General features: G+C 55.1%; 54 protein-coding genes and 2 tRNA genes (2 of these 56 cut by a window edge). 35 read left to right on the top strand and 21 right to left on the bottom strand.

Annotated elements, in window-relative coordinates; translation table 11 throughout:
* Positions 1-209, bottom strand: partial view of a hypothetical protein gene (locus tag DOP62_RS08595; RefSeq protein ID WP_208675587.1) — the 5' portion only. Its footprint begins 13 nt before the window's first position; the window shows 209 of its 222 coding nt (coding positions 1-209); its start codon is at positions 207-209; its stop codon lies off the left edge, out of view.
* A gap of 174 nt (positions 210-383) precedes the next feature.
* On the opposite strand from DOP62_RS08595, the gene map reads away from it, so the two are divergent.
* From map to pnp, 7 genes are all read left to right on the top strand, one after another.
* Positions 384-1,217 (top strand): type I methionyl aminopeptidase, encoded by an 834-nt coding sequence (gene map, locus DOP62_RS08590; protein ID WP_208675589.1) that lies wholly within the window; start codon positions 384-386, stop codon positions 1,215-1,217.
* Between the two features lie 140 nt (positions 1,218-1,357).
* Positions 1,358-2,374 carry a PstS family phosphate ABC transporter substrate-binding protein gene (locus DOP62_RS08585; protein ID WP_208675591.1) on the top strand — a complete coding sequence of 339 codons (1,017 nt, stop codon included), beginning with the start codon at positions 1,358-1,360 and terminating at the stop codon, positions 2,372-2,374.
* Between the two features lie 304 nt (positions 2,375-2,678).
* Entirely contained in the window at positions 2,679-3,692 is a 1,014-nt protein-coding gene (locus DOP62_RS08580) for a PstS family phosphate ABC transporter substrate-binding protein (RefSeq protein ID WP_338441077.1), read from the top strand.
* An 84-nt stretch (positions 3,693-3,776) separates the two neighbouring features.
* Positions 3,777-4,709: a phosphate ABC transporter permease subunit PstC gene (gene pstC / locus DOP62_RS08575; RefSeq protein WP_208675593.1), complete on the top strand. Its 933-nt coding sequence runs from the start codon at positions 3,777-3,779 to the stop codon at positions 4,707-4,709.
* Positions 4,709-5,620, top strand: coding sequence for a phosphate ABC transporter permease PstA (gene pstA, locus DOP62_RS08570; protein WP_208675595.1), 912 nt, complete (start codon positions 4,709-4,711; stop codon positions 5,618-5,620). The genes pstC and pstA overlap by 1 nt, the downstream gene beginning before the upstream one ends.
* Positions 5,621-5,670: 50 nt before the next feature.
* On the top strand, positions 5,671-6,465 hold the full coding sequence (pstB, locus tag DOP62_RS08565) for a phosphate ABC transporter ATP-binding protein PstB (protein WP_338441076.1): 795 nt from the start codon (positions 5,671-5,673) through the stop codon (positions 6,463-6,465).
* A gap of 139 nt (positions 6,466-6,604) precedes the next feature.
* Positions 6,605-8,752 (top strand): polyribonucleotide nucleotidyltransferase, encoded by a 2,148-nt coding sequence (pnp, locus tag DOP62_RS08560; protein WP_208675597.1) that lies wholly within the window; start codon positions 6,605-6,607, stop codon positions 8,750-8,752.
* A gap of 194 nt (positions 8,753-8,946) precedes the next feature.
* Here the strand turns inward: pnp and crtR are convergent, their stop codons facing one another.
* Positions 8,947-9,951: a beta-carotene hydroxylase gene (crtR, locus tag DOP62_RS08555; RefSeq protein WP_208675599.1), complete on the bottom strand. Its 1,005-nt coding sequence runs from the start codon at positions 9,949-9,951 to the stop codon at positions 8,947-8,949.
* A gap of 217 nt (positions 9,952-10,168) precedes the next feature.
* Positions 10,169-10,250: transfer RNA gene (locus tag DOP62_RS08550), tRNA-Leu, on the bottom strand.
* A 102-nt stretch (positions 10,251-10,352) separates the two neighbouring features.
* Between DOP62_RS08550 and DOP62_RS08545 the strand changes: the two genes are divergently transcribed.
* The 3 genes from DOP62_RS08545 (at position 10,353) to msrA (ending at position 15,346) form a co-directional block, all read left to right on the top strand.
* Positions 10,353-11,747: a Ycf66 family protein gene (locus DOP62_RS08545; protein WP_208675601.1), complete on the top strand. Its 1,395-nt coding sequence runs from the start codon at positions 10,353-10,355 to the stop codon at positions 11,745-11,747.
* 73 nt (positions 11,748-11,820) lie between these two features.
* Positions 11,821-14,685 carry an isoleucine--tRNA ligase gene (gene ileS, locus DOP62_RS08540; RefSeq protein ID WP_208675603.1) on the top strand — a complete coding sequence of 955 codons (2,865 nt, stop codon included), beginning with the start codon at positions 11,821-11,823 and terminating at the stop codon, positions 14,683-14,685.
* Between the two features lie 58 nt (positions 14,686-14,743).
* Positions 14,744-15,346 carry a peptide-methionine (S)-S-oxide reductase MsrA gene (msrA, locus tag DOP62_RS08535; RefSeq protein WP_208675605.1) on the top strand — a complete coding sequence of 201 codons (603 nt, stop codon included), beginning with the start codon at positions 14,744-14,746 and terminating at the stop codon, positions 15,344-15,346.
* A gap of 43 nt (positions 15,347-15,389) precedes the next feature.
* Here msrA and DOP62_RS08530 read toward each other — a convergent pair whose 3' ends face one another.
* From DOP62_RS08530 to DOP62_RS08515, 4 genes are read right to left on the bottom strand one after another with little or no spacing between them, the layout of a single operon-like run.
* Positions 15,390-16,010 (bottom strand): DUF938 domain-containing protein, encoded by a 621-nt coding sequence (locus tag DOP62_RS08530; RefSeq protein ID WP_208675607.1) that lies wholly within the window; start codon positions 16,008-16,010, stop codon positions 15,390-15,392.
* Positions 16,011-16,012: 2 nt separating this feature from the next.
* Positions 16,013-16,531 (bottom strand): acetolactate synthase small subunit, encoded by a 519-nt coding sequence (gene ilvN, locus DOP62_RS08525; protein WP_208675609.1) that lies wholly within the window; start codon positions 16,529-16,531, stop codon positions 16,013-16,015.
* A 16-nt stretch (positions 16,532-16,547) separates the two neighbouring features.
* The gene (locus DOP62_RS08520) at positions 16,548-17,468 is read right to left on the bottom strand and encodes an alpha/beta fold hydrolase (RefSeq protein ID WP_208675611.1); all 921 of its coding nucleotides are present in this window, start codon (positions 17,466-17,468) and stop codon (positions 16,548-16,550) included.
* Positions 17,465-18,082, bottom strand: coding sequence for a Uma2 family endonuclease (locus DOP62_RS08515; RefSeq protein ID WP_208675612.1), 618 nt, complete (start codon positions 18,080-18,082; stop codon positions 17,465-17,467). The genes DOP62_RS08520 and DOP62_RS08515 overlap by 4 nt, the downstream gene beginning before the upstream one ends.
* A gap of 166 nt (positions 18,083-18,248) precedes the next feature.
* Here DOP62_RS08515 and DOP62_RS08510 point away from each other — a divergent pair, with 166 nt between their 5' ends.
* Genes DOP62_RS08510 through DOP62_RS08495 form a run of 4 tightly spaced genes read left to right on the top strand, consistent with a single transcriptional unit; the run spans position 18,249 to position 24,408 of the window.
* Positions 18,249-22,055 carry a hypothetical protein gene (locus tag DOP62_RS08510; protein WP_208675613.1) on the top strand — a complete coding sequence of 1,269 codons (3,807 nt, stop codon included), beginning with the start codon at positions 18,249-18,251 and terminating at the stop codon, positions 22,053-22,055.
* A gap of 33 nt (positions 22,056-22,088) precedes the next feature.
* Complete coding sequence (locus DOP62_RS08505; protein WP_370538772.1) at positions 22,089-23,237, top strand: SAM-dependent methyltransferase; 1,149 nt, start codon at positions 22,089-22,091, stop codon at positions 23,235-23,237.
* Between the two features lie 38 nt (positions 23,238-23,275).
* Positions 23,276-23,926, top strand: coding sequence for a MotA/TolQ/ExbB proton channel family protein (locus tag DOP62_RS08500; protein WP_208675614.1), 651 nt, complete (start codon positions 23,276-23,278; stop codon positions 23,924-23,926).
* 35 nt (positions 23,927-23,961) lie between these two features.
* Positions 23,962-24,408, top strand: coding sequence for an ExbD/TolR family protein (locus DOP62_RS08495; RefSeq protein WP_208675615.1), 447 nt, complete (start codon positions 23,962-23,964; stop codon positions 24,406-24,408).
* Here the strand turns inward: DOP62_RS08495 and DOP62_RS08490 are convergent.
* Positions 24,392-25,234 carry a sulfurtransferase gene (locus DOP62_RS08490; RefSeq protein ID WP_208675616.1) on the bottom strand — a complete coding sequence of 281 codons (843 nt, stop codon included), beginning with the start codon at positions 25,232-25,234 and terminating at the stop codon, positions 24,392-24,394. The genes DOP62_RS08495 and DOP62_RS08490 overlap by 17 nt on opposite strands.
* 78 nt (positions 25,235-25,312) lie before the next feature.
* On the opposite strand from DOP62_RS08490, the gene petM reads away from it, so the two are divergent.
* From petM to DOP62_RS08475, 3 genes are all read left to right on the top strand, one after another.
* On the top strand, positions 25,313-25,426 hold the full coding sequence (gene petM, locus DOP62_RS08485) for a cytochrome b6-f complex subunit PetM (RefSeq protein WP_208675617.1): 114 nt from the start codon (positions 25,313-25,315) through the stop codon (positions 25,424-25,426).
* A gap of 117 nt (positions 25,427-25,543) precedes the next feature.
* Entirely contained in the window at positions 25,544-26,506 is a 963-nt protein-coding gene (locus DOP62_RS08480; protein ID WP_208675620.1) for an NmrA family NAD(P)-binding protein, read from the top strand.
* A gap of 51 nt (positions 26,507-26,557) precedes the next feature.
* On the top strand, positions 26,558-26,686 hold the full coding sequence (locus tag DOP62_RS08475; RefSeq protein WP_261789992.1) for a hypothetical protein: 129 nt from the start codon (positions 26,558-26,560) through the stop codon (positions 26,684-26,686).
* A 69-nt stretch (positions 26,687-26,755) separates the two neighbouring features.
* Here the strand turns inward: DOP62_RS08475 and DOP62_RS08470 are convergent, their stop codons facing one another.
* Both DOP62_RS08470 and DOP62_RS08465 read right to left on the bottom strand, forming a co-directional pair.
* Complete coding sequence (locus tag DOP62_RS08470; RefSeq protein ID WP_208675622.1) at positions 26,756-27,124, bottom strand: RidA family protein; 369 nt, start codon at positions 27,122-27,124, stop codon at positions 26,756-26,758.
* A gap of 72 nt (positions 27,125-27,196) precedes the next feature.
* Positions 27,197-28,531, bottom strand: coding sequence for an adenylosuccinate synthase (locus DOP62_RS08465; protein WP_208675624.1), 1,335 nt, complete (start codon positions 28,529-28,531; stop codon positions 27,197-27,199).
* A 185-nt stretch (positions 28,532-28,716) separates the two neighbouring features.
* On the opposite strand from DOP62_RS08465, the gene DOP62_RS08460 reads away from it, so the two are divergent.
* The 3 genes from DOP62_RS08460 to DOP62_RS08450 all read left to right on the top strand — a co-directional run bounded on the left by DOP62_RS08460 (position 28,717) and on the right by DOP62_RS08450 (position 30,785).
* Complete coding sequence (locus DOP62_RS08460) at positions 28,717-29,751, top strand: adenosine deaminase (RefSeq protein WP_208675626.1); 1,035 nt, start codon at positions 28,717-28,719, stop codon at positions 29,749-29,751.
* 60 nt (positions 29,752-29,811) lie between these two features.
* Positions 29,812-30,318 (top strand): GNAT family N-acetyltransferase, encoded by a 507-nt coding sequence (locus tag DOP62_RS08455; protein ID WP_208675628.1) that lies wholly within the window; start codon positions 29,812-29,814, stop codon positions 30,316-30,318.
* Positions 30,319-30,413: 95 nt separating this feature from the next.
* Positions 30,414-30,785, top strand: a complete 372-nt coding sequence (locus DOP62_RS08450) for a PH domain-containing protein (RefSeq protein WP_208675630.1) — start codon at positions 30,414-30,416, stop codon at positions 30,783-30,785.
* A gap of 9 nt (positions 30,786-30,794) precedes the next feature.
* Here the strand turns inward: DOP62_RS08450 and DOP62_RS08445 are convergent, their stop codons facing one another.
* From DOP62_RS08445 to DOP62_RS08435, 3 genes are all read right to left on the bottom strand, one after another.
* Positions 30,795-31,592 (bottom strand): slipin family protein, encoded by a 798-nt coding sequence (locus DOP62_RS08445; protein WP_208675632.1) that lies wholly within the window; start codon positions 31,590-31,592, stop codon positions 30,795-30,797.
* A gap of 428 nt (positions 31,593-32,020) precedes the next feature.
* Positions 32,021-33,076 (bottom strand): class I SAM-dependent methyltransferase, encoded by a 1,056-nt coding sequence (locus tag DOP62_RS08440; protein WP_208675634.1) that lies wholly within the window; start codon positions 33,074-33,076, stop codon positions 32,021-32,023.
* On the bottom strand, positions 33,027-33,239 hold the full coding sequence (locus DOP62_RS08435; RefSeq protein ID WP_208675636.1) for a hypothetical protein: 213 nt from the start codon (positions 33,237-33,239) through the stop codon (positions 33,027-33,029). Before DOP62_RS08435 ends, DOP62_RS08440 begins: the two co-directional genes overlap by 50 nt.
* A gap of 59 nt (positions 33,240-33,298) precedes the next feature.
* Here DOP62_RS08435 and DOP62_RS08430 point away from each other — a divergent pair, with 59 nt between their 5' ends.
* The gene (locus tag DOP62_RS08430) at positions 33,299-34,612 is read left to right on the top strand and encodes a four-carbon acid sugar kinase family protein (RefSeq protein WP_208675638.1); all 1,314 of its coding nucleotides are present in this window, start codon (positions 33,299-33,301) and stop codon (positions 34,610-34,612) included.
* On the opposite strand, the gene DOP62_RS08425 is transcribed toward DOP62_RS08430, so the two are convergent.
* The gene (locus DOP62_RS08425; protein ID WP_208675640.1) at positions 34,609-35,673 is read right to left on the bottom strand and encodes a 3-deoxy-7-phosphoheptulonate synthase; all 1,065 of its coding nucleotides are present in this window, start codon (positions 35,671-35,673) and stop codon (positions 34,609-34,611) included. The two genes, DOP62_RS08430 and DOP62_RS08425, sit on opposite strands and share 4 nt — an antisense overlap.
* Positions 35,674-35,911: 238 nt before the next feature.
* Between DOP62_RS08425 and DOP62_RS08420 the strand changes: the two genes are divergently transcribed.
* From DOP62_RS08420 to DOP62_RS08380, 9 genes are all read left to right on the top strand, one after another.
* Complete coding sequence (locus DOP62_RS08420; protein ID WP_208675642.1) at positions 35,912-36,532, top strand: hypothetical protein; 621 nt, start codon at positions 35,912-35,914, stop codon at positions 36,530-36,532.
* Between the two features lie 40 nt (positions 36,533-36,572).
* Positions 36,573-37,913 (top strand): flotillin family protein, encoded by a 1,341-nt coding sequence (locus tag DOP62_RS08415; RefSeq protein ID WP_208675644.1) that lies wholly within the window; start codon positions 36,573-36,575, stop codon positions 37,911-37,913.
* Complete coding sequence (locus tag DOP62_RS08410; protein WP_208675646.1) at positions 37,913-39,154, top strand: flotillin family protein; 1,242 nt, start codon at positions 37,913-37,915, stop codon at positions 39,152-39,154. Before DOP62_RS08415 ends, DOP62_RS08410 begins: the two co-directional genes overlap by 1 nt.
* A 104-nt stretch (positions 39,155-39,258) precedes the next feature.
* The gene (gene ndk / locus DOP62_RS08405) at positions 39,259-39,714 is read left to right on the top strand and encodes a nucleoside-diphosphate kinase (protein ID WP_208675648.1); all 456 of its coding nucleotides are present in this window, start codon (positions 39,259-39,261) and stop codon (positions 39,712-39,714) included.
* Positions 39,715-39,743: 29 nt separating this feature from the next.
* Entirely contained in the window at positions 39,744-40,943 is a 1,200-nt protein-coding gene (locus DOP62_RS08400; RefSeq protein ID WP_208675650.1) for an ABC transporter substrate-binding protein, read from the top strand.
* Positions 40,943-41,884: a branched-chain amino acid ABC transporter permease gene (locus DOP62_RS08395; protein ID WP_208675652.1), complete on the top strand. Its 942-nt coding sequence runs from the start codon at positions 40,943-40,945 to the stop codon at positions 41,882-41,884. The genes DOP62_RS08400 and DOP62_RS08395 overlap by 1 nt, the downstream gene beginning before the upstream one ends.
* A 3-nt stretch (positions 41,885-41,887) precedes the next feature.
* A complete protein-coding gene (locus DOP62_RS08390; protein WP_370538771.1) occupies positions 41,888-42,811 on the top strand; it encodes a branched-chain amino acid ABC transporter permease in 924 nt (307 codons plus the stop codon).
* The gene (locus DOP62_RS08385; protein WP_208675654.1) at positions 42,808-43,569 is read left to right on the top strand and encodes an ABC transporter ATP-binding protein; all 762 of its coding nucleotides are present in this window, start codon (positions 42,808-42,810) and stop codon (positions 43,567-43,569) included. Before DOP62_RS08390 ends, DOP62_RS08385 begins: the two co-directional genes overlap by 4 nt.
* Positions 43,562-44,275, top strand: coding sequence for an ABC transporter ATP-binding protein (locus DOP62_RS08380; RefSeq protein WP_208675655.1), 714 nt, complete (start codon positions 43,562-43,564; stop codon positions 44,273-44,275). The genes DOP62_RS08385 and DOP62_RS08380 overlap by 8 nt, the downstream gene beginning before the upstream one ends.
* A gap of 94 nt (positions 44,276-44,369) precedes the next feature.
* Here DOP62_RS08380 and DOP62_RS08375 read toward each other — a convergent pair whose 3' ends face one another.
* From DOP62_RS08375 to DOP62_RS08350, 6 genes are all read right to left on the bottom strand, one after another.
* Positions 44,370-46,703, bottom strand: a complete 2,334-nt coding sequence (locus DOP62_RS08375; protein ID WP_261789994.1) for a secretin N-terminal domain-containing protein — start codon at positions 46,701-46,703, stop codon at positions 44,370-44,372.
* Between the two features lie 63 nt (positions 46,704-46,766).
* A complete protein-coding gene (locus tag DOP62_RS08370; RefSeq protein ID WP_208675656.1) occupies positions 46,767-47,579 on the bottom strand; it encodes a pilus assembly protein PilO in 813 nt (270 codons plus the stop codon).
* A complete protein-coding gene (locus DOP62_RS08365) occupies positions 47,576-48,298 on the bottom strand; it encodes a PilN domain-containing protein (protein WP_208675657.1) in 723 nt (240 codons plus the stop codon). Before DOP62_RS08365 ends, DOP62_RS08370 begins: the two co-directional genes overlap by 4 nt.
* Before the next feature lie 2 nt (positions 48,299-48,300).
* Positions 48,301-49,380 carry a type IV pilus biogenesis protein PilM gene (gene pilM, locus DOP62_RS08360; RefSeq protein ID WP_338437778.1) on the bottom strand — a complete coding sequence of 360 codons (1,080 nt, stop codon included), beginning with the start codon at positions 49,378-49,380 and terminating at the stop codon, positions 48,301-48,303.
* Positions 49,381-49,534: 154 nt separating this feature from the next.
* Entirely contained in the window at positions 49,535-50,530 is a 996-nt protein-coding gene (locus DOP62_RS08355) for an ABC transporter permease (RefSeq protein WP_208675658.1), read from the bottom strand.
* Positions 50,531-50,533: 3 nt separating this feature from the next.
* The gene (locus tag DOP62_RS08350; protein WP_208675659.1) at positions 50,534-51,049 is read right to left on the bottom strand and encodes an adenine phosphoribosyltransferase; all 516 of its coding nucleotides are present in this window, start codon (positions 51,047-51,049) and stop codon (positions 50,534-50,536) included.
* A 107-nt stretch (positions 51,050-51,156) separates the two neighbouring features.
* Here DOP62_RS08350 and DOP62_RS08345 point away from each other — a divergent pair, with 107 nt between their 5' ends.
* The 5 genes from DOP62_RS08345 to DOP62_RS08325 all read left to right on the top strand — a co-directional run bounded on the left by DOP62_RS08345 (position 51,157) and on the right by DOP62_RS08325 (position 56,145).
* Positions 51,157-51,843, top strand: a complete 687-nt coding sequence (locus DOP62_RS08345) for a DUF3038 domain-containing protein (RefSeq protein WP_228383202.1) — start codon at positions 51,157-51,159, stop codon at positions 51,841-51,843.
* A 6-nt stretch (positions 51,844-51,849) separates the two neighbouring features.
* Positions 51,850-52,800 (top strand): DUF4335 domain-containing protein, encoded by a 951-nt coding sequence (locus DOP62_RS08340; protein WP_208675660.1) that lies wholly within the window; start codon positions 51,850-51,852, stop codon positions 52,798-52,800.
* A gap of 102 nt (positions 52,801-52,902) precedes the next feature.
* Positions 52,903-53,781 (top strand): glycine--tRNA ligase subunit alpha, encoded by an 879-nt coding sequence (glyQ, locus tag DOP62_RS08335; RefSeq protein ID WP_208675661.1) that lies wholly within the window; start codon positions 52,903-52,905, stop codon positions 53,779-53,781.
* Between the two features lie 65 nt (positions 53,782-53,846).
* Positions 53,847-56,021, top strand: a complete 2,175-nt coding sequence (locus tag DOP62_RS08330) for a ComEC/Rec2 family competence protein (protein ID WP_208675663.1) — start codon at positions 53,847-53,849, stop codon at positions 56,019-56,021.
* A gap of 37 nt (positions 56,022-56,058) precedes the next feature.
* Positions 56,059-56,145 (top strand) — tRNA-Ser (locus DOP62_RS08325).
* A gap of 63 nt (positions 56,146-56,208) precedes the next feature.
* Here the strand turns inward: DOP62_RS08325 and DOP62_RS08320 are convergent.
* Positions 56,209-56,868, bottom strand: the end of a protein-coding gene (locus DOP62_RS08320; RefSeq protein ID WP_208675666.1) for an agmatine deiminase family protein. The gene runs 729 nt beyond the window's last position; the window shows 660 of its 1,389 coding nt (coding positions 730-1,389); its start codon lies off the right edge, out of view; the stop codon is at positions 56,209-56,211.

Below are 56,868 nucleotides of genomic sequence, written 5' to 3'. Positions count from 1 at the left end.
GGCGAGGACTCATCGACAAACTCAAACTCAGCAAAGACAGCAGGGTCCGCATGACTAAGCCGACTTTGACCCGCAATGCGCTCCAGGACAAAGCCGCGTTCGGCCATCTGGCGCAGCAGTTCGGCGGCTTCTTCCAACCGCTCTGCCATCTGCACAATGCTTTGCGTATCTGCAGTCAGCGCCCGTTCTTCCCAAGTAAAGTACGGCATGGCGATCGCCCCGCGCTCGGTTTGCTGTCAGTGTAGCGATTCGAATCCGGGGCTGCGGGCGATCGCAGGGATTGCCCCCCAGGTAGCCTTGGTATCGCAGTTTTTCAACTCTTTTTTCAGCGATTTACAGAACCAATCTGTTAGCGTTAGGGAAGTTTCTGCCCACCCTGCGCAATGAATCTCCTGACCAATTTGCTTGCGCCCGCTGAATCTCCTTCGGGGCCGCGCATCAAAAAGCAACGGCGTGGCGTCGAGATTAAATCCAGCCGCGAAATCGAGATCATGCGGCAGGCAGGGCGGATCGTCGCGACCGTGCTCAAAGAAGTGTCAGAGCGCGTTGAGCCCGGCATGACCACGGCAGATATTGATGCCTATGCGGAGCAGCGGATCCGCGAGATGGGCGCAACCCCTAGTTTTAAGGGCTACCACGGCTTTCCTGCTTCCATTTGCGCCAGCGTCAATGATGAAGTGGTGCATGGCATTCCCAATGGCCGCAAAGTCATCCGCGAAGGTGACCTACTGAAAGTCGACACGGGTGCTTTTTTCCAAGGCTTCCACGGCGACTCTTGCATCACGATCGCGGTTGGCAAAGTCTCAACAGAAGCTGAAAAACTTCAGCGCGTAGCTGAAGAAGCGCTGTTCAAGGGAATTGAGCAAGTCAAAGCCGGTGCCTATCTCCTTGATTTAGCAGGAGCGATTCAGGATCACGTTGAGGCCAACGGCTTCAGCATCGTTGAAGACTACACCGGTCATGGTGTCGGGCGGAACCTTCATGAAGAACCATCCGTCTTCAACTACCGCACCCGCAGTCTGCCCAATGTCAAATTGCGGGCGGGCATGACCCTAGCGATCGAGCCGATTCTCAATGCGGGCTCCAAGCAAACCCGCACCCTGCGCGACAAATGGACGGTTGTCACCATCGATCGCTCACTCTCGGCGCAATGGGAACACACTGTGCTCGTAACCGAGGATGGCTATGAAATCCTCACCGATCGCACTAAGGTCTGATGGCCTAACAATTGACCCGACTCAACGGCTAAATCTCTGTCTATTAACCAGAGCTTGCCCAAACCTTAGTCCAGCCTTAATAGGTCGTTAAACTTGCCTGCCTAGGATTGGCTTTGTGCCTTCTTCCAAGCAAGTTTTCCATGACGACTCTCAAGCCTGAACTGCGCCGTGCTGCCACTTTATTGCCGATTGTGGCTGTCGCTGCTTCATCCTTTTTGCCAATGCAAGAGGCAAGCGCTCAGCGCGCGTTGGTAACTGCCGATGGTTCCAGCACGGTTTTCCCTATCTCTGAAGCCGTTGCTGAAGAATTTCAAAAACGCAACAAAAACATCAATGTTACGGTTGGTGTATCTGGAACTGGCGGTGGCTTCAAGCGTTTCTGCAACGGTGAAATTGATATCGCCAACGCTTCTCGCCCGATTAAAAAAGAAGAGATTGAAGCCTGCCGGAAAAAAGGCATTCGCTACATTGAGCTACCAGTCGCTTTTGATGCCTTGACAGTTGTAGTCAACAAATCTAATCCAGTCAACAGCATCACTACTGCTGAACTAGCAAAAATCTTTGGCCGGGATGCCGAGAAAAAAGTGACGAACTGGCGTCAGGTCAAATCCAGCTTCCCGAACCTACCGTTGAGAGTTTATGCGCCGGGAACTGACTCGGGAACGTACGACTACTTTAACGAAGCGATTCTCAATAAGAAAGGAACGCGGGGCGACTTGACGGCGAGTGAGGATGACAACATCCTGGTGCAGGGTGTCTCTCGCGATCGCGGCGGTATCGGCTTCTTCGGTTTCTCCTACTACGAAGAAAATAAGAATAGGCTGAAAGCTCTGGCTGTCGTCAACAGCAATGGAAAAGCAGTGATGCCGTCAGTTCAAAATGTAATTAACGGCACCTATGATCCTCTGGCTCGCCCTGTTTTCATCTATGTGAGTGAGCAAGCAGCCAAAAAAGCAAATGTGAGATCTTTCGTGAACTTCTACCTGCAAAATGCAGGGAAGCTATCGCGGGAAGTTGGTTTTGTTCCGCTACCAGCGAGAGCTTATACTGCTGCAACCCAGCGTTTCAGAAGTAACAAAACCGGCACGGTCTTTGCTGGTAAGAGCCTAGTCGGTGCTACGATCGAAGAACTGTTGAAAGCTGAAGGTATCAACTAGTTCCTAGATATCGGGATTAATTTGAAGGGCTAGTATGTGGAAATTTATTGCCGCTTGCTAGCCCTTGATTATGTCAAAAGATAATAAAAATCTCCATGCAAAAAGTCAGGTTAACAAGTTTCTGGTTTTTTAGATTGAGTGTTGTCTAAGCATTACTTACTAAGTTGATAAATTTAATTTGGCTGAAATTTAAGAAGTTCTAAAAGTCTTGATTTTTGATCCTTAACCAGATCTTTACTCTGGCATTGCGGGAGCCGGCTATGCTTTTCATAGCGTGAGCTTAAGGTAATTCACGGTTAACGTCATGGTTTCCCACAAGTTTCGACTGCTCAGCCTCGCAGCGCTGGCAGTCTTGGCAACAACCGCTTGCAGCTCGGGTGAGCAACAGTCCAGTGCAGGTGGTGGTGCAGCCCTCAGCGGCGATGTCAAAGTTGATGGCTCCAGCACTGTGTTTCCAATCGGGGAAGCCATGGCTGAAGAATTCCAAAAATCCAACAGTAACGTCCGCGTCACGGTTGGTGTATCTGGAACCGGTGGTGGTTTCAAGAAGTTCTGCGCGGGTGAGACTGATATTTCCCAAGCTTCACGACCGATTAAATCCTCGGAGATGGAGCTTTGTGAAAAGAATGGCGTTGAATATGTTGAGCTGCCAGTTGCCTACGATGCTGTCAGTGTTGTGGTCAACAACGCTAATGACTTTGCAACCTGTTTGACAACCGATCAGCTCAAAACAGCTTGGGAAGAAGCGGCAGAAGGCAAGGTCTCAAACTGGAACCAGGTTGACGCCAGTTTCCCCAACAAACCACTAGCTCTCTACGGTCCTGGAACGGATTCTGGTACCTACGACTACTTCAAGGAAGCGATTATTGGCGAAGGGGGTACTCGTGGTGACTTCACCGCGTCTGAAGATGACAATATTGTCGTTCAAGGCGTAGAGCGTAACGAAGGCGCCATGGGCTTCTTTGGCCTTGCCTATCTTGAAGAAAATGTCGGCAAGCTCAAGCCTGTCGCGGTTAAAAACAGCAAGGGAGATTGCGTTAATCCCAGTGTTGAGACAGCGCGAGATGGTTCCTATGAGCCTCTCTCTCGCCCCCTCTTTATCTACGTTGCGAAGTCCGCTCTCGAGAAGCCCCAAGTTAAAGCGTTTGCTGAATATCTGGTGAACCCTGACAACGGTAAGCTTGTAGCAGAAGCTGGCTACATTCAGTTGCCAGACGTTCTTTTGCCGAAAGTGGTTGAGCGGTTGAACAACCAAGTGGTTGGTACTGTCTTTGGTGGCGGTAGCGATGTGGGTGTCAACCTCGCAGAAAAGCTCTAATCACTGAATCTTGAAAGAAAGCTCGGATTCCCGAGCTTTCTTGTTGAGATCGTGCGATCGCCCAAGCTGTTGTTTGCTGAATTTATGTCTGCTGCGGCTCCACCCTCAAGAGACTCACTGTTTCGACCGAATCGTGAGCGCAACCGGCGCAACGAGTTGATCGTCAAGAGTATTTTTGGCGTTTTTGCATTTGTCTCAGTCTTAACGACCCTGGGCATTGTTTTCACGCTGATCTTTGAAACGTACGAGTTTTTCAAAGAAGTTCCGATTGTTCGTTTTTTAACTGAAACCCGTTGGACGCCGCTTTTCCCTAGTGCTCAATTTGGGATCATTGTGCTGCTGTCCGGAACGTTCTTGACAACTTTTATTGCAATCTTGGTTGCAGTTCCATTGGGCCTGCTGAGTGCCATTTGTCTGAGTGAATATGCCACACCTCGGCTGCGTAATATCTTGAAGCCAGCCTTGGAATTAATTGCTGGCGTGCCCAGCGTTGTCTTCGGCTATTTTGCGCTGTTGTTTGTCACGCCATTCCTGCAGACCTTAATCCCTGCATTGCAAGGGTTTAATACGCTCTCAGCGGGAATCGTGCTAGGTATTGCCATTACGCCACTGGTCGCCTCACTTAGTGAAGATGCAATCTTCGCTGTGCCTAGCAGCATGCGAGAAGGTGCCTATGCCTTGGGGGCAACCAAACGTGAGGCCATCCTGTCGGTTGTGTTGCCAGCAGCCCTCTCGGGGATTGTTGCGTCGATTGTGTTGGCAATCTCGCGGGCAGTCGGGGAAACCATGATCGTGGCGATCGCGGCAGGTCTAACACCTAACCTGACGATCAACCCCTTAGAACCTGCCCAGACGATGACCTCCTTTATTGTGCAGGTCAGTTTGGGCGATACTCCTACTGGGTCACTCGCCTACAAGACCATCTTTGCCGTGGGGATGACCCTTTTCTTGCTGACGCTCGTGCTCAACATCTTTAGCTACTGGTTCGTGCGTCGCTTCCAAGAGAAATACGAATAATGGCTGCCACAGTTCCGAATCAACCCCCTGCGACGGCCTCCCGTCCTTTTCGTCTCCGCCTCGCCTACCGTTATCGCTGGGATGCTGTCCTCAAAACAGCTGCTTGGGCGGGGGTTGCGATCGCGCTCTTAGTGCTTCTTATCCTAGTTTTGGATGTTTTTAGCGCTGGCTTAGGCTATCTCAATTGGGATTTCTTGACGAGTTTTCCCTCCCGCCGCCCGAGTAGCGCTGGCATTCTCTCTGCTTGGGTTGGAACCATCTATTCCATTTTTCTCGTGGGTTTGATCGGTTTTCCTCTGGGAGTGGGTGCGGGCATCTACCTCGAAGAATTTGCACCCAACAACTGGTTTACCCGTCTCGTTGAAATCAACGTCAACAACTTGGCAGGGGTGCCAGCGATTATCTATGGTCTGTTGGGCTTAGAACTGTTCGTCCGCATTGCCGAGCCAATTACGGGTGGTCGGAGTCTTTTGTCTGGTTCCTTGACCCTATCTCTGTTGATTCTGCCGATTGTGATTGTCGCAACCCGCGAGTCGTTGCGCGCAGTGCCCGACAGTACCCGCCAAGCTGGTTTTGCCTTAGGGGCAACTCGCTGGCAAGTTGTGCGCACGATCATCGTGCCCGAAGCGGCTTCTGGAATTCTGACCGGAACGATTTTGGGGATTTCACGGGCGATCGGTGAGGCCGCACCTCTGATTACGATTGGGGCATTGACCTTCATTTCCTTCTTGCCCGACAACCTTCAAAGTCCGTTCACAGTTCTGCCGATTCAGATCTTTAACTGGGTCTCTCGCCCGCAGGCAGAGTTTCAGAATTTGGCAGCGGCGGCAATCATCGTGTTGCTAGCCATTTTGCTGACGATGAACTCGCTGGCGATCGTGATTCGCAACAAACTGCAAGTCAAACGTTAATTTCCTACCCTCCTCTGCTTCTGCTCTCTTTGTTGAACTCTTGCTAATTTATGAGCCCCACTGCTGGTGAGAACATTCTGCTGAAGGCCGAGGCCCTCTCGGTTTACTACGGCAACACGCTTGCGGTTAAAGACGTTTACTTGGAAGTTCCCAAGAACAAAATTGTTGCGTTCATCGGTCCGTCGGGTTGCGGCAAGAGTACGATCCTGCGCTGCTTCAATCGCATGAATGACCTGATAAGCGGTTGTCGTGTGCAGGGGAACATTACCTTCCACGGTCAAGAGATCAACGATCGCCGCGTCGATGCCGTAGAGTTGCGCAGCCGCATCGGCATGGTCTTCCAAAAGCCCAATCCCTTCCCTAAGAGCATCTACGAAAACATTGCTTACGGGGCTCGCATTAACGGCTACCAAGGCGATATGGACGAGCTTGTCGAAAAGTCGCTCCGTCAAGCCGCACTCTGGGACGAAGTCAAAGACAAGCTGAAGGATAGTGGCCTCGCGCTGTCGGGCGGTCAACAACAGCGGCTATGTATTGCCCGCACTGTTGCTGTCCAGCCAGAAGTGATTTTGATGGATGAGCCTTGTTCGGCTCTCGATCCGATTTCAACGCTGGCGATCGAAGAGTTGATGCAAACCCTGAAGCAGCAGTACACGATCATCATCGTGACGCACAACATGCAGCAGGCGTCACGGACTTCCGACTACACTGCCTTCTTCAATGCACGGGCCACAGATGGTGGTGGCAAGATGGGCTACCTCGTGGAGTTCGACACCACCGAGAAGATCTTCGACAGCCCAGATCAAGAGGCAACAGCCGACTACGTTAGTGGTCGTTTCGGCTAACTCCGACCTAATCTGACCTGACTCTTAACCCGAGACAGCCGCGCCTGTGCTCGGGTTTTGTTGTCTGCGATCGCAAGCAGTTGCCGTCTGCCGCTGCAGAGTGTCAGGATCGAAGACAGCAAAAACAAGGAAAAACATAATGCCACCACTCAGCAAGTCGTTGTCCTTTGATGGGCGCGACATTCGGCTGGAGCTGGGCCTGTTTGCCCCACAGGCTGGAGGTTCCGTTCTGATCAGTTCGGGAGATACTGCTGTTCTCGTTGCCGCGACCCGTTCGACAGCCCGTGAGGGGATTGATTTTCTGCCGTTGACGGTGGATTACGAAGAGCGGATGTATGCGGCGGGTCGGATTCCGGGTGGTTTCCTACGCCGCGAAGGGCGCCCCCCAGAACGGGCCACGCTGATTAGCCGTTTAATCGATCGCCCGATGCGCCCCCTCTTCCCCAGTTGGCTGCGGGATGACTTGCAGATTGTGGCGACGACGCTGTCGATGGATGAGACGGTTCCGCCCGATGTCTTAGCCGTCACTGGGGCTTCGATCGCCACGCTAGTCGCCAAGATTCCTTTCTACGGACCGATGGCAGCCGTTCGAGTCGGCCTTGTGGGCGATGACTTCATCATCAACCCCACCTATCGCGAGATCGAAAAAGGTGATCTGGACCTGGTGGTGGCTGGGACTCCTGCCGGGGTGATCATGGTCGAAGCTGGTGCGAATCAACTACCAGAAGCCGATGTGATCGAGGCGATCGACTTTGGCTATGAGGCAGTGCAAGAGCTGATCAAGGCTCAGCAAAGTCTGCTAGCTGAGCTGGGAATCGAGCAGGTGATGCCCGAGACTCCGACCGCCGACAACACGCTGGAAAACTTTGTGCGCGATCGCGCCAGCAGTGGCGTCCAGCAAGTGCTGCAGCACTTCAGCTTCACCAAGTCGGAACGGGATGCCGCTTTGGATGAAGTCAGAGCGACGGTGGTAGAGGCGATCGCAGAACTGCCGGAAGATAACCCAGTTCGTAGCGTGACTGCGGCAGAGCCAAAAGCTTTGGGCAACACCTTCAAGGCCCTGACCAAAAGCCTGATGCGTCAGCAGATTCTGCGCGATGGTGTCCGGGTCGATGGTCGGAAGCTCGACCAAGTGCGGCCGATCTCGAGTCGGGTTGGCTTGCTGCCGCCCCGCGTCCATGGATCGGGCTTATTCCAGCGCGGGCTAACGCAAGTGCTGTCGATTGCCACCCTGGGTACGCCTGGAGATGCACAGGAGCTGGATGATCTCCACCCCGACACCCAGAAGCGTTATCTGCACCACTACAACATGCCGCCCTACTCAGTGGGTGAAACACGGCCGATGCGATCGCCCGGACGGCGAGAGATTGGTCACGGTGCCCTAGCGGAACGGGCCTTACTGCCTGTTTTGCCCTCGAAGGATGAATTCCCCTACGTGATTCGGGTTGTCTCCGAGGTTCTGTCTTCCAATGGCTCTACGTCGATGGGCTCGGTCTGTGGCTCGACCCTCTCACTGATGGATGCTGGGGTTCCGATTAAGAAGCCCGTCAGCGGTGCTGCCATGGGGCTGATCCGCGAAGGCGATGAGTACCGCGTGCTCACCGATATCCAAGGAATCGAAGACTTCTTGGGTGACATGGACTTCAAAGTAGCGGGCACGGATCAAGGGATTACCGCCCTGCAGATGGATATGAAAATCCACGGCCTGCCCTTGGAGATCATTGCAGACGCCATCAATCAGGCTAAGCCTGCCCGCTTGCACATCCTCGACAAGATGCTGGAAGCGATCGCCACGCCTCGCGAAGACCTCTCGACCTACGCACCACGTCTATTCCGGATTCAAATCAATCCCGAGCAAATCGGCCTGGTGATTGGTCCTGGCGGCAAAACGATCCGATCGATCACCGAGCAAACTGGTGCCAAGATTGACATCGAAGATACGGGCGCTGTGACTATCTCGGCAGTCGATGCTGATTCAGCACTGCGAGCGAAGTCGATCATCGAAGGCATGACCCGCACCGTCAGTGCTGGTGATGTCTACATCGGTAAGGTGACTCGCATCATCCCGATCGGGGCGTTTGTGGAGTTCTTGCCGGGTAAAGAAGGCATGGTCCACATTTCGCAAATTGCGGATTATCGAGTTGCCCGTGTTGAAGATGAACTGACTGTCGGCGATGAAGTCGTGGTCAAAGTCCGCGAAATCGATCAAAAAGGCCGGATTAACCTCACCCGCAAGGGGATTGATCCCGCTGAGATTGAAGCGGCGCGGGCTGCTGTCGAAGCTTAAATTCTCCGTCTGGCATTCGGCGATCGTTTGTCGAGTGCCCTAACGGAATCCATCAGCGGATGTGAGCCTAGGCTTGCATCCGTTTTTTGATGCCGAGTTGCCAAGGAATCGAGCGATCGCGCAGTAGCCCAAGAAAAAACCCAACCGTTTCTGGCTGGGTTGATGTTGGAGTCTTTGAGTTGTTATAGCGAGACTTATTTAGTCAGCACCGGTTCACGAGACTCCTCGGAAGCTGGGACTGCAGCCGTTGTCAGAACTGTATCTTCACGATCGCTCAGCTCATCCGTCTCAGTCGCCGCTGAACTCTTCGGTTGTGTCTCGTGCGATCGGTGAATGCGGATACCGATAAACACGTCGTAGATGAAGTTCCAGAAGTCTTTCTTGCTAGCAAGAATGCCTAAGGTTTGCGGCGATTGGCGTTTATCCAGCAGAGGCTTCGTCGCGTGGTAGGCCGGACGGTAGAGATACCAGGGAATCGACGGCCAGAGATGATGAATTAGGTGATAGTTCTGACCCATGATCAGGATATTCATCACCTGACCCGGATAGACCCGCGCATTACGCCAGCGATTGCGCTCTTGGAAGGGTCGATGGGGCAGGTAATCAAAGAACAGACCCAGCGCGATTCCAACTACCAAGGCTGGAGCCAGCCAGTAGTTCATCAGGAAGCCGAGGAAGCCAAATTTAGCGCCGCAGGCGAAAATCGCGATCACGACAGCGCGGCTCAGGAACCATTCGAGCAGCTCAAACTTCTTCCACAGGCGACGCTGGAAGAAATAGATCTCGTGATAGAAGAAGCGCGGAGCAATCAACCACAGCGGCCCAAAGGTCGAAACGATGTGGTCGGGATCGTTCTTGGGATCATTGACGTGGGCATGGTGTTGCAGGTGCACCCGCGTGAACACCGGGAAGGTAAAGCCCAGCAACAGTGCACTGCCATGTCCCAAAATCGCATTCAGGATGCGATTTGCATGGGCCACATTATGAGAGGCATCGTGGATGACGGTGCCTACCAGATGTAAGGCCGTGACACTCAGAACGAAAGATAGCCAGTGGGGCCAACTCCAGCACCAGAACCCCAAGACCGAGAGTGTCGCGCAGGTGTAGCCTGCCAAGAAAAGTGCGACGGTGGGGTTGAAGCCTCCTGGGGCACCAAGAAACTTCTTTGGTACTGTCAGGGGCGTTTGAGCCTCTGACATGCCTGCCAGACTCCGTTGAATGGTTCTCGCGTAGTATACGACACCGCTTTTGAAAGGTGAAAATTTATGAAGCCTTTCTCAGGATTGACCAGGACTGTGATCCCGCCTATCGGTGTCAATAACGCCTTAGCCAGAGAATAACCAGCTTGGTGCAGAAGTCAATCTCTTTAGTGCCGATCGCAGGGCAATTCGCTTAGTTTTAGGCAATTTTTGAGGATGCGGACGAAAGGACTTGAACCTTCACACCTTGCGGTACCAGAACCTAAATCTGGCGCGTCTGCCAATTCCGCCACGTCCGCGAACCGGAGGCTATCCTAGCACGAGGCTTGGACGATTGCTGTGACCGGCGAATGTCCATCTGTCCCTGACAATAGGTTGCAGACTCGCAGGAGAGGACGACAATGCTGGCGCTGCTACTGGCGATCGCGGTGGCGATCGCGGCTCTGGGACTGTTTTTGGCTGCGGTGTTGTTGCCGCCCTTGACCCGTCGCAGTGACTTGATCTGGAGTGGCGTTGCGGGTTTGTATGCCCTCATTCTCTGGAATGCCCACAGCCAATTCCGAGGGGCGCTGCTGCTGAGTCAAATTGCCGCGATCGCGCTCTTGGGTTGGTTGGGACAGCAAGCCATTCAGAGCCGTTGGTTGGCGCTCAGTCCCGAAGATCAAGCGGCTTGGCAGCAAGGTTTGCTCTGGCAGCAGGGTTGGCAGAGGCTCCAGCAATTGAACTGGAAAACACTATTCAGCACTCCCACGACTGGCGAAGCAGCAAAAAAAACAGGTGGCGTGAACTTAGTTGGCGGGTTACAGAAGCTACAGGGCCGTCTGCAAGGTCGGAAAACCCACGGGAAGAAGTTTGTCCGGCCTGAAGAGTCAACTGCTGCTGTCACTGTCCCTGCGCCGGAAGAAGCCGTTGCAGAGGCTGCTGAGCCTGTTCTAAACCCCTCTGTCGAGGCTGTTGAACAGACGGAAGCGAACGCGGAGGTTGCAACAGAAGCTGCTGCAGTCGTTACAGAAGCCGTTGAGACTGTAGCTGAGCAGGTTGAACCTGCGATCGAGACAGCTACTGAGCCTGTTACTGAACCAGTCGCAGAAGTTGCCGCTGAGCTAACTGAAGCAGTTGAGGAAACCGTTACCGCAGCGGACGAAGTCATCGAGACGGTCACAGAATCTGTTGCTGAAGCAGTAGCACCCGTCGTAGACACTGCGATCGCAGAAACCTCTGAGGCTGCAGAAGCTGTGACAGAGACCGTTGAGGTTGCAGCTACTGAATCGATCGCTCAAGCTCCTGAAGTCGCTGAAGAAATCGTTGAAGCACAGGCTGCTGAGACAGAAGTCGAAGCGGCAGTAGAAGAGTCGGTAGAGTCTAGTGAACCTGAGCCAGCAGTCACGGCTGAAGTTGTTACGACTGAACCCGAAGCGATCGCAACGCCAGACATTTCAGAGCAACCTGAGAGCGATCGCGAGGAAGTAGCCGAAGCGGTTTCGGAGGTAGAAGCTCCAGTAGAAACAGCGATCGAAACTGAGACGGAAGTCCTAACAGAGTCAGGAGCAGTCCCTGAAGAGAGCGATGCCAGCGAGCCAGAAGCGATCGCGGAAGTCGTTGTGGAGGAACCTCCGGCGTCAGGAACTGAGGCGATCGAACCTGAAGTTGTAGAGGCTGATGTGGAAGCCGTCGCGATCGTGGTCGAGCCTGAGACTGAAGAGCAGCCCGTGGAATTACAGCCGGTGGTGATTAATAGCTTGGATGAATTGCGTAATCCTGACCCTGATTTAGCAGAGCGTTTGGGCTTGTCTTAGCGGGGTTAGTTGAAGCTCATCAAGTCTGTCAAGGATAATGGGACGACTTGCCCGTCGACCCCGGATTTCCAGCGTGGCTGAAGCTTCTGCCTACAAAGACACTCTTAATCTGCTCCAAACACCGTTCAACATGCGGGCCAACGCGCCGGTGCGGGAGCCAGAAATTCAGCAGTTCTGGGCTGATCAGCAAATTTACGAAACCCTATCGCGGCAAAATCCGGGCGCACCGTTTGTGCTGCACGATGGCCCCCCTTATGCCAATGGGGCCTTGCACATGGGGCACGCCCTCAACAAAACCCTCAAGGACATCATCAACAAGTACCAACTGCTGCAAGGGCGGAAGGTGCGCTACGTGCCGGGTTGGGACTGTCACGGTCTGCCGATCGAGCTCAAAGTCTTGCAGGAGCTGTCCTCAGAGGAACGCCGGAATCTCACGCCCTTGACGCTGCGGCAAAAAGCAAAAGCCTACGCCTTGGCGCAAGTCGATCAACAGAGTCAGAGTTTCCAGCGCTATGGCGTTTGGGCGGATTGGGATGCGCCCTACCTGACCCTGACGCCCGAATACGAAGCGGCGCAGATTGATGTCTTTGGCCAGATGGTGCTGAAGGGCTACATCTACCGTGGCCTTAAGCCGGTGCACTGGAGCCCTAGTTCGCGCACGGCGCTAGCAGAAGCGGAGCTGGAATATCCGGACGGCCACACCTCGCGCAGCATCTATGTGGCGATGCCGATCGTGCAGTTGTCGGACGCGGCGCAGCCATTACTCGGCAGTTACTCCAATCTGGCGCTAGCGATCTGGACAACGACGCCTTGGACCATTCCGGCCAACCTCGCCGTGGCGGTCAATGGGGAGCTGACCTATGCCGTAGTGCAAGCCGGCGATCGCCATTTAATTGTGGCGGCAGAACTGGCGGAGAGTCTGAGTAAGACCTTCGGCACTGAACTGACGGTGTTGGCGACCTTCCCCGGTGCAGTGCTGGAGCACAGTCGCTATCGCCACCCGCTCTACGATCGCGAAAGCCCCGTGGTGATTGGTGGCGACTACATCACAACGGAATCCGGTACAGGCTTAGTGCATACGGCCCCAGGACATGGTCAGGACGACTTTATCGTCGGTCAGCGCTACGGACTGGAGGTATTCTGTCCCGTTGATGACAAGGGTGACTTCACAGCGGCCGTTGGTGATCGCCTGGTGGGCAAAAACGTCCTCAAGGACGCCAATGGCGCGGTCGTGGAATGGTTGACGGAAGTCGGCGCACTGCTGAAGGAAGAAAGCTACGCCCACCGCTACCCCTACGATTGGCGCACCAAAAAACCAACGATTTTCCGCGCTACTGAGCAGTGGTTTGCTTCGGTTGAAGGCTTCCGCGAGCAGGCTTTGCAGGCGATCGCAGAGGTCGACTGGATTCCGGCACAGGGCGAAAACCGGATCACATCGATGGTCAGTGAGCGCAGTGATTGGTGCATTTCCCGCCAGCGGACTTGGGGCGTGCCGATTCCTGTCTTCTACGACGAGGAGACGGGTGAAGCATTGCTGAATGCCGAGACGATTGTCCATGTCCGCGCGATTGTGGCAGAACGCGGTTCTGATGCGTGGTGGGAGCTGGATGTCGCTGACCTATTGCCCGAGCCCTATCGCAGCAATGGCCGGCGCTATCGCAGAGGCACCGACACAATGGATGTCTGGTTTGACTCTGGTTCCTCGTGGGCAGCAGTCGCCTCACAGCGGGAAGGACTGCACTATCCCGCCGATCTCTATCTGGAAGGCTCGGATCAGCACCGTGGCTGGTTCCAATCCAGTCTGCTGACCAGCGTTGCTTGCAATGGCTATGCGCCCTATCGACGTGTCTTGACCCACGGTTTTGCACTGGATGAAAAGGGTCGCAAGATGAGCAAGTCGCTGGGCAACGTGGTTGACCCCGCGATCGTGATCAACGGCGGCAAGGATCAAAAACAGGAACCGCCTTACGGGGCTGACGTGCTGCGCCTTTGGGTCTCGTCGGTCGACTATTCTTCCGATGTACCGATCGGTAAAAACATCCTCAAACAAATGGCGGATGTCTACCGCAAGATCCGCAACACAGCACGATTCTTGCTAGGGAACCTGCACGACTTTGATCCGGCTAAGGACGCAGTGCCTTGGGAGAAATTGCCGGAGCTCGATCGCTACCTGCTGCACCGACTGCGGGAAGTCATTCTCGAAATTACGGATGCCTTTGAGAGCTTCCAGTTCTTCCGGTTCTTCCAGACAGTCCAGAACTTCTGCGTTGTCGATCTCTCCAATTTCTATCTGGACATCGGCAAAGATCGCCTCTACATCAGTGCGCCGGATAGTCTGCGACGGCGGAGTTGCCAAACCGTACTGGCTATCTGTGTGGAAGCTCTAGCGACGGCGATCGCACCCGTTCTTTCCCACATGGCAGAGGATATCTGGCAGAATCTGCCCTATCCAGCCCGCACTCAGTCTGTCTTCCAAGCCGGTTGGGTTCAGCTCCAAGCGGAGTGGGATCAACCCGAGCTAGCGACTAAATGGCAACAACTGCGTGACCTGCGCGGTGAAGTCAATAAAGTGTTGGAGCAGGCCCGACGCGATCAGGCGATCGGCTCTTCCCTAGAAGCAAAACTGCAACTTTGGGTGGCTGATCCAGAGTGGCGAACTGTCTTAGCCGATCGCAATCCGACTGACAGTCTCTCAGGAACAGCTGTCGATGATCTGCGTTATCTCTTCTTGGTGTCGCAAGTAGAATTGCGCGATCAACCGAACGGTTTGGCAGATGCGAAATATCACGCTCAAACAGAGAATTGGGCGATCGCCGTGGTTGATGCCGAAGGGCAAAAATGCGATCGCTGCTGGAACTATTCGACAACCGTTGGCCATAGCTCCGAGCATCCCGATCTCTGCGATCGCTGTGTTTCTGCTCTGCAAGGCACGTTTTAGCGATCGCGATTCTGACCGTTGATCAGCAGCTCAAAAGTTCTGGGAGAGTCGAGTCATCATGAGACGGCTATTGGTTTTGGTGCTGCTGATCGTCAGCTTTTGGTTCCCACATACAGCCGCATGGGCAGCAACTGCTGAAGCGATTTTTGCGGGTGGTTGCTTCTGGTGCGTCGAAGCGGATTTCGACAAAGTTTCTGGCGTCACTGAAACGATTTCAGGCTACAGCGGCGGCACTGTCAAAAATCCGACTTACAAGCAAGTCTCGGCTGGCAAAACAGGTCATTACGAATCCGTCAAAGTTGTCTATGACCCTGATCAAGTCAGCTACGAACAACTCGTTAGCTACTTCCTGCACCATATCGATCCGCTCGATGCTGGCGGTCAATTCTGCGATCGCGGCAGTCAGTATCAATCTGTGATCTTCACAACACCAGAACAAGAGCCGATCGCTCAAGCCGCGATCGCAGCAGCTTCTCAGGAATTAGATCAACCGATTCAAACGCAAATCAAGTCTGTAAAAGACTTCTGGGAAGCTGAGAACTATCACCAGAATTACTATCAAAAGCAAGCTTTGCTTTATAAGTACTATCGAGTCCGCTGTGGTCGGGATGCCCAAATCGCCAAGGTTTGGGGAGATCAGCAACCCGCGAAACAATCTTAAAAACAGCAGTGCAGGCTCGATAGTTGCTTCTGGAAGTGCAAAGTTAGACGATCGCTCGGAAACAAACTGAGAGATTATTACTGGGCATTTCGATCACGCGATCGAGTCGAAACTGTTCAGCTTCAGCGACTTGAATCACGTCCTCTAGATTGCGTACACCCCAAGACAGATTGCGCGCTTTCAAGGAAGCATCAAAGGCTTCATTGCTGGGTGCCGTATGCTCCCCGTTGCGTTTGTACGCGCCGTAGAGATAAATCAAGCCATCTGGCGATAACAACTGACGGGCACCAGAAAACAGTCCCAGCGTGGCTTCCCACGGCGAAATATGGATCAAATTGATGGCTGCGATCGCCACGATCGGCTGAGGCAACACTGGTAATGATTCCGTCCAGTCAGGCTGGGTAACATCAATCGCGATCGCTTTGCCCAAGTTAGGAGCGTTGACATGCGATCGCCAAGCGTTGATGCTGCGACGACTCTCTTGGGTGGGATCGCTGGGTTGCCAAAAATAGTCCGGGAGCTGCGGCGCAAAATAGGCGGCGTGCTCACCCGTACCGCTAGCGATTTCTAAGACCGTGCCGGGCAATCGCAACTCATCCTTCAAAACCGCAAGAATGACATCCCGATTTCGTTCAGTTGCAGGTGCGTAGAGGCGATCGTCCACGCCTAGACCCGCGCTTCCAAGGCCTTGAGGAACTCGGTATTGACACCAGATTCACGGGTCAGCGCAACTTTGCCAGTCCGCGAAATTTCCCGAATGCCGAAGCGTTGCAGCACCTGCACGATCGCGACCATCTTGCCCGGATCGCCCACAACCTCAATGATCAGCGAGTCTTCAGCGACATCAACAACGCGCGCGCGGAAGATTTGCACTAGCTCCAGAATTTCCGAGCGATTGCTGCTGTTGGCGTTGACTTTAATCAGCATCAGCTCACGCTCAACACAGGGAACTTCCGAAATGTCCTGCACTTTGAGCACATTGATCAGCTTGTAGAGCTGCTTGGTAATTTGCTCAATTTCGTGGTCGTCGCCTTGCACCACCATCGTGATCCGTGAAATGCCGACCTGTTCGGCAGGACCAACAGCCAGACTTTCGATGTTGAAGCTGCGACGGGCGAACAGTCCGGCAATCCGAGTCAGGACGCCCGCTTCGTCTTCAACCAACACAGACAGGGTGCGTTTCATGGGGGCAGGCAGCAAGCTAAGCCTTGATCTTAACGTCGGCAGGGTCGAGCTGCGATAACCAATTGTTGAGGCTTTGATTGACGAAGCCCGGTCGATCATCGTGGGGACAGTGACCCGTCGCCGGCATCGGCAGCCATTCCAGTCGCGGATTCAGTTGCTGGCAGCGTTTCGCCAAGCTGAAGGGAACGAGGCGATCGCTTTCACCCCAGATCAGCAAAATCGGCTGACTCAACTGCGGTAAAACGCGATCAGCTCGCCAGTCTCGGGGAACTTCGGCATTGAATCGCGTCATCGCCCGGAGTGCAGGCCCTGCATCGAGCGATCGCGCGGGTCTGGCAATCAGATCCAACAAGTCCGCATCAATGCGATCGTGATCGCTGTAAGCCAAAGCGAGCCAAGGTTTGAGTCGTTTCGGCGATCGCAACCAGAGCAGCAAAGGTTCGATCAGCCACGGTGCCGTCAGTGCCCAGAGCAGTCTTTGCCGAAGGCCTTGGAACCGATCGTGATTAGCGGGCGATCGCAGCAGGCTGGTGTCCGGTAGGTTCAGCAGGATTAAGCCATGAACGCACTCTGGAAAACGATGTGCCGTTACCATCGCCACCACAGAGCCAAGGGAATTACCGACTAGAACGGCGGCAGTATCCACAAACTGTTGGCAAAAGTCCCGCACCAGCTCCGACCAGAAAACAGGGCCGTAGTGCAGATAGCCTTTCTCAGAATCGCCAAAGCCAACTAAATCGATCGCATAGACATCTCGATCCTCTGCAAGGGCTGGTATGTTGTCGCGCCAATGCCGCCAACCGGCTCCAAATCCATGCAGAAAAATTACAGGTATCGCATTCGTGGGTTGAGGCGATCGCCGGAAGGCATAGCGAACCCGCAAGCCTCGCCAAATCCAGTCCTGACTGGTCGCAACAGTCAGCGATCGCAGACTCATAATCCGACTTCCATCGATTCAGAGGATTCAGAAGCAGTCGGAGGTGGGGGCAAAGTCACATCTTCATAGAGCTCACTCAGCTGCACCTCCAGACCAATACTTTGCAAAGGCAAGACCTCAGCATTAGGCAAATAGAACTGCAGCGTCCAGATGCCTTCAGGGCTATGCCGAAAACAATCGACCCGCTGGCGGCTGGTGCTGATCAGGACGTACTCTTCCAGCGATTCGAGCGTTTGATAATCGGCAAATTTATCGCCGCGATCGAAGGCTTCAGTACTGGGTGACAGCACCTCAACGATCAGCTTCGGAAAGCGTTTGTAGGTCGCTGTCTCTTGATCTCGTGGATCGCAGGTCACCAATAAATCGGGATAGTAAAAGCAATTCGATCGCTCGAGTCGTGCCTTCATGTCCGACATATAAACGCGACACCCGCTGCCACGAACATGATTGCGGAGAAAAACAAATAGATTCCCTGCGATCGTGCTGTGAGCATCGGTGGCACTCGCCATTGCGTAGACTTCGCCAGCCCGATATTCGTGCTTGACATCGCTTGCTGCTTCGAACTGGAGATAGTCAGCAACTGACAGGGAATGCGCTTGCGGAATAGCCACCATGCCTGGGGTCTCCTGCTTGGCCTGATCTTGGCATAGCCAGTGAGCGATCGCGGGCTGCGCTCTTTGCTGCAATTCAGACTGGACGTTTGTAAATCCTTCCTAAGGCAGCCGCCACAAATCAAAACGGCTGTCAATTATGTGGGCAATCCGTTGCGATCGCCTTCCTATGCTGCCCCTTCCGTTGGATCTTCGCGTTGATCCGGATGACCCTCGGGTTCTGGAGGGTTTAGAAGCGCTGCTCCAGCTCCAGTTAATTGAACCTGATCAGGTCTTACAGGTGGCGCGACGCTACCTCAGCAGTCCCCTCCCGGCACCTGCAGTCGTCGCTCCAGCCGCGATTGCTCCAGCTCGAGCACGTCAGCCAGTTGCCCCTGTTCGCCAACCCAAGCCACCCTCGCGCTGGCAACGGATCTGGGTCAGCTTTGCTGATGAGCTAAGCGTGCGCTGGATCCTTTTCCTTGGTGTTTTTCTGGTTGTGCTCTCGTCTGGGGTTCTAGTCGCAACCCAGTGGACTTACTTTCCCGCGATCGCCCAATATCTGGTGCTGTGGAGCTACACTCTTTTGTTTTGGGGTTGCAGTCGCTGGGCGGTGCGGCAGGCCAATCTCACCCTGACGGCAACCAGTCTCGAAGCCGTTGCGTTGCTCCTCTTGCCTTTCAACTTCTGGGCGATCGATGGCTTGGTCATTCGGAGTGAAGGCCCAGGGCTTGCCCTACTTTCCATCGCACTAGCCATTCTCGCCGCTGGGATTCTGCTGGCGATCGCCCAGCGCACCTATCGTCAGAGCCACTACGCACCCCAACTGTTCTGGTGTCTGATCGGCCTGTTGCTCTGTCAGTTGGGCTGGCAAACGATCTGGCCTGCACAGGTGGCGGTTTATGGTGCTGTGCTGCTCTGCCTAGGCTTACTACCAAACCGGGCCGGCAATAGTAGTGAGGGATTATCGCGGTCGGGGCAAGTCTGGAGTCTATTTGCCCTTGGCGTGATTCTGTTGAGGGCGATCGCGGCGGAATCGGTACCGATCGCCAGCTTGGGCATTGCGATCGCTCTGCTGGGCTGGTTGCTCTGGAGCGAACCTAGGCGAGCAGGACTGGGCAAAGACAGTTTGGAGTGGCTGGGGGCAGGACTGATTCTGCTGGCTTGGTGGGTCACCATCGGCTGGGATGCCTGGCAGGCTTTGGGTGTAACAGCGATCGCAGGACTCTGTCTGGTTCAACGCCTGCAAGCAACCCGTCGCAGTTGGACGCTCATTGCGCTGTTTGGCATTGGCCTGCTGGGCTGTCTGCTGCTCGAACCTGTCATCCCTGAGACTTGGCGACAGGGGTTTGTGGTAACTGTCGCGCAAGATCCCGAAGTTTCCCTCACGGTCTACAGCCTGACGCTGCTGCCCTACGTATTGATCTGGCTGGGAATCTCGCTGGGCTTAGGGTGGCGTTGGCAACAGCCCCGTCTTTCCCGAATTGCTGAACAACTGGCCTTGGGGCTGGGCGTGGTGCTGGCGTTGCTCAGCCTGTTTGACCCTTGGCTGCGATCGCTGGTTTGGACGACGGATGCCCTGCTACTGGCCGGATTCACCTACGGTAGTCGCCCGCAATGGCGACCGCGCCTGCTGACCCTGACCTATTGGACGGGACTGATTGCGATCGTCTTTTGGGCTAGCACACTCGCTAATTGGTCAACCCTCTTGCCTTGGGGCGTGTTTACTGGAGCGATTGCCCTGAGCCAGTTGGGGCTGATGGTTTGGCGGCCCCGCTCTGCGCACCATCAGCACTGGTGGCGGCAATTTCAAGCTGGGGCGCTGCTGCTGTCTGTCAGTAGTGCCCTGCTGTTGGGCCTCAACTTTGAGACGCCGTTGGCGATCGCCCTGCTTTGGTTCCTCTTGCCGCTGGGCTGGACGGGCCTAGCAGGACACTTCGCAAAACCGCGATCGCGACGACGACGGCTGGCGTTGACTAGCAGTCTCTTGCTGGGCTTGGGCTGTCTGCTGGCGGCGGTCATCACGCTGGAGGCAACCAACCCTTTACGGGTGCTCCAGCTGGCATTCTTGCTGGCCAGCCTGATTCAGATCGCTAATGTCAGATTTCTCCCTGTGCTGCCGCAGGCGGTCTATCACGGGGGCTTACTGCTTTGCCTAGAAGGGGTAATCTTGCTGCGCTGGCCGATCGCCCAGCACTGGTGGACGGTTGGGGCGCTCACCGTTGGCGTTCTCTGGCTCCTGCGGACTCAATTTCAGCGTCTCCGTAATCTTTTAGGGCGCATTTACAGTCGCGCTGCCGCTGGCTGGGGACTAGCAATCGCGATCACCCTGCTGGTCAGCTACTTCCCGCTTTACGTGCTGGGGCGATTTAGTCTGGTGGCGACTGCAACCTCTGCAGCGGCGAGTACGGCTTTTTGGATCTTGAGTGCAGTCACGATCGCTCGCTACTGGCGACGACCGACTTCCGTAGCTGTGGTTCTCTGGGCGGTCACGACGCAATGGGCGATCGCTGCTACGGTGCAGTCCTTGGTCAGCTCTGGCTCTGAGGTCGCTTGGTCCCTCGCGATCGCCAACCTGCTGCTGGCTGGGGTGGGTATTGGACTGATGCCTGTCCTGCCGTCTCGCTTTAGTCGACTGGAATGGGTGCGTTGGTTGCCTCTGTTGGGAGTCGGCTTGGGGCTAGTTTGGCGACTTGGGCTCTTCAACGCCTATAGCGGCACCACGGAATTGCTGGCGGCAGCGGTGGTCTTCACCCAGCATCGCCAAGTGATCCAACGGCAAGCCAATCACTGGGGCTTGGGGCTGCTGCGGCTACTGGGCTTTTTGTTGATTTCCTGCGGACTCTACGAGCTTCTGCTCTACGCCCTGCTGCAAAGCCAAGGTGGGAATCCGATCGATGGTCTGCTCCTGCTGTCACTCTTGGGCATTGCGACCGCGGCGGTCTATCGCAGCCTTGTTGTGTGGCGATCGCGATCGGCCGCCAGCTTCTACGCTATCCCGCTCACAAACTGGCGGCTTGCAGCCCATTTGCATTGGGGACTGGCGGGCTTCATCCAAGTGTTGACGCTGCCTGTCTTGCTCTTTTCACAACCGACAGGGTCAGTGCTGAGTCTGGCCGTTTGTCTTCTGTTGGCCAGTTATGCCTGGTTGCAAGCCCGGTGCTCTCCCGAGCGATCGCCCAGCCGCTGGAGTCAGCTCTGGGTCTACGTCGGTTGCCTAGAAGCGATCGGTAGTGCCGTACAACTCCGTTTGCTTTGGCCTGAGCTAGCGGTGCTGGATCCCATCCGTGTTCTTTTGATTGCGCTGCTGAGCCTAGCGATGCTGCAATTCCCTTGGGCGCGCTTTGGCTGGCAGGCGGCTCCTTGGCAGCGAGTTGCTGTTTGCCTGCCGATTGTGGCTTTGCTGACCGACGCTCTCAACAGTACCTATCTGGGCTTGATTGCTGTTGGCCTGTTTTACGTTCGGGTGGCACTTTTCTACGATGCGATCCGCTGGACTTACATCAGCTTGCTGGTCGTCAATTGGATTTTCGGGAAGCTCTCAACGGACTTGGTGATCAGTGAACCCCTGATTCCAGCGATGCACCTGGGTCTGTCCATCCTCTATATCGCGCAAGTGGATCCCGCTCTTGTGGAACCTCAGGCGCGATCGCTCCGCCATTTCATCCGCATCCTTGGTAGCAGTCTGATCTGTCTGACAGCTCTGCTGTTCTACCGCGAGACCGGTTTCACGCCGATTTTGGTCAGTATCCTGACGGTGCTGTTGGGGTTGGGCCTTCAAATTCGTGCCCTGCTCTACGTCGGCACCAGCACGTTTGTGTTGACTGGGGCTTATCACCTGATTCTTTGGATGACGAGTGATGCCTTTGCTAAATGGGTGGCGGGGTTAGTGATTGGCATTGTCCTGATTAGTCTGGCCGCCAACTTCGAGCAACATCGCTTGCAAATCACCAAAACCACACAATCCCTGAAAGAGCGGCTCACCTCTTGGGAATAGCAGGCCGCGATCGCCCCATGCTTTGATCCAGAGATGGACACAGCAACGGCAAACTGGCAGCAAGAGGGTGCTGCTCGATTTCAGCAGGGAACTGCTTTTTTTCGATCGCAAGCCCGACCAGCACGGGATTTGGGTGTTTTGGCGGCTGCGATCGAGCGGCAGCGTTTGGGATCGCTCAACTTATTGGAAACGATGGCGGGCTGTGGGGTGCGCAGTCTGCGCTATGCCTTAGAAGCCAACGTCGATCGCCTGGTGGTTAGCGATGCCGACCCAGAGTTGCAACCATTGCTCCAGCAGAATCTAACTGCGATCGCGGGCGATCGCCTCGACCTGCGCTGCGATTCCGCCCGTCGTCTCTTTGCCGAAGCCTTCGCCCAGCAGCAGTTCTACGACTTTGTTGATGTCGACGCCTTCGGAACAGCCAGCGAACATCTGGCCAGTGCTTGGGATGCAGTCAAAGTTGGCGGTTGCCTCTATTTCACTGCCACCGACGGGCGATCGCTCAGCGGTCACGATCGCGATCTTGCCTTCCGGGCTTACGGCGTTTGGGCGCGTAGCCACCCCAGCATCCCCGAGCAGGGACTCCGCCTGCTGATTGCCGCGTTGCAGCATCAGGCTTGGCAGCGGGGCTTTGGGATTCAGCCCCTGTTTTCCTATTACTCAGGGCAGGCCTTTCGCGTACTGATTCGCCTCTTGCCCACGAGTGGCAAAGTCAATCAACAGGGTTGGCTGGGCTATTGCCACCACTGCGGCCAGTACCAAGTGCGACCGTGGCGGCAACTCAGTCCTGTTGCTTTGCAGTGTCCAGAGGACGGACAGCCTCTAGCGTTGACTGGTCCGCTTTGGATTGGCCCCTTGCATGAGGTTGCCTATCTACAAGCACTGCAACAACAAGCGATTGCTTGGAACTGGACTGCGATCGCAGATTTACTCCAGCAATTCCAAGCTGAAGCGACTCTCCCGCCCTACTGCTACACCTTGGGGGAAATTGGGCGGCGCGGCCGGCAGGATCCTCCAGCACGATCGTGCCTGATTCAAGCGCTGCAAACAGCGGGCTTTGCTGCAGCCAGTAGTCACTGCCAACCCCAATCCTTTAAGACTGATGCTCCGTGGCAGACCTGCCTAAAACTGGCGCGATCGCTCGTAATCGACAATGCAAACAGCAGTGAATCTGCGTGCTAGGTTGATCGTCAAATGATCCCCTATCTCCTGCCTCGCTTGTGAACATCCTGACGCTATTTCAAAAGGGCGGCCTTGCGATGCTGCCGTTGACCGGCCTGTCGATTTTGGCGCTGGGCACCATCTTTGAGCGGGCTTGGTTTTGGTACAAGATGCTCGATCAGGAGAGCCAAATCGTTCACCGCATTTTGGAAGCGGCGGATCAAGACTGGGATTTAGCTGCAGAAGTCGCCAGTCGAGCGAAAAGATCGCCGATTGGTCGCTTTCTCGCTGCACCCTTGCAATTGCAGCAGCCCGATCCCGAACTATTTCGCTTGGCGCTGGAAGCAGCTGCGGAAGAAGAGCTAGCGAACATGCGGCGAGGGGACAAACTTCTCGAAGCTGTTATTGCGATTTCGCCGCTATTGGGTTTGCTTGGCACCGTTTTAGGCTTGATTCAAACGCTGGGTAATCTCCGAATTGGCGACTTGGGCACTGCCTCGACCGCTGGGGTGAGTGCGGGCATTGGTGAAGCGTTGATTACCACTGCAACGGGCTTGATTGTGGCGATCGCGGCGCTAGCGGCTTATCGCGTCTTTCAAGGATTGATCTTCCAGCAGATGAAAATCTTCCGGCGGGCTGGTAACCAACTCGAACTGATGTATCGGCAAGATTGGGCACGGCGCGGCCTCCCTACCCAGTCCCTGCGCTAAGCCTGATTGAGGTCATTGTTTAAAGGGCGAAACCCATGAAAATTCCGGCTGAAAATGCGGAGTCTGAAGCACGGATCGAGATGCTGCCGCTGATCGACGTGGTTTTTTGCATCTTGATTTTCTTCATTCTGGCGACGCTGCAACTGACTCGGCAGTCCGCTCTCGACATTACGCTGCCGCAATCAAGTACCAGCCGTCTCCAAGAACGGCAGACGCTCTTGGTGAGCTTGGATGCCACTGGGCAACCCTACGTGGATTCGCAGCCAGTGACACCGGAACAGTTGCGGCTAGTACTTGTTGGTTTTAACCGCACCAACCCCACGGGCTCAATGTTGCTCTACGCCGATGGCAGTGCTGCTTACCGTGACATTGTGACGGTCTTGGATGCGATGCGGGCTGTGGGCGGTGATCGCGTTGCCCTTGCCACTGATCCAGCGGGTTTGCAGCAATCTCCCCAAACAGCCCCTACTCCGCTCCCGTAGCGATCGCGTTCTCAGGATCGCTACACCAATCGCTCCAACTACCGGCATAGAGTTGCGCGGGCGATCGCCCTGCCAGTTCCCATGAGAGTAAGTTGACGCAGGCTGTCACACCGGAGCCACAGTAAATAATCGGATTAGCGTCAGTGGGCAAATGCTGCCAGCGCTGCTGCTGTTCGCTCGGCGACCGCCAGTAGCCGCGATCGTCCAGTGCTTCTTTCCAAACGGCAAGCTGTGCCCCAGGAATGTGTCCCGCGACCGGATCGATTGGCTCCCGCTCTCCGCGGTAGCGCTCTCCTTCGCGGGAATCGATCAGGATGTGACCGCTGGCTTGCGCTACTTTGACGCCTGCTGAATCAACGACCCAAGCCGACTGAGGGCGTGGTCGAAAGATGGCCGGTGCGATCGTAGGAGTCTCTGTCACCAATTTGCCGCCAATTGCCTGCCAAGCGGCTAACCCACCATCCAAAACTGCAACCTGTTCATGGCCGAGATAGCGCAGCAGCCACCAGAGCCGACTGGCAAACGCTGAAAAACTATCGTCGTAAGCCACAACTAAAGTGGCAGGATCAGAGCCAATCCCGATCGCCCCTAACCGCGCCGCTAACGCCTCAATCGCGGGCAAGGGATGCCGTCCACCGCGATCGCCCTTGGGTGCTGAGAGATCAGCATCTAAATCTAGATAGACTGCTCCCGGTACATGGCCTTGCTGATACTGCTCGCGGCCCTGTTGAGGACGCATTAGGTTAAAGCGACAATCAATGATGCGAAGGGTCGGGTCATCTAGATTCGCTTGCAACCACTCAGCAGAGACTAACGGCGAAGACATGGGCGGTTGAGGGCAGAAACTGGCATAGAATACCCTGAGATTGATTGCGCAGCATCACTTTAAGGAGCAGGGGTCAGCATGGCCGGAGAAATTTTTGGAACCGCGTTTCTCTTCATCGTGTTGGTGCCTCTGGGCTTGGCACTCGGCGCTTTCCTGCTGAAAGTTCAGGGCGTCCAAAAAGTCGAAAAATAAGTCCCCATCTCAGTTGCTGAGGTTGGCCCCTCCTGAACAGAGGGGCTTTTTGCTATGTTGGCGCGATCGCAATTCTGATAACATCTTAAGAACTGTTAACAATCCTGTACTGCTCCCATGGATGTCCTCGTTGTTGGCGCTACGGGTACTCTCGGTCGGCAGATTGCCCGCCGAGCCCTCGACGAAGGTCACCGGGTTCGTTGTTTAGTTCGTAGCCCGAAGCGGGGAAACTTCCTGCGGGAGTGGGGTTGTGACTTGGTGCGCGGAGACCTCACCCAGCCAGAGACACTCTCTTTCGCGCTTGAAGGGATCGAAGCAGTTATTGATGCGGCCACCACACGCTCGACAGACTCTCTGAGCTGCTACGACGTGGATTGGCAAGGCAAGGTCAATTTGATCCAAGCGGCTGCGAATGCGGGTGTTCAACGCTTTATCTTCTGCTCGATCATTGATGCGGAAAAGCATCGCGATGTTCCGTTGATGGACATCAAGTACTGCGTTGAAGAATTTCTGAAACAGTCGGGTCTCAACTACACAATTCTGCGCCTGGCGGGCTTTATGCAGGGTTTGATCGCGGAGTTTGCGATCCCCGTCTTAGAAGGGCGGACAACCTTTGTGACGCAAGACTCTGACCCGATCGCCTATCTCAGTACTTTGGATATTGCGCGGTTTGCAGTGGCAGCCCTGACAACTCCTGCAACAGAGAAGCAGACCCTACCTGTGGTTGGGCCAAAAGCTTGGAATGGATTGGAAATCATCCAACTTTGCGAACGGATCAGTGGCAAGGAAACGAAAATCGCCCGTTTGCCGCTGGCCACTGTCCGCCTGATGAAACGCTTCTTTCGCTTTTTCCAATGGGGCTGGAACATTGCCGATCGCTTGGCATTTAGCGAAGTGATGGCCAGTGGGCGTCCGTTCACAGCAGATATGGCAGCAACCTACGCTGCATTTGGCATTGATCCTGCCGAAATTACGGATCTGGAAAGCTATCTCAACGACTACTTCTCGGTGATGCTGCGTCGCCTCAAGGAACTGGAGTTCGACCAGAAGAAGAACAAAAAGAAAAAACTCCCGTTTTAACCTCGAGCATTTCCCTGTAGCAAACTTTCGAGAATGCAGTGAGGTGTTCTCATGCTTTGCGATCGCCAGTTGATTTATGAGCACCGCGATCGCGGCATCCTTGGCTTTTCCACCACCATGAATCGCCCGCTCAGTTTCCTGGCAGTGCTGCCGACTGAATCCGCAACGCCAGTGAGCTAAAGGACAACACAAAAACACCCTCAGTCCACTGCTGCATGGAGCCTAAGGGTGTTGCACTCGTTGATGAAGCTATTCGCCGATGTAGGCGTCCGCCTCAATTTCAACAAGCAGTTCCGGTGCGATCAGTTTGCTGACTTCCACCATGGCCATCGCAGGGCGAATCTCTCCAAAGACCTCGCCGTGGGCCTTGCCAATTTCTTCCCAACGCGAAATGTCGGTGACATAGATTCGCGTCCGCACGACATCGGAAAGTTTTGCACCGGCTTCAGCAAGGGCTTGTTCGATCGTCTGCAGCGCTGCCTTGGTTTGCCCGTAGGCATCATCCGGCGTGCTAGACGTGGTGCCGGAGACATGGACGTAGGGCCCGACTTTGACAGCACGGGAATAGCCCAGCACTGGTTCCCACGAGGAACCGGAGGAAATATTTTGGCGAGTCATGGTTTTGCTCACATTAATTTCTGACAAGGAGCGATCGCCCCTTGTCGTTTTGCTGCATTGGAAAGCGATCGCTTATTGGGCGCTAGCTTCGCCACTGGCGTAGAGCAAAGCGCGCTTCGGCCCATGGATCGGATCTTCAACGATGATCGTCTGGTCGCGGCTTGCACCCAGCGAGACGATCGCGATCGGCACTTCCATCAATTCCGCCAAGAACTTGAGATAGTCCAAAGCAGCTTTGGGCAGATCGTCTAGGCTGCGGCAGTGCGACGTTGATTGCTTCCAGCCCGGCACGGTTTTGTAGATCGGCTGGCAGTTAGCAAAGCTGCGGGCACTGCTAGGGAAATGGTCGCAACGCTCGCCATCGATGTCGTAGGCAACGCAGACTTTGATTTCGTCGAGATCATCTAGTACATCGAGCTTGGTGATCGCCAAGCAGTCGATGCCATTAATCCGAACGGCATAGCGACCGATCACCGCGTCAAACCAACCGCAGCGACGACGGCGACCCGTGGTCGTGCCAAATTCTGCGCCCCGCTGACAGAGCAGTTCACCGACGTCTCCATGGAGTTCAGTCGGGAAAGGCCCTTCACCAACGCGGGTCGTATAGGCTTTCGCCACGCCGATCACACGGTCGATGATCGTGGGGCCAACACCCGCGCCAATACAAGCACCACCCGCCACTGGATTCGAAGAGGTGACGTAGGGATAAGTGCCGTGATCCAGGTCGAGCAGAGTGCCTTGGGCACCTTCAAACAGAATGTTTTTGCGTTTGCGCCACGCTTCGTCGATCGTCAATGAGCTATCGACAACGTGAGGACGCAGCCGCTCGGCGTAGCCCGAATATTCTTCGATCACGCTCTCGGCATCCAAGGGCGGCAACCCGTAGAGCTTGTCGAGAATGATGTTTTTCTGGGCGATCGTCCAAGTCAGTTGCTCGCGCAGACCTTCTGGATCCATGAGATCCAAGACGCGAATGCCTGTCCGCTCTGATTTGTCAGCGTAGGTGGGGCCAATCCCACGTCCCGTCGTGCCGATTTTGTGACTGCCCCGCTGCTGCTCGGATGCCGCATCGATCAAGCGATGGTAGGGCATCGTCACATGCGCCGTCTGGGAGATCAGCAGGTGATCCGTCGGGATCCCGAGCTGCTCCAACATGTCGACCTCGCCCAGCAAGATCTTCGGATCAATGACAGTGCCAGAGCCGATGATGCACTGGGTATCGGGGTAGAGAATGCCCGAGGGGATCAGGTGCAGCTTCAGGGTTTGCTCGCCCACCACCACGGTATGACCCGCGTTGACGCCCCCCTGATAGCGGACAACGACATCTGCTGACCGGCTGAGCAGGTCAGTGATTTTGCCTTTGCCCTCGTCGCCCCACTGGGCCCCGATTACGACTACGTTCGCCAAGGTCTTTCGACTGCGCTCGAAATTTGCACAAAAGGGGATTATCCGACGCCAATTCAACGCCTGTCAAACCGCGTCTTTCAATGAAACGTATCGAGAACGACGCTGGAGTAAGGCTGCGTTAGGCTTGAATGACTCACAAAGCTTAACAATTGGGCGATCGCCGCCCCTCAGTTTGGAGGAGGATTATGGCGTTATTTGCAGATTTACATCGCCACTTGGGAGGCGCCGTCGTCCCTCGAATCCTCTGGCGCTATTTGCAGCGATCGCAATCGGATCTGCTCGATCGCTTCACGGATTACAGCGACTTCGAAGAGTTCTACACGGCTCCCAAGGCGTCACTGGCGGAATATCTGGAAATTCACAAGCTGGTTGAATCGACGCAGTCGGCAGAAACACTGCCTTATTTCATTCAGCGGTTGGTACGCGGCGCCTACACCTTTGAGAATTTGGCTTATCTGGAGTTGCGCTACACACCTTACCTAAGGACACCCGCCCATCTCAGTCAGGCCGATCGCATCGCTCTGATGCCTGAGGTGATTCACTGCGTAGCAGAAGCCAGCCAAGTGCCGGGCTATCCGCTCTTAATGCCGCAAATTCTCTGTTTGCATACGCATCTGCCCTATGAAGTGAACCGGACGATGGTGCAGTTGGCAGCAGAGTTTGCGCCAACTGTCTGCGCGATCGATGTAGCAGGGGGCGATCGCGCCTATGCAGAGCGGTTGCCAGAGTTCATTGAGCTTTTTAACTGGGCGCGGGAACTAGGTCTGAAGACGACCGGACATTTATTTGAAACTCGTGATGGCTGCTATCCGGATCTATTGCCCTATTTGATGCGAATTGGTCACGGCATCCAAATTCCGTTGCACTATCCAGAGTTACTACCGGAGTTGGCAGCACGAGGACAATGCTTGGAAGTTTGCCCAACCACTTATATTCAGACCGGCACATTGACCGAAATTAGTGCATTGCGGACGGTCTTCGATCGCTGTTTTGAAGCAGGCGTTGATATCGTCATCTGCACCGATAATGCCGGCTTACATAATGTCCGTTTACCGGCGGAGTACGAAGCACTGCTGACCGCAGATGTCATTGATTTTCAGCAGCTACAAGCCTGTCAAACAGCATCTTTCCGCCATGCCTTTGCTTGGCCCCATGGTCAACCGCCCAGTCAAGTTTTACAGGATTGGTTACGCCAACCTTCGGCACCGACAATTGCTTAACTTAAAACAGTTTCACCCACCTAAGCAACAAATTAGTCGGTATCTCGTCCCTCGTTGTTCATGCCCATTCAATTCAGATTGCTGACAACAACTGATCAACCGATTCTCTGGGAGATGCTGCGTTATGCAGCCCAGGAACCCTCAGTTGAAGCCGTTAAAGAACAACCACTTCTCAGGAAGTATGTTGAGCAGTTTGGGCGTAGCGGTGACTGCGGAATAGTTGCGATGCTCGAGGAACAAGCAATCGGGGTTGCTTGGCTTCGTCTTTGTTCAGAGCAAGAACGAGGTTTGAGTTATCTTGACAATCAAACTCCAGAGTTGGCGATGGCGGTGCTACCGGATTATCGTCAGCAAGGAGTCGGCACTCAACTTCTGAGCCATCTCATTGAACTGGCTACAGACCAATTCCCTGCTATTAGCTTGAGCGTGCGTGCCGAGAATCCAGCGATCGCCCTGTATGAGCGTTTTGGTTTTGGGAAAATCCCTAACAGTGAAATCAAAAATCGTGTAGGAGGCATTTCATTCTTAATGAAACGGCCATTATCATCGAAAGATATCAAACAATAACTTTGCCCAAATATCGATTCATCTTCAAGGGCGATCGCGCTGACCAGAAAAATAATACGGTGCCAGTGAAGAACCTAGTGATGTGAGATAACGAGATGCAGGAATTTAAATCAGCGCTCGGCTTAGCCCCTGTTGATCCCCAGTCCTGTTCAGTCCGAGCTGGCGTTTTTGTCGATGGGGAGATGATCTACTGTGCTTATAAAGGCACTCGTGATCTTCTCTTCTTTACAACTCGACGAATTCTGCTCATTGATAAGCAAGGCATCACTGGCAAGAAACAGGAGTATCTCTCCATCCCTATTTCACGTATCCAAGCGTTTTCCTATGAAACTGCTGGGACGATTGATCTCGACTCCGAAATTAAGATCTATGTTTCAGCTTTAGGTGCCTTAAGAATTCGGATTCTGCGACCAACAAGCCAGATTGATTCAGCGATCGCAGCCCTCAATACAATGCTTCTCAGTTGAAAGAGATTTTCACTCTTTGGCTGTGCGATCAGTTGATGCTGAAGGAGCTGACAATTGCCCCAAAGACTCGGCCAATCGATTGGCTAAAATAGGGAAGTCAGAAGGCAGCATCAACACAGTTGTCGTGTTGTTTTCAGTGCCAATTTCTGCCAGCATTTGTAAGCGTCGTAATTCTAAAGCAGCAGGACTTTCGCTAATCATCCGAGATGCAGCCGTCAATTTCTCAGATGCCTCGAGTTCTGCCTCAGCTTTAATGCGTCGAGCCCGTTTTTCACGCACGGCTTCCGCTTCTTTGGCCATAGCTCGTTGCATACTAAGCGGAATTTCAACATCTTTCATTTCCACTCGCTCGATCACAATTCCCCACGGTTCAGTCACTTCATCAACAATCTGCTGAACATTGAAGTTGATGCGATCGCGGTTTTGTAGAACGTCATCGAGTAAATTCTGACCAATCACATTCCGTAAGGTGGTTAAGGCAATTTGATAGACAGCATCTCGATAGCTTTCCACTGAATTGATGGCTTTGACTGGATCAATCATGCGGTAGTAGAGAACCGCATTCACTCGAATCGTGACACTATCAGCAGTAACAGTTTCTTGCGGCTCAATGTTGACTGTTCTCAAGCGTAAGTCAACTTGTACTTTTTGTTCAGCAATAGGAATAATCCAATACAAGCCCGGTCCTCGTAATCGGCGAACTCTCCCTAGCCGATAGATGATGCCTCGTTGATATTCGCGATCAATTTTTAAGCCTGATGCCAAAAAAGAGAGGATAAGTACAGCCAGAATTATTAAGTATTCCATCTCAGCTATCCAATCGAGTTGGCCTTATTATGCTGAGATTTGAGAGTATTGGCTGCTTCTGTTGCGTGATTGTTGATAACAATCACTGACTGAACTATTTTTGTTGAACAACCTGAGCAGGATGGGTTGTCATTGAGTTTTTTGAAAAGTTTAAAGAAGTTACTGGCAGCAGGAATTTATTTTGAGAGGCAATGCTACAGCCAGTGATTGATCAGAGAGTTATGTTTTGCCAGAAGTTACTCAACAGGAGTGAATTGAACGGTTTCTGACAAGGTGGCAGGGCTTGGAAGGCAATGAGCGAGCCAACTCTCCAGACCATTTTTGGTGATCGCTGCATAGCACTAGAAGCCGAGAGGCCACCACTTAAAGGCACGATCGCAGGCGATCGCTCGCCCGTTTGAAGCGATCGCGCCTGCTGAGGGACTGTTTTAGGCGATCGGTTTGCGAGCCACCCAGATTTTGCTCATGAAGTGATTGCTGGTTTGGATATCGACAAACCCTGCTTGGCTGAGGCGATCGCAGAGATCATCCTCCATATAGTGGCGGTAGTAGGGCTCGTGGAACATCTGATAGAAGCCATCCATCAGTGGCCGGAACTGCGGTGAATCGATCGCTTGAATCGAGTCATTCAGGACTACCGTGCCACCCGCTTCCAATACGCGGAAGCATTCATTGATCACGTTTTGGCGAGCTTGCGGCGGCAACTCATGGAATAGGAAGACCGAGGTCACCCCTTGGAAGAAACCATCTTGATAGGGCAGTTCTTCTGCATTGGCTTGCAGCAGTTGTGGCAGTTCCCCCGGACGTTCCGACAGCAATTGGTTTGCTTTGCGGAGATAGGCTAGCGAGAGATCGGTGCCATAGAGATTGGCGCTGGGCAAGGCCGATCGCAGATGACGCAGGGTGCGACCTGTGCCGCAAGCCACATCCAGCACCCGCAGATCTTTTTCAGGACGAGCTAAAGCCTGTAGACCCTGCTTGAGGGGGCGTAAAATCCGCCGCCGCATTGGATCAGCGGTGCCGTTAAAGAGAATTTCGACCTGCAGATCGTAGAGTTCTGCCGAGTCTTCGGTCAGATAGCCACCCGTCTGGTGGTGAAAGTTTTGAACGTAATAGCTGGGATAGCGATCGGTTTCAACCGTTGGTTCAAAGTCTTGATAGCGCTTTTCCCGAGCCCGCTGCCACGTGGAGGGCATGTCCAGCCAAAGGCGCGGATACTGCTGAACAATATCTTGCCAAGGGGTATCAAACAGTTGCGCCAGCGGATAAACCCCTGCCTCAGCATCCGCGTAGTCTTCATCCAAGAGCACCTGCATCGATGCCTGGAGCTGGCTCATCAATTCAGGTGAGAGCCCTTCCCGTTCCCCTTCAGTCGGGGCGATGAGCCGCATCAGTTGCGTACTGAGATTCTTGTGAGTCAGCCCCAACAGACTCTTACTCTGCTGGAAGGTCTGATAGGCAAACTTGGTAATGGGATCCGCCATAACTGCTGGAGCGATCAGAAACGCAACATTTCTTCATTTTGACACTCCCACCCGGCGATCGCAGATGCACCACGGTTGTGGTCAGTCGTTCGGGACGCTCGGGATGACCCGTGCCGGTGTCGAGGTCGAGCAAGCGATCGCTGTAAAAAATCGGCAGGCTCACGCTCGAGGCGCTCTGGGGATCAATGCGAGGCTAGAACAAAAGCGCCTGAGTTTGCGATCGTGTCCGCTCTCAAAATCATTGTTTTGGATGACGATCCCACGGGATCGCAAACCGTCCACAGTTGCCCCCTGCTGCTGCGCTGGGATGTCGAGACACTTCTGGTCGGCTTAGGTCATCCATCGCCCTTGTGCTTCATTCTGGCGAATACACGATCGCTCAGTGCTGAGGCAGCAGAAGCCCGCACACGCGAGATCTGTCACAATCTCCGCCAAGCGATCGCTCAGCTTAATCTCCAGCATTGGCTAATTGTCAGTCGTGGCGACTCGACCTTGCGCGGTCACTTTTGGACGGAACCCCAGGCGATCGCGGCGGAACTTGGCCCATTCCAAGCGCAATTTCTGGTGCCTGCTTTTTTGGAAGGTGGCCGTATTACGCGGCAGGGATGGCATTTTCTGCAAACTCCAACCGGCGATCGCCCGCTGCATGCAACGGAATTTGCCCGTGATCCGTTGTTTGGCTACGAAACTAGCTATCTCCCCGCGTTTCTGGCGGAGCAAGCTGGTGATCCCCAGTTAAGCGATCGCATTCCGGTTTTGACTGCCGACAATCTGGAAACCGCTTTTGTGGCTGAATCCGAGTCGAGCGATCGCTGGTTTGTTGTTGATGCAGAAACACCCAATCAGCTTCAACAATTTGCTAATCGACTCAAGCTTGCTGTTCTTAATCAGGGACACTACCTCTGTCGTAGTGCTGCCAGTTTGCTTAGTGCATTAGCAGAGCTACCGCCCCAACCGATCGCGCCCCAGCAATTCGGTCAGCTAAACCCACAGAAACGAGTCGGGGTGGTGATTGTTGGGTCGTGGACAACGATCAGTACAGGGCAACTGGAAGCCTTATTGAGACAGCCCCAGAGTGTTGCGATCGCTGTTTCAATTGCTCCCTTTCTCAGTTCTGATGAGCGCAATCGCACCCAGCTCGCAGCAGATCTCGATCGCCAGATTCAGCAAGCTTTGAAGCAAGGTCAAACGCCCGTGATTTTCACGGAGCGACAATTTCACGCCTGTGCAAGTCCAGAACAGCAACAGCAACTGAGCCGAGCGATCGCAGATTTTCTTGCCGATCGAGTTCGCGCCTTGCCGACAGAAATTGGCTATCTGATCTGTAAGGGCGGGATCACAACCAACACGATTTTGGTGAACTTGGATGCCGCGATCGTGGAGCTGCGCGGGCAAATTCGTACCGGCGTTAATCTGGTGCAGTTACCGACTTGCCATCAAAAATTCCCCAGTCTGCCGATTGTCAGCTTTCCGGGGAATATTGGCGATCGCCACGATCTGGTGACGATTCAGCGAATTTTGAGCGGTGCTGGCTAAGCCAAAGACGGGACTAAGCCGCGTTGAGCCCGAGCCAAATCGCGCAGCATCTTCTCGGTGGTGGGGAAGTCCACACAGGGATCGGTGATGCTTTGACCGTAGCGTAACTGCGATAAGTCAGCAGGGATTGGCTGATTGCCTTCCACCAGATGGCTTTCGATCATCACACCCATTAGATGACGAGAGCCCTCAGCGACCTGTTCGGCTAAATCCGCAAGCACCACCGACTGACGGCGATAGTCCTTATTGGAGTTGCCATGGCTGCAGTCCACCATCACCCGCGAGTGCAGACCCATACTGGCGAGTTGATAGGCTGCCTGCTCAATGTCGGCTGCGGCATAGTTAGGACCTTTACTGCCGCCACGCAACACCAGATGACCGTCGGGATTACCGGTTGTTGAGACGATACTGGCCAGTCCCTCATGGTTGATCCCCAGGAAATGGTGGGGCTGGCTGGCCGAGAGCATCGCGTTAGCCGCGATATGGAAGCTACCATCAGTGCCGTTTTTGAAGCCGATCGGCATCGATAATCCCGAAGCCATTTCGCGGTGGGTTTGGCTTTCCGTGGTGCGGGCACCGATCGCCGTCCAAGCAATCACATCGGCGATGTACTGCGGAATGATCGGGTCAAGCAATTCTGTTGCAGCAGGCAAGCCCATATCAGCCAAGCCCAGCAATAGCTTGCGCGCTCGTTGGATGCCGGTGTTGATGTCGTAGCTGCCGTCCAGATGGGGATCGTTGATCAACCCTTTCCAGCCGACGGTTGTGCGGGGTTTTTCAAAATAGACCCGCATCACGATTTCCAGCTCGTCAGCAAGCTCTTCACGCAGCGGTAGAAGTTTTTTGCCGTAGTCGTAAGCGGCATCAACGTCGTGGATCGAGCAAGGCCCAACAATCACCAGCAGGCGGCGATCGCCATTGCGCAAAATGCTACGGATGCGATCGCGGGTAGAAGCCACCAAATCTGCTGCTGCCTCGGAAATGGGCAGTTTCTGGTGAATTTCCGCAGGGCTGATCAAGGAACGCGTCTCGACGACGTGGAGATCGGAAGTCTGTTTCATGGGCGGCTGAGAAAGCAAGCGCTGCGGCCGCCGCAACGCCTTCCCATCTTAGCGCCGCCGATCAAAGCAGCGGGATCCTCGCTGGGAAACGTGACTGAGCTTAAAAAAACAGGCGATCGCCTCAGTCTCAATCAGCTAGTCATGAGTAGAAGACTGCAAAACATTAAGGGCCGTCTTGCATTTATTGCCCGCCTGTACCCTGTGGTGCTTAATAGGGGCGTATCCAGCTGGCTCTCGGATGATCAGCGTCTATTGGTTCTGTTTTTTATTCGGCGGCATCTTTGTAGTACTCGCTGCCGTTGGCGGACTTGACCACGACTTTAGCCCCGATTTCGACTCTGATTTTGATTCCGATCTGGAGGTCGAAGCTGAGGTTAGCCCTGAGGTCGCTCCTGATGTCGATCTCCCTGAGCCACCGAGCTCATCCCGACGACTGTGGCTGCCGATCTTCAGCTTCAAGTTCTGGACCTTTGGGCTTTGCTTCTTTGGTATGACAGGGTTGCTGCTGGGCTGGCTCAGTCCCGGCTTGCCGTCGCTGTTGCAAATTGGCCTCGCGATCGCCATGGGATTGCTGCTAGGCACTAGCATGGCCGGCATCCTGCGTCAGTTGCGCAATCGCCAAGTAGACAGCTTGGTGCGAAGCACTGATCTTGTGGGGGCTCGTGGCATTGTCGTTTTGCCCTTCAATGCCCAAAGCCGTGGCAAGGTGCAGCTGGAAGTCAAAAACAGTGTGATTGAGCTGAGTGCCTGTACCGATTCCCCACTGGACTTTCAGCGAGGTGATGAAGTCGTGGTGTTGCGATCGGAAGGGCAACGACTGTGGGTCATCGGTCGTAAGGAATTAGACCTGCAATCTTGAACTGCTGCTGTCTAAGAGGTTGTCTCCTAGGAGAGTCCGAATGTCTCTGCTTCCAGATCATTCCCCGCTGGTGTTAGCGCAAGTTGAGTCGCAGCCCCCCACCAGCGATGCCACACAACAGGGTGATTGGGTTGGCGGCACCCTTGGCTTTGGGATCGTTGGCTTTCTCGTCCTATTCGTCATCATCAAATCCTGCCTTCGCATCTGTAACCCCAACGAAATCTTGATTGTGTCGGGGCGTAAGCATCGCAATCCCAAAGGGGAACTGGTGGGCTATCGCGTACTCTTTGGTGGACGGACGCTGACGATTCCGGTGATCGAAACCGTCAAACGAATGGATGTGACCACCATGCCGGTGCCCGTAGAGGTCACCAATGCCTACGCCAAGGGCGGCACCCCGATCAACATCCAAGCGATCGCCAACGTCAAAGTCTCTACCGATCCCCGCTTGGTCGGCAACGCGATCGAGCGGTTCCTCGATCGCAATCGGTCCGAGATTGCCCGTGTCGCTCGTGAAACCCTCGAAGGCAACCTGCGGGGCGTGGTCGCCACCCTCACCCCCGAGGAAGTGAATGAGGATCGACTGCGCTTTGCCGAGCGGATTGCCGAAGATGTCAGCCACGATCTCTCGAAATTGGGGCTGCGGTTAGACACGCTCAAGATCCAAAGCGTGGCCGACGACGTAGACTACCTCAAGTCAATTGGGCGTCGGCGGATTGCCCAGATCACACGGGATGCGGAGATTGCCGAGGCCGAGGCTTTGGGGGAGGCCGATCGCCGCGAAGCCGATGCTCAACAGCAAGCCGAGGTCGCCCGCGCCCAAGCCGCGACTGTGGTGCAGCAACGGCAAAACGAGCTGCGCAAGATTAAAGCCCAACTTGATCAGCAAGTCCGGTCCGAAGAAGAGCGGACAACTGCCGCAGCCAAGGAAGCCCGTGCCAAGGCTGAACAACGACTACAAGCGCTGCGGGCTGAGCTGGAAAAACTGCGACTGGAAGCGGATGAGGTCTTGCCAGCAGAAGCCCAACGAGTCGCGAAAACCCTGCAAGCGCGGGGGGCCGCAGCTACCCTGGCAGAGAATGCCAAAGCTGCCGCTGAGGTGAGTGATTTGCTCAGTCAGGTTTGGCGATCGGCCGGACCGGAAGCGGCTGAGCTGTTCTTAATTCAGCAAATTGAGATGGTGCTTAAGGAGGCGGCCCAAATCCCTGGACGCCTGCATCTCAACCATGTCCGTGTGGTCGATGGTGGGGATGGTCAAGCCTTGGCACGACTCATTAACGCCTACCCCGAAATTGTGCAGCAGTTCCTCCAGCGGGTGGATGACACGTTGGGACTGGATGTGATTGGAACCTTAAGCCGTCGTCCCGGAGGTGAAGTCTGATGTTTGAAACAATTTTTGCGCTGCTGGTTGTGCTTGGGGCTGGCGCCGGGGCTGGCAGCTTGGTATTGCGCAACCTCTACTACATCTGCCAACCCAGTGAAATTCTGATTTTTGCGGGTAGTAGTCGCCGCAGCAGCGATGGCCGCCGAGTGGGCTATCGCTTAGTCAAAGGTGGTAGTAGCCTGCGAGTGCCCTTGCTAGAGAAGGCGCTGCGCATGGATCTGACCAACATGATCATCGAGCTGCGCGTCTCCAACGCCTATTCCAAGGGCGGCATTCCCCTGACCGTAGAAGGGGTCGCCAACATCAAAATTGCTGGCGAAGAACCGACGATTCACAACGCGATCGAGCGCCTTTTGGGCAAGAGCCGCAAGGAAATTGAGCAAATGGCCAAGGAAACCTTGGAAGGCAATTTGCGCGGCGTGCTGGCGAGTCTGACCCCAGAGCAGATCAACGAAGACAAAATCGCTTTTGCGAAAAGTCTGCTGGAAGAAGCAGAGGACGATCTCGAACAGCTCGGCCTTGTTTTGGATACGCTGCAAGTCCAGAACATTTCCGATGAAGTGGGCTATCTCTCAGCCAGCGGCCGCAAGCAGCGAGCTGATCTGCAGCGGGATGCCCGCATTGCGGAAGCGGAAGCCCAAGCCGCCTCGGCCATTCAGACAGCAGAGAATGACAAGATCACGGCGCTCCGGCGGATTGATCGCGACGTGGCGATCGCCCAAGCCGAAGCCGAACGCCGCATTCAAGATGCCCTGACGCGGCGTGAAGCCGTCGTGGCGGAAGCGGAAGCGGACATTGCGACTGAAGTTGCCCGTAGCCAAGCAGAACTACCCGTCCAGCAGGAACGGATCAAACAGGTGCAACAGCAACTCCAAGCGGATGTGATTGCCCCGGCGGAAGCTGCCTGCAAACGGGCGATCGCCGAAGCGCGGGGTTCTGCTGCTCGGATTGTCGAGGACGGGAAAGCCCAAGCTGAGGGCACTAAGCGACTGGCAGAAGCCTGGAAGTCAGCAGGAGGCAATGCACGCGACATCTTCCTCTTGCAGAAGCTGGAGTCTCTGCTCTCCACCCTATCGGGCACCGTACCGGATATTGATGTCGAGTCGATTACGGTGATTGGCGAAGGCGAAGGCACCGCAACCCAGATTGCCAGTCTGCTCGAAAAACTGAAGCAGACCACCGGTATTGACCTCGCCAAATCACTTCCTGGTCAATCCACACCACCATCAACAAAGTGATTGACCGTAGGGATGTGACCGCGATCGCTTGTCAAGAATCCCAGTGATCCCAAACCATAGGAAGGCAAGCCCGTTCGGCTTGCCTCTTTTTGAGGACTATCCCAATGTCTGTGGAACGCACGTTTATTGCCATCAAACCCGATGGCGTTCAGCGGGGCCTGGTGGGTACGATCATCAGCCGCTTCGAGCAAAAAGGGTTTAAATTAGTGGGCCTCAAGCAGCTCAAGCCCAGCCGTGAGCTGGCTGAGCAGCACTATGATGTTCACCGCGAGCGCCCCTTCTTCAATGGCCTTGTTGAGTTCATCACTTCCGGCCCGATCGTGGCGATCGTCTTGGAGGGAGACGGCGTTGTGGCTGCAGCCCGTAAATTGATCGGTGCGACCAATCCGCTGACGGCGGAACCGGGTACGATTCGCGGTGACTTTGGCGTCAACATTGGCCGCAACATCATCCACGGCTCGGATGCGATCGAGACGGCGCAACGGGAAATTGCGCTCTGGTTCAGCTCCGAAGAGCTGACCGAGTGGACTCCCACGATTCAACCCTGGCTCTACGAATAAGCACTGCATCCCCTCAGAGAGACATTGCCATGCCCGTGCTGCGATCGCCATTCCACTCTGCCCTGTCCCGGACGTTGGGGCTGGCAGCCGTGGTGTTGGGACTGGCGACAGCCTGCCAAGAGAGCAGCGCACCGCCAGTCGCAGGTGCCCAACCCTTGGGTCTGGCGATCGCCCAAACCGGCAATGCCTCTCTGTTTGGTCAGGAGCAACTGGCCGGTCTGCAAATCGCTAAAGCAGTGTTTGAACGCCCCGCAACCGGTGTTCCAATTGACTTTCGGGTGCAGGACAGCGGCAGCGACGAAGCCAGCGCGATCAATGCCTTCCAGACTCTGATCAACGTCAATGAAGTCGTGGCGATCATTGGCCCAACCCTGTCGCAGCAGGCATTTGGAGCCGATCCGATCGCAGAGCGGGCGGGCGTTCCGGTCCTTGCCGCCTCGAATACGGCCAAGGGCATTCCGGAGCTCGGCAACTTTATCGTGCGCCTTTCAGCTCCCGCTTCAGTGGTGGCCCCCCAGGCGATCGCGGCAGCCCGCAAGCTCAATCCCCAAGCACAACGGGTGGTGGTCGTCTACGCCCAAGACGATGCCTACTCGCGATCGGAGACAGAAGTTTTCCAAAAAGCGGTCAAGGATGCTGGCCTGAACCTCGCATTGGTGCAGCGCTACCAAGTCAGCGATAGCGATTTCCAAGGGCTGATTAGTCAGGCACTCCAGCAAAAACCAGACATCATCGTGCTCTCGTCCCTCGCAGCGGATGGCGGCAACCTGGTACGCCAACTACGAGAGCTGGGTTACAGCGGCTTGATTGTCGGTGGCAACGGCTTCAATACGCCGAACGTTTTTCCCGTCTGTCAGCAGCGTTGCGATGGCATCATCGTGGCCCAGACCTACAGCCCCAACTTTGATAGTCCCGTTAACAAAGACTTTCGCCAGCGCTACGAAGCCCAGTTTGGTAAGCAGCCCTCGCAGTTCAGTGCCCAGATTTTCTCGGCGGTGCAAGTGATTGCGGAATCCCTCAACCGCGTTAACCAACAGCAACCAGTGGTGAACCTGCCCTTACCCGAACGGCGAAAAGTGCTCCTGCAAGCCATGCTCAGCGGCACCTATGAGACACCCTTGGGGCGCCTATCTTTTACGCCTGGGGGCGAGGTCAACCAAGAGCAGTTCTACGTGGCGCGGATTCGGATGAAGCCCGATGGCCAAGGCGACTTTGAGCTGCTGCCCTAATGGATTGGTTACAACCGCTGATCAACGGCCTGGCGATCGGAGGAGTCTATGCCCTCTTCGCCCTCGGTTACACGCTGGTCTTCTCGATCCTCGGCGTGATTAATTTTGCCCATGGTGCTGTTTTTACGTTGGGCGCCTATTTGACCTACGCCTTGGCAGGTGGCCGGTTTAGTTTCAACGGTCTGCTCGCCAATGTAGCGCTGCCCTTCAGTTTGCCGTTTGCCCTGGCTTTAATCTTGGGCAGCTTGTTGGCGGGTGGTGCCAGTCTGCTGATCGAACAAGTGGCTTTTCGTCCACTCCGGAAACGCCAAGCCGACTCCCTACTGACTCTCATTTCTAGCCTTGGTGCAGCAGTATTTGTCGTCAATCTGATTCAAATCTTGGTGGGGGCTGAAATTTACACCTTCCCCAGCAATATTTACGGCGACTTACCCAGCGCAATTAACTTCGGCAGCAGCGATCGCCCGATCCAAATCCGAACAGTGCAAATCATCCTCTTTGGTGTCGCGATCGCCATGTTCAGCCTGCTGACTTGGCTGATCAACGGCACGCGGATCGGTCATGCTCTGAAGGCGGTTGCAGAAGATGCCACCACGGCGAGCCTGCTAGGGATCGACCCCGAGCGCTACATTCGCTTTACCTTTTTCCTGAGTGGCGTCCTCGGTGGCTTGGCGGGTGCGCTGGTCGGCACCAGCGTCAGCATCACTGGCCCGTACTTCGGCATTGCCTACGGGTTGAAGGGGCTGAGTGTGATGGTCTTGGGTGGGCTAGGCAATATTCCCGGCACGATTGCGGGGGGACTGGTTTTGGGCTTGGCCGAGGCCTGGGTGCCCCCGCAGTGGTCGGGCTATCGCGATGCCGTTGCCTTTGCACTGTTGTTTGCCATCCTGTTGATTCGTCCGCAGGGGTTGTTCAGCCGGGCACGGATGGAGAAGGTCTAGACCATGGGCAATTTGGTCGCCACCTACGGATTTTTGCTGGTGTCGATGCTGCTGGGCGCGACGCTGGGGCTCTCGGTCTATCTGCCGTTGATGGCTGGGCAGCTGTCTTTGGCTTCACCGGCTTTCTATGCTCTGGGAGGCTATCTGGCTGCGATCCTCTCTACCAAGGGGTTGACAGCGAGCCCTGACTACAGCGTTTGGGCCCTGCTGCTGGAAATGGGCTTAGCTGCGATCGCGGCAGCAATTCTGGCGCTGCTGGTGGGCTATCCGGTGCTACGGTTGCGCGGCATTTATCTGGCGATCGCCACGATCGCGCTGGTCGAGATCGTGCGGGTGGTTGCGCTCAACCTACCCATTACGGGCGGAGCGGTCGGCATTTTTGGCATCCCCCAACCCTTCAGCTCCGCCGTCGGCTACCTCTGGATTGCCTTACCGCTGTTGATGCTCGCCGTTGCAGGTTGCTGGCGGCTGCAACAGGTGCGCACCGGACTGGTGCTGTCGGCGATCCGTGAAGATGAACTGGCAGCGAGTGCGATCGCGGTCAATACCACCCGCTACAAAGTCCTCGCCTTTGTTTTGGGAGCCGTTCTAGCCAGTCTCGTCGGCGTTGTCAGCGCCCACTTCCTCAACACCTGGAACCCCCGGCAAGGCACTTTTGATGCCAGCATTACCTTCCTCGCTTTCGTGTTAATTGGCGGATCGCGGAGTGCCTTTGGTCCGGTTTTAGGGGGAATGGTGCTGACTGCCTTGCCAGAAGTTTTGCGGGCGATCGGCTCCGTGCCAGGACTGTGGCCGGGGCTAAGCCGCCTGTTGCAAGATGGTCGCCTACTGATCTTTGGGCTGTTGCTGGTGTTGGGCAGCATCTACTTCCCGCAAGGGCTGATCAAACCTCGTGCCAGCCGACCTCGGCGACGGAGGACGGCATGAGCCTGCTAAAGCTGGAACAAGTGACGCGCCGCTTTGGGGGGTTGGTCGCAGTCAATCAGGTTTCCTTGAGTGTGGAAGCGGGCGAGATTTTTGGTCTGATCGGCCCGAATGGCGCGGGCAAGACAACGCTGTTCAACCTGATCACCGGCCTGCAGTCGCTGAGTAGTGGTGAGATTTTCTTCCAAGGCGATCGCCTTGATCGTCAGCGACCCGATCAAATTGCGAGCCGTGGCATTGCCCGGACATTCCAAAACCTACGGCTCTTCAATCAGCTCTCCGTCTTCGAGAACGTGCTGGTGGCTCGGCATCGCCAAGCCAAAACAACCCTTTGGGACGAACTACTAGGCGCCAGTCGCGCAAAACGGCAGTCCCGTGGCGATCGCCGCCGTGTGCAAGAACTCCTGGAACTCCTGGAATTGAGCGATCAGGCCGATCAGCCCGCCGCCAGTTTGGCCTATGGCGATCGCCGCCGCTTGGAAATTGCTCGAGCCCTAGCGCTAGAACCGCAACTCCTGCTGTTGGACGAACCTGCAGCCGGACTCAACCCCAAGGAAAAACAGGAACTGAGCGATCGCATTCGCATGATTCGCGACCAGTTTCAGCTGACGGTGGTGTTAATCGAACACCACGTGCCACTGGTGATGGGGCTATGCGATCGCATTGCAGTATTGGATTTTGGCCAATTGATCGCGCTGGGGGATCCCGCTACAGTGCGCCAAGACCCAGCGGTAATTGAGGCATATCTAGGCGATGAGTGAGCCCCTTTTGCACCTGAGTCAGGTCTCAGTGAACTATGGAGCCGTTGCCGCCCTAACTGACTTGACCCTTGAGGTCTTTCCGGGCGAGATTGTTGCTCTGATCGGGGCGAATGGGGCGGGGAAGACGACGACCCTGCGTGCCATTTCTCGCCTCGTGCCACTTCAACAAGGCCGGATTTCTTACAACCAGCAAGATCTGGGACAGATGCAAGCGCCGCAACTGGTGGGACGGGGGCTGGCGCACTGTCCTGAGGGTCGCCGTGTTTTGGCTCGTCAAAGCGTGCGGATCAATCTAGAGCTCGGGGCTTACTGTCGGCGCGATCGCGTTGGCATTCAAACCGACCTAGAGTTGCAATTCGATCGCTTCCCGCGCCTGCGGGAACGACAAGACCAACTGGCAGGCACACTGAGCGGTGGCGAGCAACAGATGCTAGCGATCGCCCGCGCCTTGATGAGTCGCCCCCGTCTGCTGCTGTTGGATGAACCAAGCTTGGGGTTAGCACCACAAATTGTCCAAGAGATTTTTGGGGTCATCCGCCGCTTGCGTGAGCAAGGTATGACGATTCTCTTGGTTGAGCAAAACGCGACCTTGGCCCTGCAAACCGCCAATCGCGGCTATGTCCTAGAAGCAGGACAAATGATTTTTTCGGGCCCTGCTGCGGATCTCCTTGCCGATCCCCGTGTCAAGCAAGCCTATCTCGGCTGATTCAGCGTCATTGAAGCCATAGAAAACTGCTCGTCGCAAGCACGACGTTGGCGACGAGCAGTAGCTAGTAGTCAGAACAGCTAAACAAGCTGTTCTAGGGCAAGGGAGCCACGGTTGGGGTCTGCAGCGTGTTGTTTAACACTGACTGAGCGGGTGGGCTGGGCTGATAGCCATAGCCAAAGACGGTGGCATCGGTATCTGCCAAGATTTTGGGCGTAATCACGACCACCACTTCTCGTCGCTGGCGATCGGTGTAGGACGTGCGGAACAGCGATCCAATCAGGGGAATATCACCTAATAGGGGAATCTTGGCCACCCGTTCCCGCTCTTCGTCTTGGATGATGCCTGACAGGATTAAGGTTTGATCATCTCGCAAACGAATCTTACCGGAAGAGACCTCCCGCTTCTTGATCAGTGTTGTTAAGACGCCGCTCGTGTTGGGATCACCAAAGGTAACCACATCCTGTGGAGAAGAAATTGCGGGCAAGACTGTAAGAGTAATAAAGCCATTGTCATCAATACGCTCGACGTTGATCGTCAGCTGCAAGCCCACATCTGCCAAGTCAATCGTTCGGCTGACTGTTGGCGGTCCACTACCATTAGTTGTTGTCTCTGATTCAATTTTCTGAATAACTTGGCTGGTCAGTTTAACCTCACTTTTTTCACCTTCTTGAATGATTAAAGTTGGATCTGTCAATAGCTTGGTTTTGTTATTAATAATCGATGCTGATATAGCGCCGAGAAAAGAATTGGGCAGCTGATTAGGGAGTACTGCTAAGGGATTGGCTGGGTTGATGCCCGCTGGCAGGTTACTAGGGTTAAAGACACTGTCATTAGGTGGCTGAATTACCGAGCCAGCATTATCAATGACAGTCGTTCTTAAACCACCGCTGCCAGACACTAATGTGTTTCCAACTCCAAACGAAAAGCTTGATGCGATCGCGTTCAAATCATTCAAGTCAAGATCAATCACCTTGACATTGACTGAAGCTTGCCGTTTCCGTAAATCGAGCTGTTGAATTAAGCTAGTGGCAAAGTTCACTGACTGAGGGTCGCCTACAATCGAGAGGCTATTCGTCCGAATATCAGCTGTAATCGAAATGTTCTTGAGAGGGAGTGGGCCTGCTGGCGTACCCGGAACTTTGAGCTCCTTAATTTCAGGTTCATCAAAGCATTGAGCTGTTCCTTGGCTGAGAGTTTGAATTTGACCGGGTGTGCCTCCAGGAACGGGCGCTACATCACTAGTCCCTGCTTGTACACAAACTTTCTTAGTGAAGGAAACGACAGAGTTTGCACCCAGAGTTGTTAGATAGCCAGCAACGTTCTGTGCAACAGCTTGATTAAGACGAAAAGTGCGTGAAACTAGTCCACCAGCTCCAGGTGGAAGGCGTCTACCCACCAAAATCACATTATTTTGACGACTCGCTTGCAGTCCCGCAATTTGCAGAACGTAGTTAAAAGCTGACTGGGCATCAATATTTTGCAGGTCAACACTCACTCGTGGCTCATTACTTGATGCTGAGTTGCCACCTGAAGGATTTGTGCTAGGTGTTGCTAGAGGATTCCCTGTAGCACTGGGTTCTCCACTATCGAGGTAAACCAGATTCAATCCTGCAGACTGGGCAATGATGCTGAGCACTTCACGAGCTGAGGCATTCCGCAGCGCAATCCGTGGAACTGGCCGCGCATTAGGGAATGTGATTGCTGTGCCTTGAGGAACAGTGTTGGAAATCGCAATATCACCCAAGGGTGGTGCGACTGCACGGGGTTGGAGCGGTGGAAGCTGACCTGGAAGTGGAGAAGGGGTTGGCTGGAGCTGTTGTCGAGGATCTAATGGTTGGCCTGGGGGCTGTAGAGCAGGACTCACCGGTATTGGAGCAGGTGATGTAGCCTGTGCGGTTCGTTGAGGAGGCGCAGGAGGACGTAAGCTGGGCCGTGGTGCTGAACCAATGGGTGGAGCACTGGGACTGAGTACTGGAGCTGCTGATGCTTGCGTACTGAGCTCAAACTGCAAGCTGCCGCCATTCCGACTGCTATTGGTCACGAGCGGCGGGCGATCGCTGCCTGTAACGACAATACGAACGCCGTTTTCACTGACTTGAGAGACTGCGATCGAGGCAATGCCGGGCGCTGGGCTGGGCTGCGAGAAGCTTTTTCCCTCTGGCAAATTGAGGCGGGCGCCAATCAGGTCGGTCACCCAAACCTTATCGAGATTAGTTGAGAAAGCTTGAGGCGCTTGCGTGCCTGTCGTACTCAACGAAAGGCTAATGCCGGTTGCTGTCGGCGTCACCGTGACACGGTTGACCTCTGTTGCTGCCGGATTGGCTGCAATCGTTGGTGCTGTTTGCGCCAAGAGAGGTGCTGGCTGCCCCGCGATCGCGGCAGTTCCTAGAACCACCCCACTCCCTAAGATTTTCCAAACTTGCATTGTTCGAACCCTCACACCCACACCGTAAATTCACTCGCGATCGCCCTCAACAGGCAATCTTCCTCACTGGCTGGCGTTATTGCCAGCATTGCCAGACTCTTGGTTTGGCTGATTGCCACCCCCCTGATTGGGTTGATTCCCTGCGGCGGCGGCAGCTGCTTCCTCAGCCTTCTTCTGTTCCTCGGGCGTCAAGGGACTCAACGCCACGACATTGAACTGCGTCGTTAGCTTCGGTGCAGGTCTCGGCAGAATCTGCCCTTTGGGCGTGACCACAATGGGCACTGGCTCCGCCGTCACCACAACGTCTTGCACCAATAACAGTGGCTGCAATTGCTCTAGCCCCCGCAGGAGAGCGACAGTCTGATTGAACCCGCCACTAACTTCCACAAAGACAGGGGTTTGCTTCAGCTTGTTATTGACGCCTTCCCCAAAGGATCCATCCGTCACGATGGAGGACTCTTTGGGTAAGTAGGACTGGAGCTGTAGTCCAGCCACTCGGCGGACCTGACCATTGATCTCGAGCAGTAGTGTATCCAAGGTAGCGGGTGAGGCAAAGAAGCTTTGCACCACTCGTTGTTGCGCACGGGCATTAGCAAGCTGTTGCTGTTGCAGCCCAATCTGCCGCAGACTAGCTGCCTGCTGTTCGGCGCGGTTACGAAGATCGTCGACTTCTTGAGCGAGCTGATTGGCCTGCTGCTGGGCAGGTTGCACAAGATTCAAGTAAATCCAGCTAGCTGCAAATAGACCGGTGACTGCCGCCAAGATGCCGCCAACAACGGGCGTAACGGTTAGACCAAACAGGGTTGGGTAAGCCGGAGCAATATTCTCGACAACACCTCGGTTATCTTCCGGAAATTTATTGAGAGACACAGTCATGGCTTCAGTACCCCTTGGTTCAACAGTCCTTGCAGGCGATCAGCCAGTCCTTGAGCGTCAAGCTGACGGAGATTTTGCAAGAGATCCGTCGTCGGTACATCGCTGAGCTCACCCACGATGCGATAGCTCACATTCGAGACTTTGACGCTATTCTCCCCTTCATTTTCAGTGGGCGCTGGCCCCAGCTTGGCCTCCTCAATGCGGAGACTAGCCGCTGTGAAAAAGCGGGACCGTTGCAGTGTCAGCAGCAGATCATTGACGGCATCAAAGCTTGAGGAACTGCCAAGCAAAGTCACTTTCTTGCCAGCCTGTTCAATCTTGTTGATTTGCAAAACCACGGGTGTGCGCCGGCTCAGGTCCGTGAGGATTGCTGACCACGATTTGACCTGCGGAAAGACTTGAATTAGAGACTCAGTATCCGCATTAATTTGCTGAATCTCCGTCTGAATGCTTTTGAGACGGGCTTCAGCCGACTGCCCGAGCTGAACTTGCTGTTCGAGATTGGTTTTTTCTGCGGTCAGGCTAGAGACACGGTTGTTCACCAAGGCTGTGACCGCTAGCGCTAGAGCTGGTAGAAGCAAGCCTACCCCCACTCCAATCCAAAGAGGGAGTCGCTCGGAGGGACTGGCTGTTACTGTTGCAGCAGCTCCAAAGGTGGTGATGGGCGGCGCGGTTGCGGCGACCCGCTCTTTCAGGAAATTAATATCTAAGCTGTACATCCCTACACTCCTCGCGTGGCCAAACCAAGTACCACACCCACGTCAGCACGGTTGGGCAAGTAGAGCGTGTCGGGCACTTCCAGCCCCAGTCCTTCCACCGGATCAACGAGCTCCACCGGCAGACCCAGGCGTTGCCCTAAGAACTCAGGCAAAGTTGGCAAGGCAGAACCGGGGCCGGCTACGTAGAGCTTGGCGACTTCAATATCACTTTCTTGACTGAGATAGAAGTCTGCCGATCGCCGCACTTCGTCGCAGAGATCAGCCGCCGATCGCACTAGACCTTGCGAGAGGAGATCGGCTGGCGGCTCGAGTAGCGAGAGTGCTTGTCCCTGTAGAAAATCAAGGCCGCGGCCGATATTTTCAAGACCTGCTTGGGCGGCCGCACGTTGCCATTGCTGGGTTCCCATGGCGATTGTGCGGCTGAAGCGAGGCACCCCGCCAACGATGATCACAATCTCGGTGAGGTCATATTCGATATTAAGGAGGATGACGGCTTCTTGAAGACCGTACTGCCGCAGGGATTCGCGAATGGTGCGAATGAGTGCGAAGCTCCCAACTTCCACGATGTCGGGCGTTAGACCCGCTTGGGCAAAGAGATCGAGATAGGTGTCGGTAACTTGTCGCCGGGTCGCCACCAGCAAGACATGCAGCTTTTCGACCTCATCAATATCGAGGAAGTAATCCAGTTTGAGGTAGTCAATATCAGCTTCTTCACGGGGGAAGGGCAGAAACAGCGCTGCTTCTTGATTGAGCAATGTCTCGTGCAACTCCGCATCATCCAGCTCAGCTGGCATCGGCAGCAGCCGCGTGATCACCTCACGCCCGGGGACTGCCGTAGAAACCTTTTTGGTTTTAATGCGGTTGTCACTGATAGCAGTGCGGAGTAAATCGGACAAGCTAAAGCTGTCAATGACTCGCCCGTCTTGGAACAAACCATCGGGCAAGTCGACCGAAACAAAATCCTGCAGCAGCAACCGGTTCCCCTTGCGGCCGATATGGGCAAGGTTGATCCGCTCTGGGGTGATCTCCACCCCAAGGCGAGATTTATCCCCACCAAGAAACTTAGAAAATATGCCGACCACGAGAGGCGCCTTTTTTGTGCACAGAGAGTCAAAGCACCTGAATGGTAGCCAATGGTTTGCTAAAAAACTAGGCGCCTGAGCGATCGCTTTCCCTGATACCTCAAGTCATCAAGTCAAGGGGCCGCGATCGCGCCCAACCCACTGTCTGAGATCTTTAATTCAAGTCCTCAAGACGGATGCGGGGATCGACCCAGCGCAGGAGGAGATCCGCCAGCAGATTGCCCAGAATCAGCATGACGGCACCCATCATCAGACTGGCCATCACAAGGTAGAGATCCTGCGCGAAGACGGCTTGCAGAATGAGTCGCCCCAAGCCTGGCCAATTGAAAAAGTACTCGGCAATAAAGGCACCACTTAACAGCGTGGCGAACTCGAAACCCAACAGCGTGATCAAGGGATTGATCGCATTGCGGAGTGCGTGGACATAGATGACCCGCTGTTCAGGCAAACCTTTGGCGCGGGCAGTGCGGATATAGTCTTGACGCAAAACGTCCAGCATCTCGCCCCGACTAATGCGCTGCAGACTGGCAAACCCCGAGAGCGTGAGGGCCGTCACCGGCAGGATCAGATGGCGGCCAAGGTCTGCGACTTTCTGTAGTGGCGACAAGTCTTCAAAATTGAGACTGGTCATTCCGCCGATTGGCAAGAATGGCGAGAGGAACTGCGCCAGAAACAGGAGCAGCAGTGCCGTGATAAAGCTAGGGGTGCCTTGGCCGAGGTAGCTGACCAGTTGGAGAATGCGATCGCTCCGCTGATTTTGAGCAACAGCAGCCTGAATCCCCAAAGGCAGCGCGATTGCCCAAGTGGTGATCAGTGAGCAGATCGCCAATAACAGGGTGTTGGGCACGCGCTCCCAGAGCAGGTCAGCCACGGGTCGCTGATAGACAAAGCTGCTGCCAAAGTTGCCGTAGCGCACTACCTGCCAAAGCCAGCGTCCATATTGCTCCAGCCAAGGACGATCGAGACCAAATTGCTGGCGGAGTTCTTCGATGCGTTCGGCGGAAAGCTGCGGATTTTGTTGCAGGTTACTGAGGTAGTCGCCAGGGGCTAGCTGAATCAGGCAAAAACTGAGGAATGAAGCCAACAGCAGCGTCAGCAGGGCTTGGAGGAGCCGTTGCAGCAGAAACCGGACCGTAGCGCGGCGACCCATGCGTTAGTCGTAGCTGACGAGGCTAATGATTGGCACATCGGGTAGGCGATCGCGGCCATTCAGTCCTTCGAGTTCGATCACAAAGGCGAAGCCTGCCAGGGTCGCGCCGCAGCGATCGATCAAACTAGCCGTTGCACCTGCTGTTCCTCCGGTGGCGATCAAGTCATCAACGACGACAACCCGTTCACCGGGAACCAAAGCATCTTGGTGAATTTCAAGGCAATCGCTGCCGTATTCCAGCTCGTACTCAACGCTGTGGGTATCAGCGGGTAACTTGCCGGGTTTGCGAACCGGTACAAAACCCAGGCCTAGTTGGTAGGCCAGAGGTGCGCCGAGAATAAAGCCCCGTGACTCAATACCGACGATCGCTGTGGGTTGCAATGGCTCAATCAGTTCCGTCAGGCGATCGATGCTGTAGCGCCAGCCTTGAGGATCTTTGAGAACTGTTGTGTAGTCGCGGAATAGGATGCCGGGCTTAGGAAAATCTGGAATTTCCCGAATCAGGGTTTTGAGATCCATGCAGAGGTGGCGCCAACATTCCCCAGCATTGTGGCATTTGCTACTCGCGGGATGGCAACCCTAGAAGTGTTAAATTGAAACACTGTCTGCCCGCAAACCCGTTTCTGGTGCTGGTACCATCGGCAGCGAAGAGCGATCGCGGTGCGGGCGCTCAAGGCTCGATGGATTGCATGAACGCCTCTGCCAGTATTTCTCCAACACCTGTACCAGCCGAAGCAAGTTTGCCTGCCGCCTTGCTCCAGCTGCCCACCCTCACAGGGATCCCCGAAGACTGCCCCCGTCGAGCCCGGCAGCACCTCGACCTTTTGCTCCTCGCCCTCGAAGCGCTCGATCTGGGGGCACCCGAAGCGATTCTCTGGGTGAGCCGTGAACTGGGACTAGAGTCTGTTCTGCGCGATCGCGTTCAGGTTTGGCGGCTGCGCAGCACGAATCCTCTTCGTCGCCTGACGCAGCGTCAGTCTCTCAGTCAGGCCGAGACGCAGGCGATCGCTGTCTTAATCAGCAACTTGGCCCAGCGTCTAACGGTGCCGATTCGCCAAATCCTGCTGACTCGCAGTCAGATTGATCAGCAAGGCGGTGACTACCGGAGCGATCCGTTAATTGCCTTCTACCTCGATCGCTTCCGATCCCACTTCAAAGCTCGAATGAATCCCAAACGAGCGGCAGTGATTAGTTTGGCCGAGGGTGATGGCTTCGACCAATTGGCCCTGAGCTTGATAGAGCAACTGCTGTTCTGTACCGGTGTTGCAGGCGCCAAGCGTCTGTGGGCCAGCTTATTCGACGGAGAGGTCTAGCCAGCGATGCAACTTCAGCGGCTCTATCAATTGCCCAATTGCAGTTTGCTGGTGCAAGGTCTCTCGGACGCCAGCTTAGGCAATAGTCAGTGTTTGACGATTGTGACGCGGGTGGAATGTGGCTTTCCCGGTCTTCAACCTGCTTTGCGTGGGGGAAAAGATTTCTTGGTCCAACTGACAGCGGTTGTCAGTGCCTATGCCCAAGGCATGATCAGCGGTTTGCCGCGGCCGCAAAGTGCTATCAGCCGTGAGCTCGTGCAGTTGCGATCACTCGCTCGCGATCGCCATCAACTGATCAGTACGGAGAACGGTGGACAGGTCGTTTTAGAGCTCAACAGCCTGCAGCTGTTTGATCTACTGGATGCGATTGATCAGTTGGTAGCTGACCCCTTAGCTCTGCCCGATCTGCAGGTCAGCTTCGCCCCGCTGCCCCGTCGTCATGTCCCGCCGTTAGTGCCCTTGCCGCAAAGGGCTGCAGCGCCCGCTATGGGTTTGGCAGGGCTCGCGATCGCGGCGGCAGCCTTCTTTGCGTTGCCGATTCCTGAAATCAAGCCGCCCAAAGAAAACCTGCCGCAGACAGAACAGACCGCAGAGACCCCAAACAACAATCCACCAGCAACGACAACGCCCCCGGCCGACAGTCCTGAAATTACGGACACAGCCGCTTTAGAGGCAGCAGTTCGTGCCAGTCGTGCGGCGATCGCTACCGCTTGGGATAACAACCCGCAGTACGAACCCAGCCGCACCGAGGAGTACCGCGTCAGCGCGACTGCAACGGGACAAATCGTGGGCTACCGCACGGAAGATAGCCAAGCGAACATTCAGCAAACACCCTTAGCGTCCCTGCTGAAACCCTTGCCAGCCGGCGATCGCCAGCCTTTAGCAGATCTGCGCGTTGTCTTCGAGCCCAGCCCTAATGGTGGCAGCCTAGAGGTCAGTCCTTGGGATGGCTACTAATGACCTACCTGAACAGGTAGCACCATCCTTAGGACCAGAAATGGCAAGCAACCCTGCTACGGTGAAAAGCTGTAGCACTTCACCCAGCGAATAGAGGACGGCGTGAACTTTCAATCCGTCATTGCCACGCTCAACCAATTTTGGGCCGATCGCGGTTGCCTGATTGCCCAGCCCTACGACACCGAAAAAGGGGCTGGGACGATGAATCCGCATACCTTTCTGCGAGCGATCGGGCCAGAACCATGGGCTGTAGCTTATGTGGAGCCCTGTCGTCGTCCCACCGATGGCCGCTATGGTGAAAACCCCAACCGCTATCAGCACTACTACCAGTACCAAGTGCTGATCAAGCCGTCGCCGGAAGGCATTCAAGAGACCTATTTGGATTCGCTGCGGGCCTTGGGCATTCACCCTGAAGAGCACGATATTCGCTTTGTCGAAGACAACTGGGAGTCGCCAACGCTCGGGGCCTGGGGGGTTGGCTGGGAAGTTTGGCTGGATGGTATGGAGGTGACTCAGTTCACCTACTTCCAGCAGTGTGGTGGCATCGACTGTCGGCCTGTATCGATCGAGATCACCTACGGGCTGGAACGGCTGGCAATGTATTTGCAAAACGTCGAAGCCTTCACCGAAATCCAGTGGACTGATCACCTCAGCTATGGCGATGTCCATCTCCAGGGTGAGATCGAGCAATGCACCTATAATTTCGAAGCCTCGACCCCAGAACTCCTGTTCCAGTTGTTTGGGCTCTATGAGCAAGAAGCGACCCAACTGATTGAGAAGGGGCTGGTGCAACCGAGCTTGGACTACGTGCTCAAGTGCTCCCACAGCTTTAACCTGCTGGATGCTCGCGGTCTGATCTCCGTGACCGAGCGCACCCGCTACATCGGCCGGATTCGTAACATGGCCCGACAAGTGGCCAAGCAGTACCTTGAGCAGCGGGAACAGTTGGGCTTCCCCCTGCTGCAAAAAGTCACCGCATAGGCAGGCGATCGCAACTCTTTGCACTGGACTGGGCTTCCTAAGCAACAGCGTTTGTGGATGGATTCATGGCGCCCACGGCAGTCTATCTCTGCTGTGCTTTCGCGATCGCGGGTTTCTTCCTCGCCAGTCAGTCACCATTGCCGGTTGGCTGGGTCTTTGCCGGCCTAGTCTGGGCAGCAATCGCGATCGCAGGCTATCCGCTTTTACCGCGATCGGGGCAGCGACGGTTCTCGTTCCGCATCTGGCTTTGGGCGGCGATCGCGCTTTACGCCGCCGGCTTTTGGTTTTACCTACGCTTACCGACACCGAGTGCAACAGACATCAGCCGCTGGGCTGATCAAGGGTCAGGCGTTTTAGTCGGAACTATCAGCGATCGCCCCCGCCTGCAAGCCCAAGGCCAATCCTTCACACTGACGGCCCAAACTTGGTCGCCCAATCCTTCTGAAACAGCCCTGAAACTCCCTCCAAGTCAGGGACTTCAAGGGCAGGTCGCAGTTCGCTTAACTGCCGTGGCAGAGGGGCTACAGCCCGGGCAAACAGTTGTTCTCGAAGGAGAGCTGCGATCGCTGCAAGCGCCACGCAATCCTGCTGGTTTCGATCGCCAGCGCTACCTGCAGCGCCAATCAATTTTCAGTGAATTTCGAGGACAACTACTCAAGGAAGACAATCCGCCGCTCTGGAGCCTCGAGCCGGTGCGTCGCCGCATCTTGGCTGCCTTCCGACAAGGCTTAGGTTCCGATCAAGGTTCAGCCCTAGCCGCCCTGAGCTTTGGCAATGGCTTAGCCCGACTCCCGGGGACGCTCCCCGAAGATTTCCTGCGCTGTGGCTTGGCCCATGCGACGGCTGCCTCCGGCTTTCAGGTTGCCTTGCTGCTGGGGTTGACCCTAGCTTGCTGCCGTAGCCTCTCGCCTCGTTGGCAAGCCGCGATCGGCACTCTCACCCTGATTAGTTTTCTGGGTATTGCGGGCAGTTCTGCATCGCTGTTGCGGGCGTTCCTGATGGGCGAAGTCCAGCTCTGGGCACTGCTACGCCAGCGATCGCCCCAGACGCTCCCGACCCTGCTTTTGGTGGCAACTGCGCTGCTGCTCTGGCAACCGCTCTGGATTGAAGACCTAGGCTTTCAGTTCAGCTTTTTGGCAACCTTGGGGCTAGTCGTCAGTGTGCAACCGATTACCGATCGCTTGGACTGGCTACCGCCTCGACTGGCGGTCCTGATTGCCGTGCCACTAGCTGCCACAATCTGGACGCTACCGCTGCAACTGCACGCCTTTGGCACCCTCTCTCCCTACGCAATTCCGGCCAATGTGCTGGTGACACCACTCTTAGCAATTTTGGGGATTGGTGGCGTTTGGGCTGGTCTACTCTCGCTGGTTTGGCTGCCCCTTGGGAGTGTTGCAGCTTGGCTGCTTGGTGCACCACTCTGGCTCCTGATCAGCATCGTGAGTGCGATCGCCAATCTACCCGGAGCAACTTGGGCAACTGGACAGATTGCGATGGTCGTCGTGCTGCTCTGCTATCTCAGCTATGCGCTGCTGCTGACTTGGCCCCGACTGCGCCGCCGTTGGCGATCGCTGGCAGTGGCGTTGATTGCGATCGTCTTGCTGCCAGGACTGGCCCAAGCAGCGACCCAGCAGGAAATTCTGTTTTTGAGCAGTGATGGGCCGCTCGCTGTTGTGCGCGATCGCGGTCAGGTGGGCTTGGTCTGTGGAGCCAGCGATCGCAGCTTACGTTGGGATCTCCAGCCTTACCTAGAACAACAGGGCATCAATCAACTGGACTGGGTCCTGCAGCTCAGCGATCGCTGTACCGTTCAGGATCAATGGCCGATTCGCCAAATTTTCAGTTCGCAAAGTCTGCAACCGGGACAAGCAATTCAGTGGCCCAACCTGAAATTACAGTGGCTCAGCCGTACGCCGAATCTCTGGCAACTGAGCTGGCAGGGCGAGCAGTGGCTCTGGCTGTTTCAACGCGGTAGCGATCGTTGGAGCCTGCGCGATCTGCCTCCATTACCCTCCCAAGCTTGGCTCTGGTCAGAAAGCGATCGCCTCCCTCGGGGCTGGCTACCGTCAATTCAAATCAAAGGATGGATCAGTGGCAGTACGGCTCCCACCAGTCTGCAATCCAGTGACGCCAGCACGCGACAACCCGATGGCCGCACTCGCCATCAAGCCTGGCGCTGGACTCCCAATGGCTCCCTACAATCCGCGATCGCTCAAACTTCTCGCCCGGGATTGCTTTGATTCCGTCGAGGTTGGGTTGTAAGATGGCTAAACACCTGGAGAGGTGGCAGAGTGGTCGAATGCGCCTCACTCGAAATGAGGTTCGGGGTAACAGCCGACGTGGGTTCGAATCCCACCCTCTCCGTTTTTTAATCCAGTAGCGATCGCTAGCTTCTGCTAACTGCTTTGCTAGCTAGACGTTGGTTGATTATTTAGTGATCGCTTCATCAACGACAGCTTGCTGCTGAACGATGCAATGCATGCCGCCACCACCGGCGTTGATGTTTTCTGGGTTGATCATCACGATCTTCTTGTTAGGAAAGACTGACTCAAAGACAGCTAGAGCAGCTTGGTCTTTTTGCTGATATTCCAAATCACGACCCGGCTGCCAGTAGCTAGGAATAATCACAACATCATTGGCGATGACAAAGTTCAGATAGCTAGCGGCCAAAATTGTTTTGATCTGATCATCATCTTGAATCACGGTGCTATCTTCAAACGTGAGTTCTTGCAGAGCCTGAAAGATGGAATCTTTTTGAGTCATGGTCACGTGAATGGGCTTAGCCGCAGGAATCCGAACGATTCGAAAGGGCTTTCCATCCTGATCGGTCGCAGCTTGCAGAATTTTCAAATTCTCCTCCAGCCGCTGATAGTTGATTGCAGCCAGGGGATCAGTCGCTCGTTCTTCTGCAGTTACTTCCGCCAATAAAATCGTATTGGGATCAACGAAACGCGCATATTCATCAATATGGCCACCGGTCGCTAATACTGTCAGACTCCCATCTGGCAACTTACCACGATAGGACAGTTCGTCATCGATGACACCTTCCTTCAGCCAAATCACTTTTTTAAGATTAAAGACCCGTTT

This window comes from Synechococcus elongatus PCC 11801 (genome assembly GCF_003846445.2).
GTDB lineage: Bacteria > Cyanobacteriota > Cyanobacteriia > Synechococcales > Synechococcaceae > Synechococcus > Synechococcus elongatus_A.
Note: the sequence above shows the minus strand (reverse complement) of the source record. Positions and strands in the feature narration are given on the sequence as shown.

Bases quoted from the DNA above. Each gene is read 5' to 3' on its own strand.
- map (WP_208675589.1), top strand. From the start codon at position 384: ATGAATCTCCTGACCAATTTGCTTGCGCCCGCTGAATCTCCTTCGGGG.
- DOP62_RS08585 (WP_208675591.1), top strand. From the start codon at position 1,358: ATGACGACTCTCAAGCCTGAACTGCGCCGTGCTGCCACTTTATTGCCG.
- DOP62_RS08580 (WP_338441077.1), top strand. From the start codon at position 2,679: ATGGTTTCCCACAAGTTTCGACTGCTCAGCCTCGCAGCGCTGGCAGTC.
- pstC (WP_208675593.1), top strand. From the start codon at position 3,777: ATGTCTGCTGCGGCTCCACCCTCAAGAGACTCACTGTTTCGACCGAAT.
- pstA (WP_208675595.1), top strand. From the start codon at position 4,709: ATGGCTGCCACAGTTCCGAATCAACCCCCTGCGACGGCCTCCCGTCCT.
- pstB (WP_338441076.1), top strand. From the start codon at position 5,671: ATGAGCCCCACTGCTGGTGAGAACATTCTGCTGAAGGCCGAGGCCCTC.
- pnp (WP_208675597.1), top strand. From the start codon at position 6,605: ATGCCACCACTCAGCAAGTCGTTGTCCTTTGATGGGCGCGACATTCGG.
- crtR (WP_208675599.1), bottom strand. From the start codon at position 9,951: ATGTCAGAGGCTCAAACGCCCCTGACAGTACCAAAGAAGTTTCTTGGT.
- DOP62_RS08545 (WP_208675601.1), top strand. From the start codon at position 10,353: ATGCTGGCGCTGCTACTGGCGATCGCGGTGGCGATCGCGGCTCTGGGA.
- msrA (WP_208675605.1), top strand. From the start codon at position 14,744: ATGAGACGGCTATTGGTTTTGGTGCTGCTGATCGTCAGCTTTTGGTTC.
- ilvN (WP_208675609.1), bottom strand. From the start codon at position 16,531: ATGAAACGCACCCTGTCTGTGTTGGTTGAAGACGAAGCGGGCGTCCTG.
- DOP62_RS08520 (WP_208675611.1), bottom strand. From the start codon at position 17,468: ATGAGTCTGCGATCGCTGACTGTTGCGACCAGTCAGGACTGGATTTGG.
- DOP62_RS08515 (WP_208675612.1), bottom strand. From the start codon at position 18,082: ATGGTGGCTATTCCGCAAGCGCATTCCCTGTCAGTTGCTGACTATCTC.
- DOP62_RS08510 (WP_208675613.1), top strand. From the start codon at position 18,249: ATGCTGCCCCTTCCGTTGGATCTTCGCGTTGATCCGGATGACCCTCGG.
- DOP62_RS08505 (WP_370538772.1), top strand. From the start codon at position 22,089: ATGGACACAGCAACGGCAAACTGGCAGCAAGAGGGTGCTGCTCGATTT.
- DOP62_RS08495 (WP_208675615.1), top strand. From the start codon at position 23,962: ATGAAAATTCCGGCTGAAAATGCGGAGTCTGAAGCACGGATCGAGATG.
- DOP62_RS08490 (WP_208675616.1), bottom strand. From the start codon at position 25,234: ATGTCTTCGCCGTTAGTCTCTGCTGAGTGGTTGCAAGCGAATCTAGAT.
- petM (WP_208675617.1), top strand. From the start codon at position 25,313: ATGGCCGGAGAAATTTTTGGAACCGCGTTTCTCTTCATCGTGTTGGTG.
- DOP62_RS08480 (WP_208675620.1), top strand. From the start codon at position 25,544: ATGGATGTCCTCGTTGTTGGCGCTACGGGTACTCTCGGTCGGCAGATT.
- DOP62_RS08475 (WP_261789992.1), top strand. From the start codon at position 26,558: ATGCTTTGCGATCGCCAGTTGATTTATGAGCACCGCGATCGCGGCATC.
- DOP62_RS08470 (WP_208675622.1), bottom strand. From the start codon at position 27,124: ATGACTCGCCAAAATATTTCCTCCGGTTCCTCGTGGGAACCAGTGCTG.
- DOP62_RS08460 (WP_208675626.1), top strand. From the start codon at position 28,717: ATGGCGTTATTTGCAGATTTACATCGCCACTTGGGAGGCGCCGTCGTC.
- DOP62_RS08455 (WP_208675628.1), top strand. From the start codon at position 29,812: ATGCCCATTCAATTCAGATTGCTGACAACAACTGATCAACCGATTCTC.
- DOP62_RS08450 (WP_208675630.1), top strand. From the start codon at position 30,414: ATGCAGGAATTTAAATCAGCGCTCGGCTTAGCCCCTGTTGATCCCCAG.
- DOP62_RS08445 (WP_208675632.1), bottom strand. From the start codon at position 31,592: ATGGAATACTTAATAATTCTGGCTGTACTTATCCTCTCTTTTTTGGCA.
- DOP62_RS08440 (WP_208675634.1), bottom strand. From the start codon at position 33,076: ATGGCGGATCCCATTACCAAGTTTGCCTATCAGACCTTCCAGCAGAGT.
- DOP62_RS08425 (WP_208675640.1), bottom strand. From the start codon at position 35,673: ATGAAACAGACTTCCGATCTCCACGTCGTCGAGACGCGTTCCTTGATC.
- DOP62_RS08420 (WP_208675642.1), top strand. From the start codon at position 35,912: ATGATCAGCGTCTATTGGTTCTGTTTTTTATTCGGCGGCATCTTTGTA.
- DOP62_RS08415 (WP_208675644.1), top strand. From the start codon at position 36,573: ATGTCTCTGCTTCCAGATCATTCCCCGCTGGTGTTAGCGCAAGTTGAG.
- DOP62_RS08410 (WP_208675646.1), top strand. From the start codon at position 37,913: ATGTTTGAAACAATTTTTGCGCTGCTGGTTGTGCTTGGGGCTGGCGCC.
- ndk (WP_208675648.1), top strand. From the start codon at position 39,259: ATGTCTGTGGAACGCACGTTTATTGCCATCAAACCCGATGGCGTTCAG.
- DOP62_RS08400 (WP_208675650.1), top strand. From the start codon at position 39,744: ATGCCCGTGCTGCGATCGCCATTCCACTCTGCCCTGTCCCGGACGTTG.
- DOP62_RS08395 (WP_208675652.1), top strand. From the start codon at position 40,943: ATGGATTGGTTACAACCGCTGATCAACGGCCTGGCGATCGGAGGAGTC.
- DOP62_RS08390 (WP_370538771.1), top strand. From the start codon at position 41,888: ATGGGCAATTTGGTCGCCACCTACGGATTTTTGCTGGTGTCGATGCTG.
- DOP62_RS08385 (WP_208675654.1), top strand. From the start codon at position 42,808: ATGAGCCTGCTAAAGCTGGAACAAGTGACGCGCCGCTTTGGGGGGTTG.
- DOP62_RS08380 (WP_208675655.1), top strand. From the start codon at position 43,562: ATGAGTGAGCCCCTTTTGCACCTGAGTCAGGTCTCAGTGAACTATGGA.
- DOP62_RS08375 (WP_261789994.1), bottom strand. From the start codon at position 46,703: ATGCAAGTTTGGAAAATCTTAGGGAGTGGGGTGGTTCTAGGAACTGCC.
- DOP62_RS08370 (WP_208675656.1), bottom strand. From the start codon at position 47,579: ATGACTGTGTCTCTCAATAAATTTCCGGAAGATAACCGAGGTGTTGTC.
- DOP62_RS08365 (WP_208675657.1), bottom strand. From the start codon at position 48,298: ATGTACAGCTTAGATATTAATTTCCTGAAAGAGCGGGTCGCCGCAACC.
- DOP62_RS08355 (WP_208675658.1), bottom strand. From the start codon at position 50,530: ATGGGTCGCCGCGCTACGGTCCGGTTTCTGCTGCAACGGCTCCTCCAA.
- DOP62_RS08350 (WP_208675659.1), bottom strand. From the start codon at position 51,049: ATGGATCTCAAAACCCTGATTCGGGAAATTCCAGATTTTCCTAAGCCC.
- DOP62_RS08340 (WP_208675660.1), top strand. From the start codon at position 51,850: ATGCAACTTCAGCGGCTCTATCAATTGCCCAATTGCAGTTTGCTGGTG.
- DOP62_RS08330 (WP_208675663.1), top strand. From the start codon at position 53,847: ATGGCGCCCACGGCAGTCTATCTCTGCTGTGCTTTCGCGATCGCGGGT.